This window comes from Streptomyces sp. NBC_01224, assembly GCF_036002945.1.
Taxonomy (GTDB): Bacteria; Actinomycetota; Actinomycetes; order Streptomycetales; family Streptomycetaceae; genus Streptomyces.
The window spans coordinates 2,991,480-3,048,993 of sequence record NZ_CP108529.1 but is presented as its reverse complement, the minus strand read 5'-3'; the positions used below and the strand labels follow the sequence as shown (position 1 = coordinate 3,048,993).

General features: G+C 69.6%; 50 protein-coding genes and 2 pseudogenes (2 of these 52 only partly in view). 19 read left to right on the top strand and 33 right to left on the bottom strand.

Going from position 1 to position 57,514, the window contains the following annotated elements:
• The 8 genes from OG609_RS13025 to OG609_RS12990 form a co-directional block, all read right to left on the bottom strand.
• Positions 1–636 carry the 5' portion of a HAMP domain-containing sensor histidine kinase gene (locus OG609_RS13025; RefSeq protein WP_327272955.1) on the bottom strand. It extends 441 nt beyond the left edge of the window, so only the first 636 of its 1,077 coding nucleotides appear in the window; the start codon lies at positions 634–636; the stop codon falls past the left edge of the window.
• Positions 633–1,370, bottom strand: coding sequence for a response regulator transcription factor (locus tag OG609_RS13020; RefSeq protein WP_327272954.1), 738 nt, complete (start codon positions 1,368–1,370; stop codon positions 633–635). Before OG609_RS13020 ends, OG609_RS13025 begins: the two co-directional genes overlap by 4 nt.
• A gap of 222 nt (positions 1,371–1,592) precedes the next feature.
• Positions 1,593–2,285, bottom strand: coding sequence for a spermidine synthase (locus tag OG609_RS13015; protein WP_327272953.1), 693 nt, complete (start codon positions 2,283–2,285; stop codon positions 1,593–1,595).
• Between the two features lie 218 nt (positions 2,286–2,503).
• On the bottom strand, positions 2,504–3,127 hold the full coding sequence (locus tag OG609_RS13010) for a hypothetical protein (RefSeq protein ID WP_327272952.1): 624 nt from the start codon (positions 3,125–3,127) through the stop codon (positions 2,504–2,506).
• Positions 3,124–4,425 (bottom strand): hypothetical protein, encoded by a 1,302-nt coding sequence (locus tag OG609_RS13005; RefSeq protein ID WP_327272951.1) that lies wholly within the window; start codon positions 4,423–4,425, stop codon positions 3,124–3,126. The genes OG609_RS13010 and OG609_RS13005 overlap by 4 nt, the downstream gene beginning before the upstream one ends.
• Positions 4,422–5,222, bottom strand: a complete 801-nt coding sequence (locus OG609_RS13000; RefSeq protein WP_327272950.1) for an ABC transporter ATP-binding protein — start codon at positions 5,220–5,222, stop codon at positions 4,422–4,424. The genes OG609_RS13005 and OG609_RS13000 overlap by 4 nt, the downstream gene beginning before the upstream one ends.
• Positions 5,223–5,232: 10 nt before the next feature.
• On the bottom strand, positions 5,233–6,171 hold the full coding sequence (locus OG609_RS12995) for a zf-HC2 domain-containing protein (RefSeq protein WP_327272949.1): 939 nt from the start codon (positions 6,169–6,171) through the stop codon (positions 5,233–5,235).
• 14 nt (positions 6,172–6,185) lie between these two features.
• Entirely contained in the window at positions 6,186–6,800 is a 615-nt protein-coding gene (locus OG609_RS12990; RefSeq protein WP_327272948.1) for an RNA polymerase sigma factor, read from the bottom strand.
• Positions 6,801–6,955: 155 nt separating this feature from the next.
• Between OG609_RS12990 and OG609_RS12985 the strand changes: the two genes are divergently transcribed.
• Positions 6,956–7,744 carry a rhomboid-like protein gene (locus OG609_RS12985; protein ID WP_442817962.1) on the top strand — a complete coding sequence of 263 codons (789 nt, stop codon included), beginning with the start codon at positions 6,956–6,958 and terminating at the stop codon, positions 7,742–7,744.
• On the opposite strand, the pseudogene OG609_RS12980 reads toward OG609_RS12985, so the two are convergent.
• Positions 7,734–8,084 (bottom strand): annotated as a pseudogene (locus OG609_RS12980) (GNAT family N-acetyltransferase); the annotation flags it as partial. The gene OG609_RS12985 and the pseudogene OG609_RS12980 sit on opposite strands and share 11 nt — an antisense overlap.
• A 287-nt stretch (positions 8,085–8,371) precedes the next feature.
• Here OG609_RS12980 and lon point away from each other — a divergent pair.
• Positions 8,372–10,795: an endopeptidase La gene (gene lon, locus OG609_RS12975; RefSeq protein ID WP_327272947.1), complete on the top strand. Its 2,424-nt coding sequence runs from the start codon at positions 8,372–8,374 to the stop codon at positions 10,793–10,795.
• 122 nt (positions 10,796–10,917) lie between these two features.
• Here the strand turns inward: lon and OG609_RS12970 are convergent, their stop codons facing one another.
• Both OG609_RS12970 and OG609_RS12965 read right to left on the bottom strand, forming a co-directional pair.
• Positions 10,918–11,676 carry a polysaccharide deacetylase family protein gene (locus OG609_RS12970; RefSeq protein ID WP_327278031.1) on the bottom strand — a complete coding sequence of 253 codons (759 nt, stop codon included), beginning with the start codon at positions 11,674–11,676 and terminating at the stop codon, positions 10,918–10,920.
• Positions 11,677–11,903: 227 nt separating this feature from the next.
• A complete protein-coding gene (locus tag OG609_RS12965) occupies positions 11,904–12,761 on the bottom strand; it encodes a lysozyme (RefSeq protein ID WP_327272946.1) in 858 nt (285 codons plus the stop codon).
• 227 nt (positions 12,762–12,988) lie between these two features.
• Here OG609_RS12965 and OG609_RS12960 point away from each other — a divergent pair, with 227 nt between their 5' ends.
• Positions 12,989–13,486, top strand: coding sequence for a MarR family winged helix-turn-helix transcriptional regulator (locus OG609_RS12960; protein WP_385655083.1), 498 nt, complete (start codon positions 12,989–12,991; stop codon positions 13,484–13,486).
• 29 nt (positions 13,487–13,515) lie between these two features.
• On the opposite strand, the gene OG609_RS12955 is transcribed toward OG609_RS12960, so the two are convergent.
• Positions 13,516–14,301 carry a protein phosphatase 2C domain-containing protein gene (locus OG609_RS12955; protein ID WP_327272945.1) on the bottom strand — a complete coding sequence of 262 codons (786 nt, stop codon included), beginning with the start codon at positions 14,299–14,301 and terminating at the stop codon, positions 13,516–13,518.
• Positions 14,302–14,666: 365 nt separating this feature from the next.
• Here OG609_RS12955 and OG609_RS12950 point away from each other — a divergent pair, with 365 nt between their 5' ends.
• The 6 genes from OG609_RS12950 (at position 14,667) to OG609_RS12925 (ending at position 22,603) form a co-directional block, all read left to right on the top strand.
• Positions 14,667–17,597: a sensor histidine kinase gene (locus OG609_RS12950; RefSeq protein WP_327278029.1), complete on the top strand. Its 2,931-nt coding sequence runs from the start codon at positions 14,667–14,669 to the stop codon at positions 17,595–17,597.
• Positions 17,594–18,076: a roadblock/LC7 domain-containing protein gene (locus OG609_RS12945; protein WP_327272944.1), complete on the top strand. Its 483-nt coding sequence runs from the start codon at positions 17,594–17,596 to the stop codon at positions 18,074–18,076. Before OG609_RS12950 ends, OG609_RS12945 begins: the two co-directional genes overlap by 4 nt.
• Positions 18,073–18,486, top strand: coding sequence for a DUF742 domain-containing protein (locus tag OG609_RS12940; RefSeq protein ID WP_037689183.1), 414 nt, complete (start codon positions 18,073–18,075; stop codon positions 18,484–18,486). The genes OG609_RS12945 and OG609_RS12940 overlap by 4 nt, the downstream gene beginning before the upstream one ends.
• On the top strand, positions 18,467–19,117 hold the full coding sequence (locus OG609_RS12935) for a GTP-binding protein (protein ID WP_327272943.1): 651 nt from the start codon (positions 18,467–18,469) through the stop codon (positions 19,115–19,117). The genes OG609_RS12940 and OG609_RS12935 overlap by 20 nt, the downstream gene beginning before the upstream one ends.
• Before the next feature lie 30 nt (positions 19,118–19,147).
• Positions 19,148–20,386, top strand: coding sequence for a styrene monooxygenase/indole monooxygenase family protein (locus tag OG609_RS12930; RefSeq protein ID WP_327272942.1), 1,239 nt, complete (start codon positions 19,148–19,150; stop codon positions 20,384–20,386).
• Between the two features lie 954 nt (positions 20,387–21,340).
• Entirely contained in the window at positions 21,341–22,603 is a 1,263-nt protein-coding gene (locus OG609_RS12925) for an IS701 family transposase (protein ID WP_442817924.1), read from the top strand.
• A 258-nt stretch (positions 22,604–22,861) separates the two neighbouring features.
• Here OG609_RS12925 and OG609_RS12920 read toward each other — a convergent pair whose 3' ends face one another.
• Both OG609_RS12920 and OG609_RS12915 read right to left on the bottom strand, forming a co-directional pair.
• Entirely contained in the window at positions 22,862–24,280 is a 1,419-nt protein-coding gene (locus tag OG609_RS12920; protein WP_327272941.1) for an IS701 family transposase, read from the bottom strand.
• A gap of 79 nt (positions 24,281–24,359) precedes the next feature.
• Complete coding sequence (locus tag OG609_RS12915; RefSeq protein ID WP_327272940.1) at positions 24,360–25,481, bottom strand: IS630 family transposase; 1,122 nt, start codon at positions 25,479–25,481, stop codon at positions 24,360–24,362.
• A 264-nt stretch (positions 25,482–25,745) separates the two neighbouring features.
• Here OG609_RS12915 and OG609_RS12910 point away from each other — a divergent pair.
• Both OG609_RS12910 and OG609_RS12905 read left to right on the top strand, forming a co-directional pair.
• Positions 25,746–26,000 (top strand): annotated as a pseudogene (locus OG609_RS12910) (transposase); the annotation flags it as partial.
• A 201-nt stretch (positions 26,001–26,201) separates the two neighbouring features.
• Entirely contained in the window at positions 26,202–26,699 is a 498-nt protein-coding gene (locus OG609_RS12905; RefSeq protein ID WP_327272939.1) for a lactococcin 972 family bacteriocin, read from the top strand.
• Positions 26,700–28,106: 1,407 nt separating this feature from the next.
• Here the strand turns inward: OG609_RS12905 and OG609_RS12900 are convergent.
• From OG609_RS12900 to OG609_RS12885, 4 genes are all read right to left on the bottom strand, one after another.
• Complete coding sequence (locus OG609_RS12900) at positions 28,107–28,523, bottom strand: tetratricopeptide repeat protein (protein WP_327272938.1); 417 nt, start codon at positions 28,521–28,523, stop codon at positions 28,107–28,109.
• 21 nt (positions 28,524–28,544) lie between these two features.
• On the bottom strand, positions 28,545–29,354 hold the full coding sequence (locus OG609_RS12895) for a hypothetical protein (RefSeq protein WP_327272937.1): 810 nt from the start codon (positions 29,352–29,354) through the stop codon (positions 28,545–28,547).
• Between the two features lie 161 nt (positions 29,355–29,515).
• Positions 29,516–29,845: a GntR family transcriptional regulator gene (locus OG609_RS12890; protein WP_327272936.1), complete on the bottom strand. Its 330-nt coding sequence runs from the start codon at positions 29,843–29,845 to the stop codon at positions 29,516–29,518.
• 26 nt (positions 29,846–29,871) lie between these two features.
• Positions 29,872–30,993 carry an IS630 family transposase gene (locus tag OG609_RS12885; protein ID WP_327272935.1) on the bottom strand — a complete coding sequence of 374 codons (1,122 nt, stop codon included), beginning with the start codon at positions 30,991–30,993 and terminating at the stop codon, positions 29,872–29,874.
• A gap of 276 nt (positions 30,994–31,269) precedes the next feature.
• Between OG609_RS12885 and OG609_RS12880 the strand changes: the two genes are divergently transcribed.
• From OG609_RS12880 to OG609_RS12860, 5 genes are all read left to right on the top strand, one after another.
• Complete coding sequence (locus OG609_RS12880) at positions 31,270–31,479, top strand: hypothetical protein (RefSeq protein ID WP_327272934.1); 210 nt, start codon at positions 31,270–31,272, stop codon at positions 31,477–31,479.
• Between the two features lie 323 nt (positions 31,480–31,802).
• The gene (locus tag OG609_RS12875) at positions 31,803–32,444 is read left to right on the top strand and encodes an HNH endonuclease (RefSeq protein WP_327272933.1); all 642 of its coding nucleotides are present in this window, start codon (positions 31,803–31,805) and stop codon (positions 32,442–32,444) included.
• Positions 32,441–34,111, top strand: a complete 1,671-nt coding sequence (locus OG609_RS12870) for an ATP-binding protein (RefSeq protein WP_327272932.1) — start codon at positions 32,441–32,443, stop codon at positions 34,109–34,111. The genes OG609_RS12875 and OG609_RS12870 overlap by 4 nt, the downstream gene beginning before the upstream one ends.
• A 249-nt stretch (positions 34,112–34,360) precedes the next feature.
• Complete coding sequence (locus OG609_RS12865) at positions 34,361–34,582, top strand: helix-turn-helix transcriptional regulator (RefSeq protein ID WP_327272931.1); 222 nt, start codon at positions 34,361–34,363, stop codon at positions 34,580–34,582.
• 417 nt (positions 34,583–34,999) lie between these two features.
• Entirely contained in the window at positions 35,000–36,238 is a 1,239-nt protein-coding gene (locus OG609_RS12860; protein ID WP_327272930.1) for a tyrosine-type recombinase/integrase, read from the top strand.
• A gap of 224 nt (positions 36,239–36,462) precedes the next feature.
• Here OG609_RS12860 and OG609_RS12855 read toward each other — a convergent pair whose 3' ends face one another.
• The 5 genes from OG609_RS12855 to OG609_RS12835 all read right to left on the bottom strand — a co-directional run bounded on the left by OG609_RS12855 (position 36,463) and on the right by OG609_RS12835 (position 42,615).
• Positions 36,463–37,638, bottom strand: coding sequence for a C40 family peptidase (locus OG609_RS12855; RefSeq protein WP_327272929.1), 1,176 nt, complete (start codon positions 37,636–37,638; stop codon positions 36,463–36,465).
• Positions 37,639–37,798: 160 nt separating this feature from the next.
• Positions 37,799–40,348, bottom strand: a complete 2,550-nt coding sequence (locus OG609_RS12850; protein ID WP_327272928.1) for an outer membrane protein assembly factor BamB family protein — start codon at positions 40,346–40,348, stop codon at positions 37,799–37,801.
• A gap of 81 nt (positions 40,349–40,429) precedes the next feature.
• Positions 40,430–40,696 (bottom strand): hypothetical protein, encoded by a 267-nt coding sequence (locus OG609_RS12845; protein ID WP_327272927.1) that lies wholly within the window; start codon positions 40,694–40,696, stop codon positions 40,430–40,432.
• A 17-nt stretch (positions 40,697–40,713) separates the two neighbouring features.
• Positions 40,714–41,469: a TetR/AcrR family transcriptional regulator gene (locus OG609_RS12840; RefSeq protein ID WP_327272926.1), complete on the bottom strand. Its 756-nt coding sequence runs from the start codon at positions 41,467–41,469 to the stop codon at positions 40,714–40,716.
• 210 nt (positions 41,470–41,679) lie between these two features.
• Positions 41,680–42,615: an AurF N-oxygenase family protein gene (locus OG609_RS12835; protein ID WP_327272925.1), complete on the bottom strand. Its 936-nt coding sequence runs from the start codon at positions 42,613–42,615 to the stop codon at positions 41,680–41,682.
• Positions 42,616–42,795: 180 nt separating this feature from the next.
• On the opposite strand from OG609_RS12835, the gene OG609_RS12830 reads away from it, so the two are divergent.
• On the top strand, positions 42,796–43,914 hold the full coding sequence (locus OG609_RS12830; protein ID WP_327272924.1) for a ferritin-like domain-containing protein: 1,119 nt from the start codon (positions 42,796–42,798) through the stop codon (positions 43,912–43,914).
• 204 nt (positions 43,915–44,118) lie between these two features.
• Positions 44,119–44,958, top strand: a complete 840-nt coding sequence (locus OG609_RS12825) for a hypothetical protein (RefSeq protein ID WP_327272923.1) — start codon at positions 44,119–44,121, stop codon at positions 44,956–44,958.
• 9 nt (positions 44,959–44,967) lie between these two features.
• Here the strand turns inward: OG609_RS12825 and OG609_RS12820 are convergent, their stop codons facing one another.
• The 9 genes from OG609_RS12820 to ligD all read right to left on the bottom strand — a co-directional run bounded on the left by OG609_RS12820 (position 44,968) and on the right by ligD (position 55,425).
• Positions 44,968–45,447 (bottom strand): DUF3291 domain-containing protein, encoded by a 480-nt coding sequence (locus tag OG609_RS12820; RefSeq protein ID WP_327272922.1) that lies wholly within the window; start codon positions 45,445–45,447, stop codon positions 44,968–44,970.
• Entirely contained in the window at positions 45,444–46,511 is a 1,068-nt protein-coding gene (locus OG609_RS12815; protein WP_327272921.1) for an amidase, read from the bottom strand. Before OG609_RS12815 ends, OG609_RS12820 begins: the two co-directional genes overlap by 4 nt.
• A gap of 4 nt (positions 46,512–46,515) precedes the next feature.
• Positions 46,516–47,973, bottom strand: a complete 1,458-nt coding sequence (locus tag OG609_RS12810; RefSeq protein ID WP_327272920.1) for a penicillin-binding transpeptidase domain-containing protein — start codon at positions 47,971–47,973, stop codon at positions 46,516–46,518.
• 76 nt (positions 47,974–48,049) lie between these two features.
• Entirely contained in the window at positions 48,050–49,429 is a 1,380-nt protein-coding gene (locus OG609_RS12805; RefSeq protein WP_327272919.1) for an FtsW/RodA/SpoVE family cell cycle protein, read from the bottom strand.
• Between the two features lie 121 nt (positions 49,430–49,550).
• Complete coding sequence (locus OG609_RS12800) at positions 49,551–50,918, bottom strand: HAMP domain-containing sensor histidine kinase (RefSeq protein WP_327272918.1); 1,368 nt, start codon at positions 50,916–50,918, stop codon at positions 49,551–49,553.
• A complete protein-coding gene (locus tag OG609_RS12795; RefSeq protein WP_327272917.1) occupies positions 50,915–51,685 on the bottom strand; it encodes a hypothetical protein in 771 nt (256 codons plus the stop codon). The genes OG609_RS12800 and OG609_RS12795 overlap by 4 nt, the downstream gene beginning before the upstream one ends.
• A 101-nt stretch (positions 51,686–51,786) precedes the next feature.
• The gene (locus tag OG609_RS12790; protein ID WP_114246634.1) at positions 51,787–52,122 is read right to left on the bottom strand and encodes a zinc-ribbon domain-containing protein; all 336 of its coding nucleotides are present in this window, start codon (positions 52,120–52,122) and stop codon (positions 51,787–51,789) included.
• A complete protein-coding gene (locus OG609_RS12785) occupies positions 52,119–54,299 on the bottom strand; it encodes a HEAT repeat domain-containing protein (RefSeq protein WP_327272916.1) in 2,181 nt (726 codons plus the stop codon). Before OG609_RS12785 ends, OG609_RS12790 begins: the two co-directional genes overlap by 4 nt.
• A gap of 229 nt (positions 54,300–54,528) precedes the next feature.
• Positions 54,529–55,425: a non-homologous end-joining DNA ligase gene (gene ligD / locus OG609_RS12780; protein ID WP_327272915.1), complete on the bottom strand. Its 897-nt coding sequence runs from the start codon at positions 55,423–55,425 to the stop codon at positions 54,529–54,531.
• A 61-nt stretch (positions 55,426–55,486) separates the two neighbouring features.
• Between ligD and ku the strand changes: the two genes are divergently transcribed.
• Positions 55,487–56,554 (top strand): non-homologous end joining protein Ku, encoded by a 1,068-nt coding sequence (gene ku, locus OG609_RS12775; RefSeq protein WP_327272914.1) that lies wholly within the window; start codon positions 55,487–55,489, stop codon positions 56,552–56,554.
• Between the two features lie 117 nt (positions 56,555–56,671).
• Here the strand turns inward: ku and OG609_RS12770 are convergent, their stop codons facing one another.
• Positions 56,672–57,514, bottom strand: the 3' portion of a protein-coding gene (locus tag OG609_RS12770) for a S53 family peptidase (RefSeq protein WP_327272913.1). Its footprint extends 1,107 nt past the window's final position; 843 of the gene's 1,950 nt are visible here — the last part of the coding sequence; the start codon falls outside the window, past its right edge; its stop codon occupies positions 56,672–56,674.

Sequence of the window (57,514 nt, the reverse complement as noted above, 5' to 3'; positions counted from 1 at the left end):
GGACAGCCGGCGGTGCGAGGCGGCGAGGTTGGCCTCCTTCAGCACACCCGACAGATACGGCCACACCTCGAAACGGCGGGCCTTGAGCGTGACCACCCCGTTGTCCAGGCGGGACAGGTCCAGCAGCGTCTCCACCAGCTTGCCGAGCCGCTCGGTCTGCTTCAGGGCCGTGCGCATCGTCTCCGGATCGGCCGAGGACACCCCGTCCACGACGTTCTCCAGCACGGCTCTCAGCGCCGCGATGGGGGTTCGTAGCTCATGCGACACATTGGCCACCAGCTCCTTGCGGTGCCGGTCCACGGCCTCCAGATCGTCCGCCATGCGGTTGATCGTCTGGGCCAGATCGCCGAGCTCGTCACGCCGGTCGGCGCCGCTCACCCGTCTGGTGTAGTCACCGTGCGATATCGACCGGGCCACGGTCGTCATCTCGTCCAGCGGCGCAGTCAGACCGTGCGCCACGAACTGGGTGATCAGCAGGGTCGCGATCACCGAGAACACCGTGATGAAGCGCAGTTCGGTCCTGGTGCGCACGGCCACCATCAGCAGCCCGGTGGTGATGAACACCGAGACCACCACGAGCGTGCCCAGCTTGGCCTTGACCGAGAAAGGGCGCAGTCCGGAGCCGGGCCGGGTCATGGCGCCGGGGTCTCCAGGGCGTAGCCGACACCGTGCACGGTACGGATCCGCTCCGCACCGATCTTCCGGCGCAGCGCTTTGATGTGGCTGTCGACGGTCCGGGTGCCGGAGGCGTCCGCCCAGTCCCAGACCTCGGCCAGCAGCTGCTCCCGGGAGAGCACCGCACGCGGGGTGTTGGCCAGGCAGACCAGCAGATCGAACTCGGTCGGTGTGAGGTGGACGTCTTCGGCGCGCACCCGGACCCGGCGCTGCGCGTGATCGATCTCCAGCTCGCCGAGGCGCAGTATGCCGCTGCGCGGTGTCACAGCGGCCAGTGCCGCACGCTCGACCCGGCGCAGCAGGACGTGCACCCGGGCCGCCAGCTCGCGCATCGAGAACGGCTTGGTCATGTAGTCGTCGGCGCCGACCCCGAGGCCGACCAGCATGTCGGTCTCGTCGTCCCTGGCCGTCAGCATCAGCACCGGCACCGGCCGCCGGGCCTGCACACGGCGGCAGACCTCCAGGCCGTCGAAGCCGGGGAGCATGATGTCGAGCACCATCAGATCGGGCTGCCATGCCTCGGCCGCGTCCACGGCCGCGGGTCCGTCGAGTGCGGTCTGCACGAGAAAGCCCTCGGCCCGCAGCCGGGCGGAAATGGCTTCGACGATCGTGACGTCGTCCTCGACCACCAGCACCCGGCGCTGCGCGCCCGGGGTGGCCGCGACACCGTTGTGGGTGGTGTGTGTCTGTTCCATCGCCCCGCCCCTGCCCGTTCTCACGGGGGCCATTCCCCCGGACGCACGGTCTTCGCTTGTGGATGTCATGGGTGATCCCGTCACCGGTCAGCAGCGTAAAGGCAGCGGACTGCTCTCGGCTACGCAGGGTGTAACGGCTTGGGTGCGACGAAGTGGCGGAGTGTCGGCCTTGTGGCGCTTGGCCCCCGGGCGTCCGGGGGCCGTGGATACCGGTGGGGGCTCTCAGCCTGTCCGAAGTGCGAGATGCACCACGTCGGGAACACCTCGGGCAACACTGACCTCTTCCGTCCTTACCCCACTGAATCCGGCATTCTGCAAAGCCTGTTCGAACTCGGCGGACGGTTGTGCGGACCACACCGCGAGAACGCCGCCCGGTGTCAGTCGCTCCCGGCAGTCCGCCAGACCGGCGGGGGAGTACAGGCTCGTGTTGTCCTCCGTGACCGTCCAGTCCGGTCCGTTGTCGATGTCCAGGCACAGGGCGTCGTAACGGTCCGTAGTCGTGCGCAGGTACGAAATGAGATCCGTCGTCAGGATCGCGGTCCGCGGATCGGCGAGCGCCGCACCGGAGATCCCGGCCAGCGGCCCCTCCAGATGCCAGTCCACGATCGCCTGCTCCCGCTCGACGACGGCGATCCGTCCCCACCGCGGCTCGGCGGCGGCCCGGACGAGCGAGAACCCCACCCCGAGACCCCCGATGAGCACCGCCGGTGCCGCGCGGTCGGCGGGCAGCGCGGCCAGCGCCGCGTCGATCAGCAGCCGCTCGGAACGCCCGTCGGAGGTGTCCATCAGAAAGCACCCGTTGGCGATGATCTCGAAGTCGTCCCCCCGCTCCCGCAGAACGACTTCGCCGTAAGGGCCTTCGCGGCGGTCGAGCGTGACGGGGGCGAGGGCGTCGGGGCCGTGGATGTCGGGCATGGTGCGGGTCTCCGTGGGTGGCGGACAGGTTCACCGCCATCCTGGCCGCTCGACGCGGTCGGCGGCCAGTGGATTGCCTGATCCGCCCGATCCATCCGATCCGTCCGGGGGAGCGTGCACCGTTGCGCGGCCCGGGGCGTGCGACGGACGAGAGTTACGCGCTCCGGGGGCGCGGAACCTTCAGGGTTACGCGCTCACCGGGCGCGCACCCCCGAGAGTCACGCGCTCACCGGGCGCGCGCCGCGCACCGCGAGGAGGGCCGCCCCGATCACGTACGCCGTCAGGGCCACCGCCCACGCCGCACCCTGCGGGCCCGGCTGCATCGGCCAGGCCCACACCGCCGCCGCGCCCCCCGGGTTGTGGGGCGCCGCCAGATAGACGGCGCCGCCGTAGACCGTCATCGGCAGCCAGCTCAGCCGGGCACCGATCAGGGCGGCGGAGGCCGCGGCCACCCCGGTCGCGCCGAGTATGTTGCGCACCATGGCCGGTGCGCCGAACTCCTCCGGGTGCCCCGGGACCGCCAGCGCGAGCGCCCCGGTCGCCAGCACGGTCAGCACGAGCAGATGCAGCAGTCGGCGCGGCCACCAGCGGTGTACGGCGGTCCGGTCCAGCTCGTCGGTGTGCGTGTGCAGGCTGGTGCCGATCGCGGCGGAGACGAGCATCGGGGCCAGCGCAATGACCGGGACGCGGGCGGTGTGGTCGAAGTAGGGCCGGTCCTGCAGCCAGTGGGCCGCCCAGGCGGCGACGAGGGCGATGCAGGTCAGGGTGGCGATGGTGAGGGGGAGGGCGCGGGAGCGGATATAGAGGCGGGGGAGTGCGGTGCGGGTCGGCAGGTGGCTCACAGGACCGGGACCTCCGAGGGCGTGCAGTTTGCCGGGACGGCCAGGAAACGGCCGAGCCAGACCTTGCGCTCGGCGTCCGGCATGGCTTCGAGGCGGGCGAGTTGGCGCGAGTCCGGATACCGGAGTGAGTCCTCGCCGCTCAGCCAGGTGATGACCGCGTCAGTCGTGCGGGCCATCCGCTCATCCTCTTTCCGGCCCTGCTCGCCCGGGCCGGCCGAGCAGTCATGGTTCACCAGACCGATGACCGTGTCCTGGACGTACCGGTGGGGATCGGTCAACCGGTTCCGGGTGATGCCCCAGCCACGCCTTACGTACGCGAGAGCGGCTTCGCCGTCCTTCGGGCCGGACCCGTTGTCCACGTATCTGACCGGTGCGCCCGGGACTCCCTCCAGCCGCGAGAACATCCCCTTCAATGCCTCGGACATCTGGGGCAGCACCGGGGCGTCGGAGGCGTTCACACAGATCTGCGGTGCGCCGGGGCCGGCCTTCGAGCAGACCCTGCGGGTCATGGCCGGGTCGTCCCGGAACAGGTCCGCGCCCGTGTGCACGACCAGCGTCCCCGCCGCGATCGCCAGGACCAGCGGCACGATCGCGAGGAAGCGCCGCCGTGCCGCGTACGCGAGCAGCGCGGTGACGGCAATGCAGCCCGTCCAGGTCACCAGGACCGGGGCGTACCACCACACCGGCACGGACCCGCCGAGCATGACCTCATGGGCCGGGTTCAGGAACCGGGTTTCCGAGTCGAGATAGTGCGGGAACCCCAGGCCGACGTACGCGCACACCGCCAGCAGCGGAGCGATCAGCCGCCACCGCACCAACCGGCCGACGACGAAGCCCACGAAGCCGATGGACAGCAGGAACCCGAGGTCCGTGGCGATGATCGAGACGGACGGGCTGCCGGCCCCGGCGTACAGGGCGGTCGCCGCGAACGCCACGGCCAGCGCGAACAGATACCCGGCCGCCGCCCACAGCGCGATCGGCGTCGCGGCCGTCGTCGCCTGCGCGAGCCGGCTGCGCGGCACCGAGAGCAGCAGTTCCGCAGTACGGCGGCGATGCTCCCGGCCGCCCTGCCAGCAGGCGGCCGCAGCGACGAGCGGACCGGCGAGCAGCGCCGCCGCCGAGTGCAACTGACTCTGGGTCTCGCCCCAGCTGCCCTGCCACTGGGGTGCCTTGCCCCACAGTGGAACGAGGACGGTGACGGCGACCGCAAGCCCGGTCCAGGGGGCGAGGCCGCGCCGGAGCTCGGCCCACAGCGCGGTGTGTGCCGGAGCCTTCCCGTACGGGGTGGGGTCCGTCATCGGTGCGCCACCTCCGCCCGGTGCGCCCGCAGCGCAGCGGTGTAGCCGCGCTCGATCGGGTTGCCGTCCGGCCCGTCCGCTCCGGTGTCCTCGCCGCCGAGGGCCGTCAGCTCCTGCGTCGTACCCCGGTAGGCGATCCGGCCCGCCTCGATCAGCGTCACATCGGTGCAGGCCGCGGCCACATCCTCGACCAGATGGGTCGAGACGATCACGGTGGACGTGCTGCCCAGTTCGCGTATCAGCGCCCGGAACTCGACCCGCTGCTCCGGGTCGAGACCGGCGGTCGGCTCGTCGAGCAGCAGCAGGTCCGGATCGTTGACGATCGCCTGGGCGATGCCGACGCGCCGCACCATCCCGCCCGACAGGGTCTTCACCGGGGCGTCGATCCGGTCCGCCAGACCCACCCGGCCCACCGCAAGCTCCACGGCCGCGGGTACCGCCGCCGCGTCCATCTCCTTGAGCCAGGCCACATAGGCGACGAACTCGCGGACGGTGAAGCCCGGGTAGAACCCGAACTCCTGCGGCAGATAGCCGAGCCTGCGCCGGACCGCCGCCCGGCTGCGGTGGCCGGACTTCGCGCCGACCTCGCTGCCAAGGAGCTCCACCCGGCCGCCGGACGGTGCGGCGACCGTCGCGAGCACCCGGATCAGCGAGGTCTTGCCCGCCCCGTTCGGTCCGAGGATCCCGTGCACACCGGGTGCGAAGTCGAGGTCGACGGCGTCGAGCACGGCCGTTCTGCGGTGCCGCACGGTCAGTTTCCTGACCTTGACCGTGCTCATGAGTGTGGTGCTGTTCATGCGTTCACGCTCACAACGTCTCCAGATGGTCGAAGGATCTACGGCGTGCGGCGAGCAGCGCGGCGCACACCAGCGCCCCGGCCGCCCAGCCGCCCTGTGCGGCGGGCCCTGCGAAGTACTTCACGGCCTCGGCCGCCCGCTCGCCGATCTCCGGGGGAGCGGCGGCGAAGGCAGGCAGGAGCACGGCGGCAGCCCAGGCCACGGCGACGGACGAGACGCCGGTGCGGCAGCCGACGTACGAACCGAGGGCGAGCGCCGCCAGCGTCATCGCCAGCCCCGGCAGCAGCCATGCCGCCGGGCCCGGCCCCGCGGCGGACGGGGGCAACGCGGCCCCGGCGAGGGTGAGCGCCGGGATGCTCACGCCGAGCACCGCGGCGGTTCTCGTCAGCAGCAGCCGCAGCCCGCCGGACGGGGTGGCGGCGCTGATCTCGTGCATCGGGTCCGTGTGCCGCCCGTAGGAGACGAAGACTCCGGCGAGCGGCAGCACCGGCGCGATGACGAGGAGCAGCGGCCGCGTGGCCGCGCCGAGCCCGGCCCCGTACGCCAGAGCGAGGGCCCCTACGGCCACCAGTACCAGCGCCGGCAGCCACGCACCGCGCAGCGCGGGCCCGGCGGCCCACAGCAGACGCCCGGTACGGGTGGCGGATCCGGGAAGGCGGGCGCGGCCGTTCAGGACGGCCCCGGTCGCGGACGCGAGGGGACGGACCCGGTTGCTCCGGACGGGCCGGCTCTGCGGTGTCCCCTCCGCCGCCACCGCGGCGAGCACCCCCGCCCGCACCTCGTCCAGCAGCGCCGCCGCCTCCTGCCGTGCCCGTACCGCTGCCGAGACCCGTGCCGCGCACCCCACGCACGTCTCCACGTGCTTCTCCAGGGACCAGGCATCCGTCTCCGCCACCGAACCGGCTGCGTAGCGGTCGGCCAGTTCTCCGCCCACGTGCCAGTGGGTCATACCGTCGCCTCCCCTCATGCCGTGCCTCCCAGCGGACCGGCCTCCGGCGCCAGCAGTTCCAGCGCGGCGCGCAGCTCGCGTCTGGCCCGCATAGCCCGGGTCTTGACCGTTCCTTCCGGTATGTCCAGGAGCCGGGCCGCCTCACGGGTCGTCAGCCCGTCGATGACCGTCGCGCGCAGGACTTCGCGCAGCTCCGGCGAGATCCGGTCGAGTGCGACGCCCACATCCCCGTACTCCAGGCCGGCCAGCACCCGCTCCTCGGCGGACGGCGCGGCGACTGCCCACTCCTTGCTCCCGGCCCGCTCGGCCTCGGCCTGTGCGGCGAGATCGATGCGGGCACGGACCCGCTGCGCGTCCACCAGCCGGCGCGAGGCGATCACCCAGAGCCAGCCGCCGATCTGCCCCCCGCGATGCGATCCGGCGGAGCGCCACGCCGTCACAAAGGTGTCCTGAAGGACTTCCCGTACGGTCTCGCTATCCGCGCACCGTCTGCTCAGCCGGGCGAGCAGCCAGCCGGCGTGCCGGTCGTAGAGCGTCGCCAGGGCCGCCGTATCCCCCTGCGCGACGGCACGCAGCAGCGCGTCGTCGTCGTCATTTCGGTCCTCCCCCGGGGGGCGCAACAGGTTCACACTCCCTCTATCGAGCACCGGACCCGAGTCGGTTCATACGTGGCTCATGTGGTTCACGCCATAGACGGCGCAGGGGGCGATCACGGAGGGTGGAACGTTGCTTCGGGGGCCGGTACGGAAAGGGGCCTCGCGCGGTGCATCAGGGTACGGACAGGGTGGTTCGCGAAGAAGGGCTCTCGGCGCCGCTGCTCGACGCCATACCGCGTCAGCGCCGTACGGAAGAGCCCGCCGCTGCTGCGGACCGCAAGGCCCGCCGGTGGCTGCGGCTGCTGCCGACGCCCATCGGTACCCCGTTCACCTTCGGGTATCTGCTGGTGCTCGTCGCCACGTCCCTCTTCATGGAGTACGCCGATCCGGACACCGTCTCCGCCGTGCTGCGCGAATCGAGCACGGATGTCGCGCATCTCGGCGAGACCCCGCTCCTCGTCCTGGCCGCAAGTGCCCTGTGGGTCGTCGGCGGGCTCACCTCCCCGTACGTCCTCGGCTTCGCCCTCGTGCTGACCGCGCTGGAACGCCGCATCGGGGGATGGCGCACCGCCGGTGTGTTCCTGCTCGGTCACGTCGTGGCGACGCTCGCCACGGAGATCCCGGTCGGGCTGTCCGTGGTGGCCGGTCACCTGCCGGAGTCCTCGCTGCACCGGCTCGACTACGGCATCAGCTTCGGGCTGATGGCGAGCGTGGGTGCGCTCGCCGGGCTGCTCACGCCGTGGCCCCGGGTGCTGGTGCTCGGCGGGGTCGGTGCGATGCTGCTGCGCGATCTGTTCGACCTCGCCGACCCTCTCGCCGACTGGGGTCACCCGCTGGCGCTGCTGCTGGGCGTGGCCTGCTGGCCGCTGCTGCGCCGGGCCGGTGCGGTCACAGAAGTGGTGGTCAGGGGCGTGGGGCCTTCTCGCCGTGCATCGCGAGATATTCGGCTGCCAGCCAGGGCGCCAGATCGTCGATGAGCATCGCGAGGACGGCCGGGTCCGGCAGGACCGGCTCGGCCGCCATCTCGTCGGCCCGGCCGATCAGGACCGACTCCTGCTCCTCGGCGACGAAGCCCGCCGCACGCAGCCGGTCGGTGAGATCGGCCGGCCGGTCGTGTCCGCGGGTCTTCCACTCCACCGCCTCGCCCCGTGCGGCGAAGTCGCGCTGCCGGGCGATCAGCCGGTCGAGCTCCGCGCCGCTCACACCGGCATCGCGCGGACAGCTCACGAAGCCGCGGAACTGGTCGACGATCCGCAGCAGCGAGCCGTCCCACTCGTACCTGACTCCGGCCGGAGGGTTGGGCGGTGCTCCGCGCATCTGCTCGTCATAGGCCGCGAGCAAGCCGTCGATGTCCGTCACGAGAAGACCGTACGAGCGGTGGCAATTGATTTTTCGGGCCGGGAACCCCGGCGGGTCGAAGCCGGGAACACCGCCGGATTAAAGCGGACGCATGTGGAGTTCTCCGCTACAGAAGGGGCGGGACCGGGCCGGGCCTGAGTGAGCGCATTCAGTCGATCGCTCACAGCGAACATGTGCTGGGGAACAATGGGCGGCTCAGGAGCATTGAGTCTGCATAACTCAACTTGACTGCTGAAGGGGAGATCATGGCTACCGAGTCCGATGCGGTCACTCCGCTCGCCCTGCCCGTGCTGCCGCTCGACGACGAGGTCGTGCTGCCCGGGATGGTGGTGCCTCTGGACCTGTCCGACACCGATGTACGTGCCGCTGTGGAAGCCGCACAGGCCGCAGCCCGTGAGGGCGGCGGCAAGCCCGAGGTGCTTCTTGTGCCGCGGATCGACGGGACGTACACCGGCACCGGTGTCATCGGCACCGTCGAACAGGTCGGACGGCTTTCGGACGGGGATCCGGGCGCGCTCATCCGCGGCCGTGGCCGGGTACGGATCGGGGCCGGGACCAGCGGACCGGGTGCCGCGCTGTGGGTGGAGGGGACACGGGTCGACGCGGTCGTCCCCGATCCGCTCCCCGGAGCCGCCGCCGAGCTGGTCAAGGAGTACAAGGCGCTCGCCACCAGCTGGCTGAAGAAGCGCGGTGCCTGGCAGGTCGTGGACCGGGTCCAGCAGATCGAGGACATCTCCGCGCTCGCCGACAATTCCGGTTACTCCCCCTTCCTCACCACTGCCCAGAAGGTGCAGCTCCTGGAGACCGTGGACGCGGTGGCCCGGCTGAAGCTCGCCATCAAGTGGCTCGGTGAACACCTCGCCGAGCAGGACGTCGCCGAGTCCATCGCCAAGGACGTCCAGGAGGGCGTCGACAAGCAGCAGCGCGAATTCCTGCTGCGGCGCCAGCTCGAAGCCGTGCGCAAGGAGCTGTCCGAGCTCAACGGTGACCCGGAGGGCGAGTCCGACGACTACCGGGCCCGCGTCGAGGCCGCCGATCTTCCCGAGCACGTCCGTGAGGCCGCGCTCAAGGAGGTCGACAAGCTGGAGCGTTCCTCCGACCAGAGCCCCGAGGGCTCCTGGATCAGGACCTGGCTCGACACCGTCCTCGAACTGCCGTGGACCGAGCGGACCGAGGACGCCTACGACATCCGCGGCGCCCAGGAGATCCTCGACGCCGAGCACGCGGGCCTGCAGGACGTGAAGGAGCGGATCACCGAGTACCTGGCGGTACGCAAGCGGCGTTCCGAGCGCGGCCTCGGCGTCGTCGGCGGGCGGCGCGGCGGTGCCGTGCTGGCGCTGGTGGGTCCGCCGGGCGTGGGCAAGACCTCGCTCGGTGAATCCGTCGCGCACGCCATGGGACGCAAGTTCGTCCGCGTCGCGCTCGGCGGTGTGCGGGACGAGGCGGAGATCCGCGGCCACCGGCGTACCTACGTCGGTGCCCTGCCGGGACGTATCGTCCGGGCCATCAAGGAGGCCGGTTCGATGAACCCGGTCGTCCTGCTCGATGAGATCGACAAGGTCGGCTCCGACTTCCGGGGCGACCCGGCCGCCGCCCTCCTCGAAGTCCTCGACCCGGCGCAGAACCACACCTTCCGCGACCACTACCTGGAGGTCGAACTCGACCTCAGCGATGTCGTCTTCCTGGCGACGGCCAACGTGCTCGAAGCCATCCCGGAGGCCCTGCTCGACCGTATGGAGCTGGTCAGGCTCGACGGCTACACCGAGGACGAGAAGGTCGTCATCGCCCGCGACCACCTGCTCCCGCGCCAGCTGGAGCGGGCCGGTCTGCAGACGGACGAGGTGACGCTCGACGAGTCCGCGCTGCGCAAGCTGGCCGGCGAGTACACCCGTGAAGCGGGCGTACGAAACCTGGAGCGGGCCGTCGCCCGGCTGCTCCGCAAGGTCGCGGCCCAGCACGAACTGGGTGACCGGGAACTCCCGTTCACGGTCACCGAAGCGGATCTGCGCGGTCTGATCGGCCGACCGCACCACGTCCCCGAGTCCGCCCAGGACCCGGCCGAGCGCCGCACCGCGGTGCCGGGCGTGGCCACCGGACTCGCGGTGACCGGTGCCGGTGGTGACGTGCTGTTCGTGGAGGCGTCGCTGGCCGACCCGGAGACCGGGGCGTCCGGACTGACCCTCACCGGTCAGCTCGGCGACGTCATGAAGGAGTCCGCGCAGATCGCGCTGAGCTTCCTGCGGTCGCACGGCGCGGAGCTGGAGCTGCCGGTCGCGGATCTGAAGGACCGCGGCGTGCACATCCACTTCCCGGCGGGCGCGGTCCCGAAGGACGGCCCGAGCGCCGGCATCACCATGACGACCGCGCTGGCCTCGCTGCTCTCCGGACGGCTGGTCCGTACGGATGTGGCGATGACCGGCGAGGTCTCGCTCACCGGACGGGTGCTGCCGATCGGCGGCCTGAAGCAGAAGCTGCTGGCCGCGCACCGCGCCGGGATCACCACCGTGGTGATCCCGAAGCGGAACGAGGCCGACCTGGACGATGTCCCGGCCGAGGTCCTGGACACCCTGGAGGTCCATCCGGTGACGGACGTCCGCCAGGTGCTGGAGATCGCCCTCGCCCCGGCCTCCGCGGCCAGGCCCGAGGAGAGGATCCCGGCCGCGGCGTAGGCGCCATGGCGTGACGGGCGTGGCACCACGTGCGCGACCGGTACGGACGGCCCGCCTTCCCGGCAACGGGTGGGCGGGCCGTTCCGCGTGCGCCCGGGGCCTCGCTCGTCGGGACGTACGGCTCAGGGGCGGTAGATGGTCCCCGGGACCGGCTCGGCCGGCGCCATCAGCTGCGGGACGGTGACGAAGGTGTAGCCCTGCTTCTTCAGCGCGTCGATGATGCCCGGCACGGCGGGCACCGTCCCCTTGTAGATGTCGTGCAGCAGGATGATGCCGTCCCGGCCGGCCTGGTCCAGGATGCGCTTCTTGATCAGGGTCGAGTCGGTCGTGGAGTAGTCCTTGGCGGTCGCGCTCCACAGGATCTGGGAGAGCCCCAGGTCCTTGCTGATGTCCGAGACGGTGTCGTCGGTACGGCCCTGCGGCGGGCGCATCAGGCGCGGCTTCCTGCCGGTGATCTCCGCTATCGCGTCCTGCGTCTTCTCCAGCTCGTCGCGTATCTCGGCGGGCTTCTTGTCCGTCAGGATCTCGTGGGACCAGGTGTGGTTGGCCACCTCGTGCCCCTCGGCGGCGAGCCTTTGCACGGTGTCGGGGTGCTTCTTGACGTGGTTCTTGCCCAGCAGGAAGAAGGTCGCGTGCACCTTCTTCTCCTTGAGGATGTCCAGCAGATGCGGGGTGTCCTCGCCCGGTCCCGCGTCGAAGGTCAGGGCTATGCACTTCGCCTTGCGGCAGTCCACCGGGCCGAAGGAGCCCTTGGCGTCGGAGCCCGCGTCGCCGCGCGCGGAGGCCGGCGCGGTGGTCTGCATGGAGCAGCCGCTCAGCGTCAGGGTGAGTGCCGTCACAAGGGCGGCGGCCAACCCCGTACCGATCGACTTCGTCTTCATGGACAAGGCGGGTCACTCCTCCGTAGCGGAACAAGGCGCACGGTGTGCGGCAGAGAAGGACTATACGCATGGCATATACACCGGGTGTATAGAGGCCTCCGTGTTGTCAGTTCGGAGAGCGAAATACCTGGCCAAAGGGCGTGAACAGGGAAGAGCCCCGGCGACTGGGTGGGTCGCCGGGGCTCTGCTGTGCGAAGCGTCGGACCGGGCGGGCGCGGCAGGCCGGCTCAGCCGTTGGCGAGGGCCTGTACGCGGTCGAGGGCGCCGTTGAAGTGGTTGTGGTCGCCGACGTAGGGGCCGGACGAGGTGTACTGCCAGATCGTGTAGTAGCTCCAGCCGGCCGGGAGTTCGCCGACCGTGGTGTTGTAGCGGGCCACCCATAGCGGGTTGGTGGCGCCGAAGCTCGCATTGTTCCCGGTGCAGGTCTGCCACCAGCTGGTCGCGGTGTAGATGACCGCGTCGCGTCCGGTGCGCGCCTTGTAGGTGTTCACGAAGTCACGGATCCAGGACACCATGCCTGCCTGGGTCTTGCCGTAGCACTGCGCGCCGTACGGGTTCCACTCGATGTCGAGCACACCGGGCAGGGTCCTGCCGTCCTTCGACCAGCCGCCCCCGTGGTCCACGAAGTAGTTGGCCTGGACGGCGCCGCTCGTGGTGTCCGGGGTGGCGAAGTGGTACGAGCCCCGGATCATGCCGATGTTGTACGAGCCGTTGTACTGCTGGGCGAAGTACGGGTTCGTGTAGTACGTGCCCTCGGTGGCCTTGGTGTAGGCCCACTTCACGCCGCTGTTCCAGAGAGTCGCCCAGTCGACGTTGCCCTGGTAGCTGGCGACGTCCACACCTTCGGTCTGGGCGGCGCGGGTATCGCGCGGCAGTCCGCCCTGGCCGTCGTGGGCGACGACACCCATGCCCATCGTGGCCGTGCCCCGTGCGGGCTTCTTGGCCGCGGCGGCGGTGTCGTGGGTGCCCGCGGCGCTCGCCGCGCCGGGCAGGGTGAGGAGGAGGGAGAGGGCTGCGAGCAGGGTGCCGGTCGCGGCGAAGCGCGAGCGGCGGGATGTTCCGGATCTGGATCTGAGCACCGGCATGTGAGTGCCTCCGAGGCCTTGGTGGGGGGACGTGCTGATCCCAGGGGGACGCCGGGCGAACCCCTGCCGGCATGTCATGGTGTGAACATGCCATGCATGACGCTACGCACGTAGACCCGCGCTGCGGAAGGGGGCCTGGGTGCTGCCGTTGGTCTACGCCTGCGAAATACTGGCCAAGCTGCGGCGATGACCAGCGGCGAAAGAAACTTTCAGCGGCAGGAAAGCTCATGAGGGGTGTTGACGTGCACGGGAGCGAAAGCGGTAGTGAACCCGGCGCGAGCGGAGAAAGTGGTGTGGACCACGCATTCCTTGCCCTGGAGCGGGAGTTGGCCGTCTTTCTGCGCCGGGCGCGGGCCAACTCCGGGGAAATGGCGCGCGAGGTCCACCCGGAACTGGAGGCCGCCGCATACGGACTTCTCGTACGGCTGGAGTCGGCCGGGCAGCAGCGGGCCACCGATCTCGCGGCCTACTTCGGGGTCGGCAAGGCGACCATGAGCCGTCAACTGCGTGCCCTGGAGGCCCTCGGGCTGGTGGTGCGCGAGCCCGATCCGGCCGACGGCCGGGCCTCCCTCGTCCACCTCACCGCCGAGGGTCTGGCCCGCTACCGCAGCGTCCGCGACGCCCGACGCGACCGCTATGTGCGCAAGCTCGCCGACTGGGACCGGACCGAGGTGGCCGAACTGGCCCGGCTGCTGCACCACTTGAACTCCCGGGCCGAGGACTGACGCCCCGGCCCGCCCTCCCGGGTGTGCCGTCACAGCACCGCGTAGACCGTCGTCGCGTCGTCGTGGGTCTTGCTGCGGCGTAGATACGTGCGCTCCGTGTCCGCGTCCTCCAGCGCCCTGACGCGGTCGATCAGCCCCTGTGTGCCTTCCTTGTGGAGCACTCCGAGGCAGTCCGCCCAGTCGCCCGCGCGGAACATCTCGGTCCAGCGGGCCGCCCCGTCGGTCATCGCGGCCAGCGCCCGCACCTGGCCGAGCGGGGTGCGCCCGGTGACCGCGCGGGCCGCCACGGAGGGGTCGGCGGCGGCGGTGAAGAAGCCGCCCTCCTTGTTGCGTACCTGCGCGTCGGTGATTGCTTCGTCGGCCAGCGAGCCCGGCGGCAGGCGGTCCAGCCGGTCGTCGAGGAGGGGGTGCACGCTTCCGTCGGGCGCCTCGAACAGCAGTACGGAATCGGACAGCACCAGGTGCTCGATCTCGCGTTCGTCCCAGCGCGCCATGACGACCGTCGCCTGCGGCGTCCTTACGTGAGAAAGGTCACACGAGGAGCGATGTGTATCGGCGGTGTGCCGGATGGACTCGGCCAGGATCTCCTGGAGGGTCAGATCCCGTCGCGAACCGGACAGTTCGACCAGTGAGCCGCCCAGCCGTGCGGTGAACCAGGGGACCGAGTGCACACAACCGTCGTCACCCTGCGGCGGAGTGACTCCGTCGAGCAGGATCAGCGTCCCACCCTGGCCGGAGGCGGGCAGGGCGGTGGCGGCCCAGTCCTCGTTCGGTCGTTCAGCGCTGCCGGCGACGGTGGCGAGTTCGATTCGCATACAGCCAGTCTGCACGACGCCTTCACGAGCCCTGCACTGCCCAAGGTTGGCCTGTACCAGCAGGTCAGACGGATGTCCGGAGCGGAAGGAAAGGCTCCGTGCGGCGTGCGGGCGGGCATCCTGCCAAAGCCTGGGCGGAAGTTCCAGCCGACGGCTCAGGTGTGCCGGACGCGCCCCCGGGGGAGACTTGTTGGTCAACTCCGGAGTGATGTTCACTCGTTCAGGTGGCGGAGTGGTTGATGCGCGTCTCCCTCTCAAAAGCACTGGAATGGTCAGAAGCCGTACCAGGGGACGAGGCGCTCGTTCACATGTGACCGTGCGTCACCTCTGCTTCAAGGGCGGACGAGTCAAGAATGCGAGCACCGGTGCAGAAGAAGCGGCCTCGGAGCAAGGGCAGCAAGCGCAGTGGTTCCGGGGTGACGCCTCCGGCACCAGCCGAGAACGAGGGCACCCGGCGCACCGTGCGCGTACGCAGCCGGCTGGTGGCCGGTGTCGCGGTCGTCGGTATCACTGTCATCGCCGCGGGCGCACCCGCGGCCCTCAGTGCTTCCTCCGACCTGAACGACTCGCAGCGGCTGGTCACCCTCGCCGAGCTGAACCAGCAGGCCATCGCGCTCGCACACGCCCTCGCGGACGAGCGTGACGAGGTCACCGCCTACATCGCGGCCGGCCGTGACGAGAAGTCCGGCCCCACGGCGGAAGGCAAGGGCGACCCCGGCAGCCGGAGCGCCCGCGTCGACCAGCGGGTGGACGAGATCAGGGGTGCGGCCCCGGCCGCACTGCGCCGCGATCTCTCCGCCATTCCCTCCCTGCGCCGCGACGCGCTCAGCGGCAAGGGCACCGCGCTGGAGGCCCATCAGGCGTACTCCGAGGTCATCGCCAAGCTCCACGATCTCGCCGACGAGCTCGCCGAGAAGACCCCGCCGCGGGCCGCCGAGTCCACCCGCGCCCCGCTCGCCCTCGGCCAGGCCACCGAGCAGGCCTCCGCCACCCGCGGGCTGCTGGTCGCCGCGCTGTCCGTACCCCGCAAGGTCACGACCCCGCAGTTCGACCAGATCACCGGGCTGCCCGTCCAGACCCAGGACGTGGGCAGCAGCAAGGACGACCGCACCCGGGACGAGCTGAGCGCCGCCGCCCAGCAGGCCCGGGTCCGCGAGCTCTCCTCGCTCGCCGACTTCGACCAGGCCGCGGGCTCCACCGCCCGCGACAAGCTGTCGTCCACCGTCACCGGGCCCGAGGTCAACAGCGCGGAGAAGTACCTCAACACCCTCACCGACCGCCCCGAGCTGTCGGACTCCGACCAGAAGGTCAGCAGCAAGAAGGTCGAGGCGGCACTCTCCGCCCGGATCGACCGGATGCGGGGTGTCGAGTCCGCCCTCGGCACCGCACAGGTCCAGCGCCTGGAGCAGCTGCGCGACGACGACGTCACCGCGCTGGAGCTGCGGATCGCACTGCTCGGCGGCTGTCTGCTGATCGCCGTCGGCGTCTCCACCGCCGTGGCCCGCACCCTCACCCAGCCGCTCGCCGTCCTGCGGATCGGTGCCGCCCGCCTCGCCGCGGAACCCGCCACCGCCGAACCGGTCCGCTACACCGGCCGCAATGACGAGTTCGCCCAGGTCGTACGGTCCATCAACGCCCTGCACGGCCAGCTGCACGGACTGCTCCACGAGTTCAACGGCCGCTTCGACAGCCTGCAGACCGAGCGTGCCGAGCTGATCGCCGGACGCGAGGCCCTCACCGTCCAGCGCGCCGAACTCCAGGTCATGGCCTCCGACCTCACCGTCCAGCTTGAGCGGCTGAAGAACACGGTCCACCACACCTTCGTCAACCTCTCGCTGCGCACCCTCGGCCTCGTCGAGCGTCAGCTCGGTGTCATCGAGAGCCTGGAGGAGCGGGAGCACGACCCGGAGCGGCTGGCCACCCTCTTCAAGCTCGACCACATGGCCACGGTCATGCGCCGCCACAGCGAGAACATGCTGGTCCTCGCCGGCGCCGAGCACGGCCACGGCCATGCGGGCCCGATCCCGCTGGTCGACGTGTTGCGTGCGGCCGTCTCCGAGATCGAGCGGTACGAGCGGGTCACCATCCAGTCCCTGCCGCCGCACGCCCAGATCGCCGGTTTCGCCGCGGACGACCTCAGCCACCTCGTCGCCGAACTCCTGGAGAACGCCACCTCCTTCTCACCGCCGGATTCCCATGTCCAGCTCTCCGGCTGGCTGCTGGAGACCGGCGAGGTGATGCTCTCCGTCCAGGACGAGGGCATCGGGATGTCCGCCGTACGGATGGGCGAGCTCAACACCAGGCTCGGCGACCCCACGTTGTTCGAGGCGGGCGAACAGAGCGCGGACGGGGCCGGGCTCGGGCTCCAGGTCACCTCCCTGCTGGCCGCGCGCCACGGTGTACGGGTCCAGCTGCGCGACCACATGGGCACCGGCGGGGTCACGGCGGTCGTCGTCCTGCCCAAGACCCTGCTGCCGAAGGCGCCACCGGCCGCCACACCACCGCCGGTGAAGGTCCCGGGGGACGCTCCCGCGGTGAACCTGCCGGGGTCGGTCGCCGAGGCCAACTCCAACGCACTGCCGGGGCGTACGCTCGCCCTGCCCGGCGACCCGCTGATCGCCGCGGCCGAGCAGACGATCCGCGAGTCCGGGGCCACCTCCGAGCCTGTGCCCGGGCACACGGCGGACAACGCCCCCACCGCCGCACCCGCTCCGGCCGCCGCCGAGGCCGAGACCACGATGCAGGTACGGCTCCCGGTGGTTCCGGAGTTCGCGGACGTCCCCGAGTTCACGGCGCCCGACCCGTACGCCATCGGCCCCGACCGCCACGAGCGCACCGCCGACGAGTCCCGGGAGCCGCACACCGCGTCCGCCCCCGCGTCCGCCCCGGAGCCGTACACCGCACCCGCCCCGGCACCCGCGCCCGTGGCCGACGCCCTGCCCGGCCCCCGGCAGCCGGAACAGCACTCGCAGCCGCAGCAGGAGCGCATCACCGACAAGGGGCTGCCCAAGCGCACCCCCAAGGTCGTCAAGCCCACCACGGCACCCAGCGCCGAGCGCAAGGGCAGTTTGGACAAGGAGTCGCTGCGCCGCCGGCTCGGCGGCTTCCACCAGGGCGCGAAGGACGGCCGCCGGGACGTCGAGGCGGAGATCGCCGAGATCACGGCGACCCAGCCGTTCCCCGGAACCCCCGCACACGCCGGGCGCTCCCCGCTCACCGAGCACAGTGAGCCGGCCGACCCCAGCGACGGCCGAACCGATGAGACGGGGAACACAGTCGAGGAGGCACGCAGTTGACTGCGCCCAGCACATTCGGGCTGAGTACCGAGGCCCGGAACCTTCACTGGTTGCTGAGCAATCTGGTGGAGGAGGTGCCAGGGGTCCACTCGGTGACCGTCGTCTCGTCCGACGGGCTGATGCTGCTCTCCTCCGACCCCGGCCATCTGATCATCCAGGAGGCCACCGGCCGGCAGGACGGCCCCAGGGGCTCCAGCGCCGACCTGGCCACCATCGTCTCCGGCATCGGCAGCCTCACCATCGGCGCCGCCAAACTGATGGACGGCGGCGGCGTCAAGCAGACCATGGTCGCCATGGACGAGGGCAGCGTCTTCGTCATGTCGATCAGCGACGGCTCGCTGCTCGGTGTGCATGCCACCCCGGACTGCGACATGAGCGTCATCGCCTACCACATGGCGCTCTTCGTCGGCCGAGCCGGACACGTACTCACCCCCGAACTCCGCAGTGAACTGCGCAAATCGATGGAGAGCGCCCAGTGACGCCCGCTGCTGAACCCGCCCGCAGGCTCCCGGTCCGCGGGTCCGACCGAAGGCCCGCACGGGTCCGCCCGTACTCGCTCACCGGCGGTCGCACACGCTTCGGCCACGTCCTGCTCGTCGAGACGTTCGTCGCCGCGCTCGAAGCGCCCGAGGAGCGCCGCGAGCTGACCAACGGCAACCTGGCCACCCGCGTCATGCCGGAGCTCCAGGCCATCGTCGAGATCTGCCGCCGGATGCGTACGGTCGCTGAGATCTCCGCCCTGCTGAAGATGCCGCTCGGCGTGGTCCGGGTGCTGCTCAGCGACTTGGCCGACCAGGGAAAGATCCGCGTGTACGGGACCGGTCACGGCACCGGCCAGCCCGACCGCGCACTGCTCGAAAGGGTGCTCAATGGACTCCGCCGTCTCTGAGTCGCCGCTCTTCGCCCCGCGTCAGCCGGGGGCCAAGGACCAGGCCGAAGAATCGTTGCAGGCCTGGCAGTTGGACCACACCAGGGCCCCCATCGCCACGAAGATCGTGGTCGCGGGCGGGTTCGGCGTGGGCAAGACGACCTTCGTGGGGTCGGTCTCCGAGATCACGCCGCTGCAGACCGAAGCGATGATGACCCAGGCCAGCGAGGAGACCGACGATCTCTCCGCGACACCCGACAAGCTCACCACGACCGTCGCGATGGACTTCGGCCGGCTCACGCTCGACGACGACCTCGTGCTGTACGTGTTCGGAACACCGGGCCAGCAGCGCTTCTGGTTCATGTGGGACGACCTGGTGCGCGGCGCGATCGGTGCGGTCGTGCTCGCCGACACCCAGCGGCTCGCCGACTGCTTTCCCGCACTCGACTACTTCGAGAGCTGCGGCCTGCCGTACATCGTCGCCGTCAACCACTTCGAGGGAACGCCGGGGTTCGAGCCGCAGGACGTCCGGGAGGCCCTGACCGTCCCGCCGCACGTGCCTGTTGTGATCATGGACGCGCGTAACAAGATCACTGTCGTCGAGTCGCTGCTGGCCCTCGTGGGCCACGCCCTCGACGCCACCCCGGCATAGCTCGCACGCAACACGTAACGGAGAACCGCGATGCGGAAGATACTCATAGTCGGAGCCGGTCAGTCCGGTCTCCAGCTCGCACTCGGACTGCAGTCCAAGGGCTACGAAGTCACCCTGATGTCCAACCGCACCGCCGACGAGATCCGGTCCGGCCGGGTCATGTCGACCCAGTGCATGTTCCACACCGCGCTCGAGTACGAACGCGACTACCAGCTCAACTTCTGGGAGTCCCAGGCTCCGCGCATCGAGGGCCTCGGCGTCTCGGTCGCCGCGCCCGACTCCTCGCGTGCCGTCGACTGGGTCGGCAAGCTGGACGGCTTCGCCCAGTCCATCGACCAGCGCGTGAAGATGGCCGGCTGGATGGAGACCTTCGCCCAGCGCGGCGGACAGCTCGTCATCCACGGTGCCGCCGTTTCCGACCTGGACTACTTCTCCCGTACGTACGACCTGGTGATGGTCTCCGCGGGCAAGGGCGAGCTGGTCTCCATGTTCGGCCGCGACGCGTCCCGTTCGCCGTTCGACGCCCCGCAGCGCGCCCTGGCCGTCGCGTACGTCCACGGAATGGGCCCGCGCCCCGAGCACCCCGAGTTCGACGCGGTCCGCTGCAACCTGGTCCCCGGCGTCGGCGAGCTCTTCGTGATGCCGACCCTGACCACGTCCGGCCGTGCCGACATCCTGTTCTGGGAGGGCATCCCGGGCGGCCCGCTCGACGCGTTCCAGGGCATCAAGGACCCCTCCGAGCACCTCGCCAAGACGCTGGAGCTCATGGAGCGGTTCCTGCCGTGGGAGTACGCCCGCGCCACCAAGGTCGAACTGACCGACGCCAACGGCACCCTGGCGGGCCGCTACGCCCCGACCGTCCGCAAGCCGATCGGCCGGCTGCCCGGCGGCGGTCTGGTCCTCGGCGTGGGGGACGTGGTCGTCGCCAACGACCCGATCACCGGCCAGGGCTCCAACACGGCCTCCAAGTGCGCGAACTCCTACCTGAACTCGATTCTCGAGCACGGCGACCGCGAGTTCGACGCCGAGTGGATGCAGGCCACGTTCGACCGGCACTGGGAGAACACGCAGCACGTCGTGAAGTGGACCAACGCGATGCTCGGCGTACCGCCGGAGCACGTACTGAACCTGATCGGCGCCGCCGGCCAGCTCCAGCCGGTCGCCAACCGCTTCGCCAACGGCTTCAACAACCCGGCGGACTTCGAGAACTTCTTCTTCGACCCCGAGAAGACGAACGCATACCTCGCGCAGGTCTCTGCCGCTGTGTAAGCGTCTGACCTGCAAAGCAGCGGTCAGCGTTGGTGAACGTTGGTGACTGTGGGCCGCCCTCGGACGGCCCACAGACGGCCCGGCCGTCGAGGGGCGGATCGGCGTCCCGCTTGTCGCTTGTCGCTTGTCTTGTCGCTTGTCAGCACGCAGGTCAGGCGTGGTTTCCGCGCCCATGAGGATGCGAACGGCGTCATTCGCGACGAGCGACAAGACAAGCGACAAGCGCGTAGGAAAGAGCTGTACGGGCCGCCCTCCGGGCGGACGACTCTTGGCCGCCCATGCTGGGAGCTCCCAGAGTTGTCCGGCGCCCGCGGGAAGGCGTGGGAGCGCGGGCGGTTGCCTGGTGCCTCGCTCGACCACGCTTCGACCCGCACGGCCACCCCACACGGACACACACAGCTACTGGCTAGTGGCTACTGCCAACTTGCCACTAGCCAGTAGAACGGGCCGCTACCGCCCACGCAGGCCCTTTCAACAGGGCATTGGGCAGTAGCCACTAGCCAGTAGGCAGTAGCCAGGAGCACGGAAGGTAACCGCGCCAGCAGGCCGGTCCGACCATCGGCCGGTGCCGGCACCCCGGTGCTCTCTGCTCGGCGCCCTGGAAGGCGAAGAGACCACCCGCTTGATGGCCGTGGTCTCCTCCCCGCTCGAACAAGCAAGAGGAGCACGCCCCCGCCGCCGCCAGGGTGCTCCTCTTGCTTGTGCGAGCGGCCGGGGTTCTTCCTCCCCCGCGAGCCCGGCGCCCCCCTGAAATGCCGTCCAGAGCCACGATGGAGCAGCGGAGGGCATTGGTGCTTGAGGTCATCCGGCCTCGCCCCTTCCTGGGTGGCTCACCGAGGCATTTCAGGGGCGGGGTGGCCATTCCGCTTAGCTCTCACTGCACCTCTTACTAGTAGGGCTTTGTTAGGTACCCCAAGTGATCCTCGTTGGATAGATTGTGATCTTCTTTCAGTTGTGACTCCTGAGGAGATGGAAGAGGTCCGTCCGCGTCTGGAGGCGTTCGCGGCCGAGATGCTGGGCTCGTTGGCGCGTCGGGACCAGCGGGCCAAGGGTGAGTTGTACCTGCGCGGGCTGATGCTGGACGGCAAGCGCAAGTCGATGCAGCCGATGGCCGAGCGCCTGGGCGTGGACCACCAGCAGCTCCAGCAGTTCGTGTCCTCCTCCACCTGGGACTACGCCAAGGTCCGTGAGCGGCTGGCCCGTTGGGCCGCGGCGCACATCTCGCCCGAGGCGTACGCGATTGACGATGTCGGCTTCCCCAAGGACGGCTACGACTCGCCAGGGGTGGCGCGGATGTACTGCGGCGCGCTGGGCAAGCGGGGCAACTGCCAGATCGGGGTCAGTGTGAACCTGGTCAGCGACCGCGCCTCCTCGGCCGTCGACTGGCGTCTGTTCCTGCCCGAGGGCTGGGACGACACCAAACATACCGAGGACGCGCTGCTGGCTTCGGCGATCCGCCGGCGCCGCGCCAAGGCCGGCATCCCCGAGACTGCTCGCCACCGGGAGAAGTGGCGCCTGGCCCTGGACATGCTCGACGAGGTTCGCGGGGACTGGGAGTTGCCGGGCCTGCCGGTCGTCGCCGATGCCGGATACGGCGACGCCACGGGCTTTCGAGAGGGTCTGACCGAACGAGGCCTGACCTACGCGGTCGCGGTCAAGGCCACCACGACCGCGCACCCGGGCGACGCCACGCCCGAGCGTCCGCCGTACTCCGGGCAGGGCCGCCCTCCCGTGTCCGCCTACCCCCAGCCGCACACCACCCTGCGCGTGCTGGCCCTGGCCGCCGGGCAAGCGGCCACCCGCACCGTTACCTGGCGTCAGGGCAGCAAGGCCACCAAGCACAACCCACGGGCCGAGATGCGCTCGCAATTCCTGGCCCTACGGGTCCGCCCGGCCAACCGGTCCATCCGCCGCGCCGCCGACGGCTCCCTGCCCGAATGCTGGCTGCTCGTCGAGTGGCCTCCCGACTCTGCCGAGCCCACCGACTACTGGCTCTCGACGCTGCCCGCCGACATCCCACTGCGCGAGCTGGTGCGAATCGCCAAGATCCGCTGGAGAGTTGAACACGACTACCGCGAGCTCAAGGACGGCCTCGGCCTGGACCACTTCGAGGGCCGCAACTACCTCGGCTGGCACCGCCACGTCACCCTCGCCTCCCTCGCCCAGGCCTTCTGCACCCTGCTCAGACTCGACCCAAAAGCCCCTGCGCCGGCCTGACCCTCTACGCGGTCCTCCGCGAACTCCAGGCCCTCCTGGCCACCTGGACCGGCGCCTGCTCGATATGCGGCCAACCCGCACCAACCCCCGAACCCCACCACAGGACCTAACAAAGCCCTACTAGAGAGTTGAGAGAAAACAGCGTCCGCAGTGTCCACACTCGCGCTTGCATATGCTCTGACCTGCGCAGACACTGCGGACGCTAAACAAAATGTATAGCGTCCACTAGCGGTGGTTTGTTAAGCCGGGGAGTAGAGGTCAAGCGGGTGGCCTGCGCCGACGGCGTTGATCAGGGCTTGGAGTTCGGGTGGTGGGGGTGCATTCGTCCAGGCTCGCCAGCATCGTTGGAGGCTGGTCCAGGGGTCGAGCCAGGCCCGGACGGCGCGTATCGCCTTGGGCCAGGTGGCCGTGTGGGGCTGGTGGGGTCTGGTTGGTCCCCCTCTCGGGCCGGCCCGGTTCTTCGGGCGGCTCCGGTGGTGCTGTTTCGGGCGAAACCTCGGGTGGTGGACTGAACCAGGCGTCCCAACAGAACGAGAAGGCGCAGGTGACCAGGGTCTGGTGGCGGCGGATGGCGGTGTCGGAACGGACTTGGAAGTCGGCCCACCCGAGTTCGCCCTTGACCTGTTTGTAGCTCTGCTCGATCCAGTGTCGGATGCCGTAGATCCGGACGACTTCGTGCAGCCCGGCGGCCGGTTCGGGGCTGTCGGCCTCGCGGGGGCCGCCGGGGCGGGGCAGGTCGGTGGCCAGGTACCAGGTGGCTTGCGGGGGCAGCGTGGCCGGGTCGGTGGTGGCCACGACCAGGCGGACGTTCCCGTCGGGTCCCCACCAGCCGAGGCGGGCGTCGGCGGCCCACCAGGTCTCGGTGTGCCCGTCACGGAAGGTTCGCTCGACGGCGGTCCAGTCACCCGGATGCTCGGGGTCCGTCCAGGTCAAGGCGCGGGCGGCATCGACGGGAGTGTAGGCGTCCTTGCCGTAGGCCCAGGTGCCGTGGCTCGGTTTGAGGTCCATGACGAACGGTAGCCCTGCCGAGGCGAGTTGTCTGCGGAAGCTGTCCTGGTCGCCGTAGGCGCAGTCGGCGGCCACGGCCCGGAAGCCCACCCCGGCAGTCTTCGCGGTGCGGGCCAGCTCTGCGGCGATCTGCAGCTTGGTGCGGAAGCCGGGGTCGCTCTTGCCCTTGGGGAAGTGATGGGCGGGGCTGTAGGGCACGGCGTGCAGCGGGTAGTAGAGGTTCTCATCGGCCCAGCAGGTGGTCACGGTGACGATGCCGTTGTCGGTCTTGCCCAGCCGGCCCAGCCACTGCCGTCCGATGTGCGCGGTCGCCTTCCCGTCCTTACGGTCCCCGGAGTCATCGATCACCAGCACCCCGCCCGGGTGCGGCGCGGTCGCGGGGTCGGCCAGCAGCAGTTCCACCCGGCGGGCGTTGACCTGCTCGTGGTCCCAGGTCGATTCGGACAGGAAGAACTGCAGCCGCTGCACCGAGGGGTGCTGGGCCCCGACGACGGGTTCGGTGCCGGCCAGGCAGGTCAGCGTCTTGTTGCGGTTCCGCGGCAACAGTAGCCCGGTCAGGTACTCGCGGAACCCACGGCGCTGTGCCAGTGTGGAGAACAGGTCATCGAAGCGTGCGGTGTAGGCTTCCAGCGGGCCCGGTGCGGGCGGACACGGCAGACGACGGGTCATCACAAGCCCCCAGGCGGCGAGGCAACGTTCCTCTGCTACCGGCCTACTACGGCCCTGACCCGCAGTCAACAAACCACCGCTAGTGTCCTGCGCCGGAGATCCGTCGGCAGAAGCGGGCGAGGGAGTCGAGGATCTCCTCGGCCGTCTTGGTCCAGATGAATGGTGTTGGGTTTTCGTTCCACTCCTTTACCCATGCACGGATGTCGGCTTCCAGGGAACGCACGCTTTTGTGGGAGCCGCGGCGGATCTTCTGGTCGGCGAGGAAGCCGAACCACCTCTCCACCTGGTTGATCCAGGACGAACTGGTAGGGGTGAAGTGCAGGTGGAATCGGGGGTGTTTGGCCAGCCATGCCTTGATGGCGGGCGTCTTGTGGGTGCCGTAGTTATCGCAGATCAGGTGGACCTGGAGGTGCCCGGGAACCTCCTTTTCGATCTTGATGAGGAACTTCTTGAACTCCGCTGCCCGGTGCCGACGGTGCAGCGAGGTGATGACTTCGCCGGTCGCGACGTCGAAGGCCGCGAAGAGGGTGGTCAGACCGTTGCGGACGTAGTCGTGGGTGCGACGCTCGGGCATGCCCGGCATCATCGGCAGTACCGGCTGAGACCGGTCCAGCGCCTGGATCTGCGACTTCTCGTCCACCGACAGCACCACCGCCCCTTCGGGCGGATTGAAGTACAGCCCGACCACGTCGTGGACCTTCTCCACGAACAAGGGGTCCGCCGACAGTTTGAAGGTGTCCGTCAGATGAGGCTTGAGATGGAACTTGCGCCAGATTCGGCCCACGGTCGACTTCGACAGCCCGCTGCGGTCGGCCATCGACTTGCGCGACCAGTGCGTGGCGTTCTTCGGCATCTCCTCCAACGTGCTGACCACGACGGCCTCTACCTGGTCGACGCTGATGGTGGGCGGTCGACCCGGCCGGGGCTCGTCCATCAACCCGTCCAGCCGGGCGGCCAGGAACCGCCGACGCCACTTGCGGACCGTATCCGCCGCTACCCGAAGATCCCGCGCCACCACAACAATCGGCGGAACGTCAGGGCCTGCACACGCCAGCACGATCCGCGCCTGTAACGCCACCGCCTGCGCAGACGTCGCCCGCCGGGCCCAACGCTCCAGCACCGCACGCTCGTCAACGGACAACAACAACGGTTCCAGCTTCGGACCACGACGCGGTGCGGGCACACCCGCAGAAACACTCATACAGGAACTAACGATGGATCTCCGGCGCAGGACACTAGCTAGCGTCCGCAGCGTCCGCAAGATCCACTCCCTCTTAAGAGCATCACCGCAGGTCAGGACGGCTCTTAAGGATCGAGGCGTGTGGACGTTGCGGACGCTGACCCTCGACAAGAGCGGCTGTAAGAGGGCGGTATGTGAGTGCATAGGAGTTTTGTCGTCACCTGAATGTGTGGCGGTGCGGCATCCCGGTCGGTCGGCGGCCATGGGCATGTTGGGCTGGGCACCGTGAGCGAGCGCACGCCCTACAAGACCGATCTGAGCGACGAGCAGTGGGCGCTGGTAGAGCCGGTGATCGTCGCGTGGAAGGCCGCGCATCCCTCGGTCAGCGGCCATCAGGGCCGGTACGCAATTCGGGAGATCGTCAACGCGCTGCTCTATCAGGGGCGAACGGGTTGTCAGTGGGAGCTGCTCCCACGCGACTTCCCGCCGCCCGGCGCTCGGAGTACTTATCAGTCACCGGCCACAACTATGGGTGACGGCGCCAAGATCAGTGACCCACAGTGAGACATTGCCGCAATGCAGAGCAAATCAGACGTTCCAGGATGCAGAAATATCCAGACAAGGCCCACAGATCAGACAGACGGGTTTTCAGTCAACTGGTTCCACTTCGCTTTACAGCCAGGCATATGCCATTCGATGATCCTCCCGGTTCCCACACGGGGAATCACTGGGAGGGGCTTCATGAAGATCACCGGTAGATCCGTCGCTTTCACCATCGCCGGCGCAGCTCTGGCTGTTGGCGGCCTCGTGGCGCCGGCCACCGCGGACAGTTCTCAGCTCAGCGCGTCTGCAATCGCCAGCACCCCCGGAGCCACCGTCACCGTCCACCACCGTGGGGACGGCACCCAGCCGCCCGCAGAGCTGGGTAACCCCTCTGAGTGGGGTGTGGTGACGATCAAGATGGACGCTGCGGCCGGCTCCGTTAGCCCGCTGTCGGAGGCCTGCGTCCCTGCCAGTGGCGGCAACTGGTGTTACGGCTGGTACACCACAGAAGTCAGCACCGGGGTATTCAATAAGTACTGCTACTCGAACTACTACCATTTCACGAAGAGCCACGCGTCCACGGTGAAGATCGCTAGCGGCACGAAGAAGGTTTCAGCTCCGGCCAACGCCACCTCTAACGCCCACCTCACTGCGGGTCTCGCCTACACCTGCTCTACGTACTACAGCATCGACTAGGTCCTGATCCCCGCACTAATCAGTAACTCCTTGCAGGGTGCGGTAGGTTGGTATGCCGCTCGGGGGCTGGTCGGTTGCCCGCGCAGCCCCCGAGTAGTGCCACCTCCAGCTCTGGCTTAATCACGGAACGGGGAAGAGAAATCATGCGCATTCCGCGCATTCGTGTTGCACCGATCGCTGTGTCTATCGGGACGGGTTTGCTACTTGGCCTAGTGGGTCCCGTTGCCGGAAAGTTGGACAATACCGTTTGCGCCACCCTAAGTGTGGTCTTTTCCGGAGGGTGGCCGTGGGCCTGTTATGCATTCTTGGTGGGCTATTTCCGCCCATCCAAAATTGAGTCAGCGTTGCTGTCATCCTTGGGGTTGGCTATCGGCGTGGTTGCATACTACCTCTTTAAGGACATGTACCCTTCAGTTCCGGCCGGGCTGGAATCTGGCGCCTCTAGCGAAGGGCTTTCCTCTCGGATTCTCGTGTGGGGAGTAGCGGCGTTCATTTTCGGTGCCCCAGTGGGACTCGTGGGAAATCTGGCACGGACACCCGGCATTGGCGGCCTCTTTTTCCGCCTCCTTATTCCGCTGACCGCCTATATTGAGACCTCTCAGCGCTTGCACACAGAAGCGGACTCACAGGGTGCAATTGTCGGAATTACCTGGACCGTAATCCGCGTCACCGCATGTGTTGTCGGCGCGGCTCTTGTGGGGCACACGGTATGGAGCTGGTGGCGCGATCGGCGCAGCCGACCCGAAGGCCGGGAAGAAGTCGGCGTGCCAGCCAATCACCTCTGATGCATCGCTCGTGCAAAAGGCCGGGCCGTGGCGAGCCTCTGTGCAGCCTGCAGGATGCGCAGATATTCGAACACCTGATCTACTGTGGTGATGCCCCACCACTCCTTCCCCGATGACCTCGTTCGCAGGTGAGCGCACATCCCGTCAGGAAACCCCAGGTCAGCGCTCCACCTCTTCCAGCTGCTCCACGAATGGCTGGATTTCAGCCATCGTCTGCACGACGCGGGGCATCAGGCGTACTGCCTGGTGTGGCCCTGAACTGGGGTTTCTCTCTAACAGCCGGGCACGCTCATTCCGGTCCGGTGTTACAGCCGGTCCTGCGTAACTGCGCAGCGGCGCTTGGGATTCACGGCGCTGGTCGCGCGCGAGCGGAGCGAGCTGCCAAAGAATGTGCGGCTTGGCCGCTCCATATATCGCCCCTTGGAGAGTGCAAGGCCCAGGATTGCCCTGCTAGACCTAGCACCTGCGCCCGCTAGGCCTAGCACCCCCACTAGCAGCGAATCATGGCGCTGAGCTGCGCACTAGCGTCTAGCAAGTGGGCGCGAGAAGACCCCGGTTCCGCCTGGAAGCCGGGGTCTGGGAGATCGCCCTGGGGGCTAGCGCCGGGGCGAGCAAGGGGGCGTCACTGTGGCAGGAAGCCCGGCTTCTCTCGCCCAAGGGCCTGAAGCTGCGCGAGGTAGTCCTGGGCAGACGGCTCGGTGCTGTAGCGACGCTTCACCTCGGCCGCGAGCTCCCGGCTTGTCATGATGAGCGAAGGCACCGACTGCCGGTCACCCTGGAGTGCCCGCTCTCCCATGATGAGGGCCTGTTCCAGGTCGCCCTCGCGTGCGGCCGTCACGCCCAGTGTCACGCGCGCCTCAGCATTGCGCATCGGTGCGCGCTCCGTGCCGTCGAAGTCCGTACCCGCACGCAGCACCTCTTCGGCAAGGGCCCTGGCCAGCTTGTCCTCCCCGACCAAGCGGTAGCAGTCCATCGAATAGAAGTCGAACTTCGCCGGATCGACGACGAAGTGGTTGTCCAGATTCTCCGGGTGCGGCATGCCTTCGAGCAGGCGCCGTCCCTAGTCCAGCGCCACCTCGACCTGCCGCCGGTCACCGAGCCGAGCCCACGCCTTCGCCTCTTGGCCGGCGAGCTGCACCGCGACACCGTGGTGGGCCGCGACCTCTGCCCCTGCCTGAGCCGCCGCGATGACTCCGCGGTAGTCCCCAGTCGTGAGGGCGAACCAAGCCCGCATCTCGTGTGCCCAACCGGCGACTTCGGCCTGGTCCGACTCGGTCGCGATGGAGAGCGCGGCACGGCGCGTGGACTCGGCTGCGTGCCTGTCACCAGAGTCGTACTCGACACAGCCCACGAGGAGCGCCAGCCAGCCGGAGAGCGCAAGCACCTCGCGGTGCTGCGCGAGCGTAAGGCTTTTCGAGTGCAGCTCAACAACCCGCCGCAGCCACTGACGACCCTCGATCAGGAGTTGTTGACTGGGCATGAACGGGTACTCGGAGCACAGGCGATCAGTGGTAATCCGCAGGGCATCAAGCGTCGCACTGTCGACATCCGAGCGGTTGAGGCGGCTCACGATCTCCAGCGTCTCCATGCCGCTTGCGGCCAGGATCTCGCTGTTGCCGTCGCGGCGAGCCGGAGCCGGAAACAGCGCGTGTGTCACCGTGCCGAACATGGCCGCAATGACGGGCCGGTAGAACTCGTTCGGAAGTGCGCCAGCCTCCCAGCGCTTCCACTGTCGGATCATGCTCTCGTCGGACGGGATCTCTGAGGGTGCGTGTGCCCTGATGGCTCGAACCGCATCCCGTTGTGACCAGTCACGCGCCGCTCGCTCCGCAGCGATGCGCCGTGCCCATGCAGGCCTGTCGTCGCCCATGTGCCCTCTCTTCCGAGTGCTTACCGCGAGTCTGGTCGATCTCCCCGGGGGACGCGCAAGGGGACAGCCAGGGGACACCTGCGCTGTCCCCTCACCTGCCGCGATGCCCCCCCACCTGTCACTTACTGCACACACTCCGTTTCCCGCATGGTGGATGCAGATCAAGCACGGCCCGACTCGGAGCGCGCTTCCAGCGCTGCGACCCGTTCAGTCAACGCCTGAATCTGGGAGCGGATTTCCTTGAGCTCGTCACCCTTATCGCCCGGCTCGCCACCGCTCACGAAGTTGCCCATGTTGCCTGCCGAGGCAATCACACCCTCGGTGCGCAGGATCGCGAGTCCGTTCTGGATGGTCTGGCCGGCAAAGCCGAACCGGTCCATCAACTCGCGCTGCGTGGGCAGCCGTTCACCGGGCTGCATCTTCTTGACTTCCTCGCGGAGTGCGTCCGCCACCTGTACGGACTTCGGCTTGGGAACCCCAGTGACAGTCATGCCTTGAGCGTACCCACTAGAGCGAACTAGTGTCCTGCGCCGGAGATCCGTCGGCAGAAGCGGGCGAGGGAGTCGAGGATCTCCTCGGCCGTCTTGGTCCAGATGAACGGTGTTGGGTTTTCGTTCCACTCCTTTACCCACGCACGGATGTCGGCTTCCAGGGAACGCACGCTTTTGTGGGAGCCGCGGCGGATCTTCTGGTCGGCGAGGAAGCCGAACCACCTCTCCACCTGGTTGATCCAGGACGAACTGGTAGGGGTGAAGTGCAGGTGGAATCGGGGGTGTTTGGCCAGCCATGCCTTGATGGCGGGCGTCTTGTGGGTGCCGTAGTTATCGCAGATCAGGTGGACCTGGAGGTGCCCGGGAACCTCCTTTTCGATCTTGATGAGGAACTTCTTGAACTCCGCTGCCCGGTGCCGACGGTGCAGCGAGGTGATGACTTCGCCGGTCGCGACGTCGAAGGCCGCGAAGAGGGTGGTCAGACCGTTGCGGACGTAGTCGTGGGTGCGACGCTCGGGCATGCCCGGCATCATCGGCAGCACCGGCTGAGACCGGTCCAGCGCCTGGATCTGCGACTTCTCGTCCACCGACAGCACCACCGCCCCTTCGGGCGGATTGAAGTACAGCCCGACCACGTCGTAGACCTTCTCCACGAACAAGGGGTCCGCCGACAGTTTGAAGGTGTCCGTCAGATGAGGCTTGAGATGGAACTTGCGCCAGATTCGGCCCACGGTCGACTTCGACAGCCCGCTGCGGTCGGCCATCGACTTGCGCGACCAGTGCGTGGCGTTCTTCGGCATCTCCTCCAACGTGCTGACCACGACGGCCTCCACCTGGTCGACGCTGATGGTGGGCGGTCGACCCGGCCGGGGCTCGTCCATCAACCCGTCCAGCCGGGCGGCCAGGAACCGCCGACGCCACTTGCGGACCGTATCCGCCGCTACCCGAAGATCCCGCGCCACCACAACAATCGGCGGAACGTCAGGGCCTGCACACGCCAGCACGATCCGCGCCCGTAACGCCACCGCCTGCGCAGACGTCGCCCGCCGGGCCCAACGCTCCAGCACCGCACGCTCGTCAACGGACAACAACAACGGTTCCAGCTTCGGACCACGACGCGGTGCGGGCACACCCGCAGAAACACTCATACAGGAACTAACGATGGATCTCCGGTGCAGGACACTAGTGCACGCCACCTCGTGACACTTGACGACTAGTTTGCGCTAGTGCACGCTAGTCAACAGATGGGGCTGCGAAACGCGACTTCATCGAAAAAGAGCCCTGGTCAAGGCCAGGGCACAGCAGGGAGCGGCGCTCGCGGCCAAGCAAAGACACTGCTCCCCGACCCTCGAAGGGGTAGGTCCATGATGCCTGGAACCTTAGTGAAGCCGCTCGTCCGTGTGCCGGTTCAGTCCGGCCCTGCGGTGCGAGTTCAGGACCTGACCGGCGCTGAGCGGGCGGTGGCCCTGTACGCGTCGGACATGCCGTCCGGCCGCCGCCGTCACTCGCCCGAGCAGCTCCGCGACTGGATCGCGCAGGGCATCGAGCGGCTGGGCCTGGACGAGGTCGGCCGTCGGGCCGCGTTCCGGTACGGCCACCGGCTGCTGGAGATGAGCGGCCTGGTCACCACGTAGATCCAGCAGCGGCACGAGCAGCGGTTTCCGAAGTCGGGCCGTCTGGTCGTGGCCGATCAGCAGGCATCGAGCAGCGTCTGCCGCGACGGCATGAGCGAGGCGACGAGGCTCCGCAACGGAACCGCTGCGGTCGACGGCGAGTGCCCGTGCAGGGGTACCCGCCACATCAGGGCCCACTACGAAGAGGGCTGCGACTCTCTTGCCATGCTGTGCCCGGTCCACGCGCAGGCGGCGATCCGGGCCCACCACGAGGCCTACAGGCAGAGCTCTGACCAGCGTGACGACCGGCGTCACACCCCGCGTCACGCCCGGGGGCCGCGTCCGTGAGTGTCCGCCACCTGACCGCGTCCCGTCGGCGTCTGCGCAAGGAACAGCTTGCCCGGCGCCACGGGGCCCGGTGCACGTACTGCCGCCGTCCGTTCGCTTCCCCGCGGGAGGCGACGCTGGACCACATCGCACCACACTCGCTCTTCCCGACCTGGTCGGTCGTTCACCTGACGCTCGCGTGCGAGCCCTGCAACCACGCGAAGGCCGACCGCTTGCCGCTGTCCATGGCCCTTCTGCTGACGTGGTGGACGGCTCCGAATCGGCCGACCGTCCACTCGGTGGACGGGGTGGACGTTCACGGTTTCCACCCGGTGTTCACCGACCCTCAGGACGCGTTCACCCCGGCCGTCGACCGTGCCCCGGGTTCGCCTGCGGGAGTCGGGAAACCGCTGGTCGGGTCGGGTGGTAGTCGGGTGAACAGTCGGCCGACTTCCACTCGATCCCCCTCGATCGACTGGCGCCTACTGGCCCGACTCGCACACGCCCACCAGTCGGCCACCCGCACACCTCTGACAGCCACCCGCACGGTCACCCGCACGCCTGAACGGTCGAGGTGTGACCTGCGCGTACACCGTGGCCGCACGGCCACCTGCACGGCCACCACGCGCCTGTGCGGGGACGGAAGGACGGCAGCATGAACACCCCCACCAAGCCCGTGAACGCCGCGAACGGCACCGTGAACATCGACCCGACCGCCGTGAACAGTCGGGCTGACCGCCTGAACACACACCCGCCCGTCGTGAACACAAGTCGGCCGACCGGCGGCCCGACCGATCGACCCAGTGGCGGTGACGGGGGCAAGAAGCAGTCGGCCGCCGTGCGTTTGGTTGCCCTTGCGCGGGAGCGGTACACGTTCGTCATGTCGACCGACGGCCGCCCCTACGCGGTCGCGATCGACGGCCCGAACCTCGCCCTTCCCCTGCGCGGCCGGACCGGACTGCGCCAGCGTCTCGCCCGCCTGCACGCCGACACCTTCGAGGGGGATGTGGCATCCCAGTCCGCCCTCGCGGACGCGATGACCGTGCTGGAAGGCATCGCGGACTCCGGAGACCCGGTTCCGGTCCATCTGCGGGTCGGCAACGACGACTCCGGCCGGATCGTGGTCGACCTGGGAACCGCCGACGGCCGCGCCGTGACCGTCTCCGGTGCCGATGGCTGGCACGTCGTGGAACGCTCGCCAGTGTTGTTCCGCCGCTCCGGGGCGATGGCACCCATGCCCACCCCGGTCCTGGACGGCGATGGCCTGGCCCGGCTTCACGGCCTGCTGAACATGGACGAGACCACGTTCCGGCAGCTCGTAGCCTGGCTGGTCGCCGCGTGGATTCCGACGATTCCTCACCCGGTGCTCACGTTCAAGGGCGAGCAGGGCACGGGCAAGTCGAAGACCGCGCAGATGGTCGTGAACCTCATCGACCCCTCGCCTGCCTCGAAGCGGTCGCAGCCGCGGGACATCAAGGCGTGGTCGGCGCAGGCGTTCAACTCGTGGGCGCTGTGCCTGGACAACATCAGCACCATTCCGCCGTGGCTCTCCGACACCCTGTGCAAGGCCGTCACCGGGGACGGGATCGTGGACCGGGCCCTGTACACCGACGACGACGTAGTGGTGCTCTCCTTCCGCCGCGTGCTGGCCATGACGACCATCGACGCCGGGGCCCTGGCCGGGGACCTCGCGGAACGGCTGCTGATGCTCGATCTTCAGTTGATCGAGGAGGACCGGCGCCGGACCGAGGAGGAGCTGGATGGCGCGTTCGAAGCGGCGCGGCCGGCCGTTCTGGGAGCTCTCTTCGACCTCCTGGCTTGCGTGCTGGCCACGCTGCCCACGGTGCGGCTCGACTCCATGCCCCGCATGGCCGACTTCGCCCGCGTGCTCGCCGCCATCGACCAGGTCCAGGACTGGCAGACCCTGGACACCTACCTCACCGCCTCTGCCAACGTCGCGGGCGACGCCCTGGAAGGCGACCAGTTCGGCTCGGCCGTCGCCGCGCTGGTCGAACACGCGGGGACGTGGACCGGCACCGCCGCCCAACTCCTGGAACAGCTCCAGCCGCCCGGAGGCATCCGGCCGCCGAACTGGCCCAAGGACGCCACCCGCGCGAGCGGCAAGGTGAAACGCCTCGCTCCGCTCCTGCGGTCGATCGGCATCACCGTGGACGACACGCAGCGTAGCCGCGACCGGCACCGTAGCCGCCTACTCGTCCTCACCCGGACCGACCCCGACGAGACAGCGTCCGCACCGCAGGACCAGACCCTGTGGCCCGACGTGGCCCCTATTGGGCAAGGGCACACCCCGCCCGACCTGTACTGACGTAGCCGGAACACCACCGGGCCGGGCCGCGAAACAGCGGCCCGGCACGTCACCCGCTGCGGACGCTACAGCCGTCCAACGTCCGCAGCGTCCGCAGCAGCGTCCACAACTCTCCCCCCAACTGACCTGCAGAAATAGAGACTTGCGGACGCTGGGGCGCTGCGGACGCTGCGATGCATCAACTCTCTAGGACAGCGACCGGCACCACTCCCACGCACCGCACCACGGACACGAGGAGTCACCACCGTCATGGCCACCGACCCCCGCGCGACCCTCCGCGCCGGACTCCCGGACCGCTACCTCACCCCCGAAGACCTCGCCGCGATGCTCACCGTCCCGATCGAGACCGTCTACCACTGGCGCAAGCGGCGTATCGGCCCGAACGGCTTCCGCGTTGGCCGCCACGTCCGCTACGACCCCACCGTCGTCCGCGACTGGATCGCTGAGCAAAGCGCCCGAGACGCGGCCTGACCCCGCCCTGAGGTAAAGCCCTCCCCCTCTACCAGAGAGCCCCCGACGACACCCTCACCGAGGCGACACGAGGGCCCCATCCGGCCCTTCCGGGTAGAGGGGGCCCTTTACCCCGGTAGAGGGGGAGGTAAGGGCCCCTGACCTGCGAGGTAAGGCCGGTAAAGGGGGGCGTTACACCCTGCGTCGGACCCCGGCGAACGCAGCGCAAGACAGGGAGGCGCGACCCACCGGCCGAGGGAGGCAGGGAGAACTCCCTAACCGCCTCCCTGTCCAACTCCCTCGCAGTGAGCAGGCGAAACGCCCTCCAGGGAGGCAGGGAGGCGCCTTCCTGGCCACCGAGAAACCCCCTCCACGGCCGCCAACCAGACACCCCCAGCGCCTCCCTGAAACAGAGACAAACGAGAGGAGTCAGCCCACATGGCTGGCCACATCCAAGACCGCTGGTACAAGACCCAGACCGCCGACGGCAAGACCACCCGCATCAAGACCGACCGGCACGGCACCGGCATGCGCTACCGAGCCCGATACGTCGGCCCCGACGGCACCGAGAAATCGAAGAGCTTCCGGGACGGCCAGAAGCGACTGGCAGAGCAGTGGCTCGCGCAGATTGAGGCCGACATGACGCGCGGGCAGTACGTCGACCCGCGCGCCGGCCGAATCACCTTCCGGCAGTACGCGGAGAAGTGGCTCAAGACTCTGAGTTCCGAACCGAGCACGGTGGCGTCGATGGAGTCTCAGCTCAGGTTGCACGCCTTCCCGTACATCGGGTCACGGCCGCTTGGTGCCTTCCAGCCGGAGCACGTCCGCGAGTGGGTGGCCACCCTCGAACAGCGCGGAATCCCGGGCCCCTATGCGCGAGCGATCTATTCCAATGTGCGAGCGGTGCTGAGCGCTGCCGTTGACGACAAGTACCTGAGCCGCAACCCGTGTTCTGTGCGTTCCGTCAAGCAGCCGGTTGTCGAGCGGAAGCGGGTCGTTCCGTGGCTCGCTGAGCGGGTGTTCGCGGTGCAGGCCGCGATGCCAGGGAGGTATCAGGCGATGGTCGACCTGGGGGCGGGTTGCGGCATGCGACAGAGCGAGATCCTGGGTGTGACTGTGGACGCCTTCGACTTCGAGACCGACACCCTCCATGTGGTGCAGCAGCTCAAACTCAGCCGGAGCAAGCCGGTGTTCGCACCACCTAAGGGCGGGAAGCTGAGGGAAGTTCCGCTGCCTGGACCCGTGGCCGACGCTCTCAAGGCGCACATGAAGCAATACGCACCGGTCGAGATCACCTTGCCGTGGCGGCGCGCTGACGGCCCGAAGGTGACCAAGCGCCTGATCTTCACCGCTCCGATGGGCAACCACGTATGGCGTACGTCGCTCAACGACGGCGCGTGGAAGCCCGCGCTTGTGGCGGCCGGAGTCATACCGGAGCCTGAGACGAAGGAGGACAGCTATGCCGCAGCGCGGGAGCATGGGATGCACGCGCTCAGGCACTTCTACGCGTCGGCACTCCTCGATGGCGGGGAGAACATCAAGGCGGTGAGCGAGTACCTGGGCCACAGTGACCCGGCCATGACGCTGCGGGTGTACGCCCACCTGATGCCGAGTAGCCGGGAGCGCACGCGCAAGGCCATCGCGACGGCCTACAGCATGGGTCCGATTCGGGGTTGACGGCCCACAGACGGCCCACGGGACGTCAGAAGCCCCTCATCTGCGGAGAGTTTGCAGGTGAGGGGCTTCTGACGTCAGTGGCTTGCTTCTCCGACCCCGAGAAGACGAACGCGTACCTCGCCGAGGTGTCCGGGGCTGCGTCGGCCGCCTGACCGCAGCAGCCGGGTCGAGTCCCGACGGGACTCGACCCGGCTGTCATGTGCGGACGTCTCGGCCCCGGCGGCCTACTGCTCGGGCGCCGACGACGAGCTGTACCCCGAGTCCGAGCCCGAGGACGCCCCCTGCGGGAGCTGCGGTGGCTTGTACGCGGACAGCGGCGCGCTCTGCGGATCCGGCCGCACGGCACCCAGCAGCGGATTCGACGCCACCGGCGAGACCTTCACCTGCGAACCCGGCCGGGGCGCCTGCACCACTTGGCCGTTGCCGATGTACAGCGCCACATGAGTGGCCTTCGGGAAATAGATCACCAGGTCGCCCGGGCGCAGTGAGTTGAGCGGCACCTTCGGCAGCTGCCGCCACTGCTCCTGCGAGGTCCGCGGAATGACCCGGCCCGCCTTCGCCCAGGCCTGCGAGGTGAGCCCCGAACAGTCGAACGAGTTCGGCCCCTCCGCTCCCCACACGTACGGCTTGCCCACCTGCCCGATCGCGTACTTCACCGCCTCGCCGCCGGCCTGGGACGGCGACCTGGTCGAGGACAGGGCGCCCGAGGCGGCCAGGGCGCCCTGAGCCTTCGCCATGCCCTGCTGTTCCAGCCTGGAAAGCTCGGCGAGCTGTGTGCCGGAGAGCGTGGCCAGTTTCGTCTCGACGGCCTTGAGCCGCGACCGCACCGCGTCCCGCTGCTTCTTCTGCTTCGTGGCCAGAGCCTGCTGCCGGTCCAGCACCTTGCGGGACTCGGCCGCCAGGTCGTCGGCGCGCTTCTCGGCGCCGGTGAGCCGCTTCACCGTGGCCGCCCGCCCGGCCGCCGCACGCCGGACCACATGCTCCTGGTCCAGGAAGTGCTCGGGATCACGGGCCAGCAGGAGCTGCATGTACGAGGAGATGTCGGACTGCCCCTGGTACTGCTCACGGGCCAGCTGCCCCGCCTCGTCGCGGCTGTCGGACAGCGCGTTCCGGGCGGCGACGAGGGAGGCGTGGAGCTTCTTCGCCTGCGCCTGGCGCTTCTTCAGCTCCGCTGCGGTCCCGTTGTACGTCTCGGTGGCCTCCTCGGCCTGTTGGTACAGATCCTGCAGCTCGGTCAGCAGCTGGGCGACGCTCTTGTTCGTGGCCGCGGGGACGGCCGGCGACTTCGCGGCGGGGCCCGCGGCGGGGTTCGGGTCCACGGGTGCGGCGGCTGCCGGCGAGGTTACGACTAGCGTGGTCAGGGTCGCGGTGCAGACCGCACGCAGGACTCCGCCTGACACGACATCACCTCCGGTGACGGGGCGAGTCATGGGACTTCCCCATGAGTGAGCGCATCAAATACGGTCACTCGGTGTCACGTGATGCAAGAACCGTGCGGTGTGGCGGCAGACGGGTTCGCCCGGAAGGCGGTGGGCGGGTGCGGACCTCCTGGGCCTTTGCTCAGGCGACCGGGAAGGCGTAGAAGATCCGGTCGCGCTGGACGACGGCGGTCCTTCCGGTCGCCAGCACCCGGTACGGAGCGGTGACTGTGGGCCCCTTCGGGTCCTGCGACCCGATGTCCTGGAACTTCCACAGCCGTCGCCCGTCCTGTGCCGAGAACGCGGTGACCTGGGCCCCGTCCGCGGCCAACAGCGTCCTGCCGGTCGTGCTGAGCGTCACCGCGGGGGCGGAGGTGCCGGGTGCCGCCTCCGTCGAGCGCCGCCAGCGCAGCCGCCCCGTCTCCCGCTCGACCGCGCCCACTTCCTGGTTGCGATTGGTGGTGTGCAGAAGCGTTCCGGTGGCGACGGGGGTCCCGAACGGGGTCCCGGTGGTGCCGTTCAGCGTCCACTTCGGCTTGCCTGCGGGGATCTCGAAGGCCTGGAGATCGTCGCCCACCGCCGCGTACAGCAGGCCCCGGTCGTCGCCCATGGCTGCCCCGTCCGGTGCGATCGTGCCGAACGACCTGCTCCACAGCAGCTTTCCGGTCTTCTGGTCGAAGCCCCGGAAGACGGCTTTCCCCTTGGCGGCCTTCACGTCGCCGGGTGTCAGCGTGCCTGTGCTCTGACATACGACGAAGTCGTCCTGCCCGACAGCGATCAGCCGGTAGACAGGGGCGGCCGGTCCGCGCCCGGTGGGAACGGCGGTCCGCCACAGCTCCTTGCGCTGCAGGACGTCGTAGGCGAAGAGGTACGACTTGACGACCTGAGTGTCCTTGCCCCGCTTCTTGCCCTTCTTCGGAGCCGGGGCCTTGACCGTGACCTTGTTGGAGCCGGTGAACCAGACCACCGGTCCGAAAGTGCCGACGACCCCCGACACCGCGAGGTTCGGCGCCCCGGTGAATCCGTCCTCGTATCCCGTCCGGTGCGCGACCTTGCCGTCCTTCGGCGACAGCCACAGGAACTCGGACGGACCGGCGACAAAACAGAGATCCTGCCCGGCCGGCAGTGCGGCCTGTCCCTTGGCGGCGTCCGTGTTCTCCCAGACCCGGCGCCCGGTACGCAGATCGATGCCGGCCGCCCCGCTCTCGCTGGTCAGCACCAGCAGCCGGTCGTTCCAGAGGGCGGCGGTGAGCGGCGGAGGTTCGGCCGCCGGGTGCGTGTACACCCAACGCGGCTGAGGCGGCAGCCCCGCGACGGTGGGACCACTGCGGCTCGGCGCGGGCTTGGGATCGTCCGTCGTCCCCCCGTCACCGGACCCGAGTGCGAGCACCCCACCCCCGCCGACCACCAGCCCGGCGGCCCCGGCAGCGAGCCCGATGAAGAGGCTGCGCCGACCGACGGCGGGGGAGGCGGGAGCGGCCGGGGCGGGGGCGGGAGCCGCGGGGACCGGCAGCGGGCGGGGCGGCAGCGCAGAGACGGGCGGAAGAACGGCAGGAAGCCCGGCGGCGGGCGCGGCAGGGGGCGCGGTGAGTTCGCGCGGTACGGACAGCTGGGTCGTGGGCCGGTCGGTCCTCGGGACGTGACGCCCGATGTCCCCCAGCTGAGTGGTACGGGTGTCCCGGGCAGGGGCGAGTTCGCCGCCGGGCGCGTCGGCCGGTGCGTCCGATGGTGTGGCGTCCGCAGGTCCGTCGACGGGCCCGTCAACCGGCGCATCCACCGGATGACCCGCCGAGACCAGCTCCCGGACCCACACCCCCTGTTCCGTCATCGCGGCCGCCAACCGCTCCGGCAGCCAGTCGCCCTTCGCCAGGCCCGCCGCCCCCTCGAGGGCCAGCTCCGCCGCCACCGTTCCCGCACTCGGCCGGTCGGCCGGGTCCTTCGCGAGGCAGCGCGCGATCAGGTCACGCAACTCCGCCGGGACCGCGCCGAGTTCGGGGTCCGTGCGGGCGATCCGTTCGGCGCCCTCGGCGGCCGGGCCGTCGGCGAGCGGGGTCGTGCCGGTCGCCGCGTACGCCAGCAGCAGGCCCAGCACGAAGAGATCCGAGGCCGGTCCGGGCTCCTCTCCCTCAACTTGTTCCGGGGTGAGGTATCCGAGCCGTACGGACAACTGCCCGCCGGGCCGGGCCTCGGCGGCGGCCGCAGCGCCCAGCGGGCCGAACGCGGTGAGTCGTGGTCCGTCCTCGGCCAGCAGCACCGTCCCGGGAGCCAGGCCCTGGAGCACGGCTCCGGTGGCGTGCACGCGGGAGAGGGTCTCGGCGATGCCCGCGCCCAGTATCCGCACGGCACGCTCGGGAAGCGGCCCCATGACGTCGATCGCCTCGGAGAGCGTCATCGCGGGTACGTAGGGGCCGGCTGTCCACGGCAGGTCGTCGTCCGCGTCATCGGCCGGGGCGTCGAGCTGCGGCTGGACCCAGCCGCCGGCCAGCCGGTCCGCGGTGCGGGCCTCCGCCTGGAAGCGGCGCCGGAAGGCGGGCAGCGCGGCGAGTTCGGGGCGGGCGGCGGTGACCACCACAGGTCTGTCCGCGGCCGTGTCGTGCGCGAGGTACTGCACGGCGCTCGCGGTCTCGCGGCACCGGGCCAGCACGGTGTACGGACCGATGCGGCGTGGATCGTCCTGACGCAGCGCCTCCATGGCGCACCCCCTTGCTGACCGTGCCCGGCACCAGAGCGTCGATCTTAGACCGATCCCTCAGCCCCGCCGGGTGCCGCACCCTCAGTCCGGCTTCGACCAGGGCCACTTGGGGCTGTGCCGCTTATGGCCCTCGGGGGCGTACTCGTACACCCAGCCCCGCGGAATCCCCAGCCGCTTGGAGTGACCGGCGGGCACCCGGCGGTAGGCGTACACGGTGGCGGGCCCGCCGTCGGCGGCCGGCACCGGGACCTCGTACCACTTGGGCGGATGGCCGGTCGGACCGACGAGCACGGGCAGGACCCGCCCGTCCAGGGGGCCGCCGCTGAAGGGGGTGTTCTCGCTTCTCACCGCCCCAGTCTGACCGATCAGCCCTCGGGCAGCAGATGGGCCGCCCCGCCGACCACCGGGATCAGTCGTTTTGCCAGCCGCCCGGCCGGACCTGCGGCGTTCTCCAGAGGCAGCAGCTCCGCCACCGCCGACGCGGTCTCCGGGTCCGTCGCCGCCGTCGCGGCCAGCAGCGCGATCAGCTGGTCGACCAGCCAGTCGCGCAGATCGGCCGCGGCGGGCTGCTTCCCCTCATCCAGCCATATCAGGGACGCCGCTTCGACGGCCGCGATCCAGGTGCGCACCATCATCCGCAGCCGGGGTCCGGCCCCGTCCCCCGTACCCGCGTCGCCCCGGCCCAGGTGCAGCAGGATCTGCTCGGCCGCCGCCCGCCGCACCTCATCGACGATCGCGGTCGTACGGGAGGTCTCGACGACGCTCCCGCCGCGCAGCAGTGCGCTGAAGCCGGCGTCGTGCTCGTCCACGAAGGCGAGATAACGGTCGAGCACCCGCAGCACCCGCTCGGTGGGCGGCCCCACGGGCGGCTCGCTGAAGCACAGGATCAGTTTCTCGGCGGCCGACCTCAGCGCCGCCTCGTACAACTGCTGGCGTCCGCCCGGGAAGTAGCGGTACACGAGTGGGCGGGAGACTCCGGCGACCGTCGCCACCTCGTCGAGCGAGACCGCGTCGGGGGCCCGGTGCGCGAACAGGGTGAGCGCCGCACCGAGGAGCTGGGTGCGGCGCTCCTCGACGCTGAGCCTTCGGTACGCACGGGTCGGCGGCGCGGCAGTGGTCATGCCATGAAGCCTAACGACCTCGCCCACGATTGGCAGTGGGAGAAGGAGCGGCGTCCGGGGCCTTCGAATCCAGGGCGGAGGAGGGAGTCGACGCGGGGCGTCGGCGACTGACGACAACGCCGGAGACGGAGGTCCCGGACACCGCGACGCCGCTGACAATCGCGGGCGAGGTCGTAAGCGCTCCGCCCGTACGGGCAACGGGGCGTCGGCTCAGGCGAGCAGGCCGGAGCTCTTCCACAGCCTGCGTCCCACCCCGTTGAGTACCCCGATGTCGTCCAGGAAGTCCGTCAGCCGCTTCGCGCCGGTCTGCATGATCTCCGCCCGGTGGCCGCTCGCCTTCACCTGGGCGACGGCCTCGCGGCGGTCCAGGCCGACGTTCTCGTACACCAGCGGGTTGATGAAGCAGACGGAAAAGACACGGGCCGCCTCGCCGCAGCTCACCCGGGTGAACTCGCGCTCCCAGCGCGGGGCGGTCACCATCTGGCGGCGCAGCTCCTCGCGGGCGTACCGGACGTGCCGTGCCTCCTCGACGACATGGATGCGGGTCACACCGCGCACCAGCGTCTGGACGCGCTCGTCCGGGAACGTCAGCCGCTGCATCCAGTCGAGGATCTCCTCACCGAGCAGGGTCGCGGCGAACGAACCGGGTGTGGTGGAAACGGTCTTCAGCACGCGTGCGAGGTTGTGATAGACGCGTGGCACGGGATAGTCGGGCGAACCGCTCCACTTGATCATGCGGGCGAACATCATCGAGTGCCGGCACTCGTCGGCTATCTCGGTGAGCGCGTAGCGGACGTGGTTGCTGGTCACCGGCTTGTCGTAGATGTGCCGGACCAGCAGCTGCATGAGGATGATCTCGAACCAGATGCCCAGTGAGGCCAGCGAGGCCGCCTCGTGCCTGGCCAGGTCCATTCGCTGCTCCTGCGACATCCTCCGCCACAGCGGGGTGTCGTAGAGCGAGACGAGCTCGGGCGGCCAGAACCACTTGCCGTCCTCGATCGCCGATTCCCAGTCGAGTTCCTTGTCAGGATCGAAGGAGTGCTTGGCCGAGGATTCGAGCAGCCGCTCGGCGATCTGCTCGCGGTCCCGGAGCGGGCCGAGTGCATCGCGAAGCAACTGCACGTCGCGTTCGGTCACTGTCGTCATGGCTGGAGGCACCTCACACATGGGTTACCGGCGGTCACTTCTTATGAGACTCTCCGTCAGTAAGGACGTCAATCCCTTGCGCGCGACTTGTTGACCCGACGTCTACCAACGTGTGAACCTGCCAACTGGCGTAGCCACCAAGGAACTTATCGGAGCACGCAAGGCGCGAAGGAGCCGTCCGTGTCGACACACGACCTCTACACCACCGCCCCCGACACACCGCTGTGGCAGGTGCCCGCCTCCGGCGCCGCCCGCTTCAGCTGGGACTACGACGACGGCCGCGAACGCCTGCTCGCCCTCTACCAGAAGGGCAAGGACAAGCAGTGGGACGGCAACAAGCGCATCGAGTGGTCCCTGGAGGTCGACCCGGCCGACCCGCTCGGCACCCCGGACGACGTCCTCACCCTGTACGGCACGCCGCACTGGGCGAAGATGACCGACAAGGACCGGGGCGAGCTGCGTAAGCACTACACCGCCTGGCAGTTCAGTCAGTTCCTCCACGGCGAGCAGGGCGCCATGGTCTGCGCCGCCAGAATCGTGGAGTCCGTTCCCGACCTGGACGCGAAGTTCTACTCCGCGACCCAGACCATGGACGAGGCCCGGCATGCGGAGATATACAGCCGGTTCCTGCACGAGAAGGTCGGGATGCTCTACCCGATCAACGACAACCTCCAGGGCCTGCTCGGCGACACCCTGCGCGACTCCCGCTGGGACATGCCCTACCTCGGCATGCAGGTCCTCATCGAGGGCCTCGCCCTGGCCGCGTTCGGCATGATCCGCGACACGACGACCAAGCCGCTGCCCAAGCAGATCCTCGCGTACGTCATGCAGGACGAGGCCCGGCACGTCGCCTTCGGGCGAATGGCGCTGCGCGACTACTACAAGCAGCTGAGCGACGCCGAACTGCGCGAACGCGAGGAGTTCGTCATCGAGGGCTGCTATCTGATGCGCGACCGGCTCAGGGGCGTCGAGGTGCTGGAGAACTTCGGCATCGGCAAGCGCGAGGCCGAGGAGCTCTCCGAGCAGTCACCGTTCCTGCAGCTCTTCCGCAAGCTGCTGTTCAGCCGGATAGTGCCGTGCGTCAAGGACATCGGCCTGTGGGGCGAACGGCTCCAGAAGGCCTACGTCGACATGGGCGTCCTCGAACTCGGCGACTCCAGCCTGGACCTGCTGATGGCCCAGGACGAGGAACTGGCCGAGCAGCTGGACCGGGACCGTTTCGCGGCGGAGGAACAGGCCAGGGTCGCGGAGGTCGAAGAGGCGATAGCGCAGGGCGGGGCCGGCCCGTCCGGGGACTGAGAAGAGAGCGGCCGTCCGGCGGGGGCCCGGGGGGGCTCACCGCCGGGCGACGAATCCCCGCACCAGCTCGGCCACCTGCTCCGGCACCTCCAGCAGCATCGCGTGCGTCGCCCCGATGCCCTCGGCTGCGGCGGCGGGAGCCGCTGAGACGAGTCCGCCCCGGGGGGTGAAACCGCGTTCGTACGTGTGACGTAACGTGGCGCCATGAGCATGCCACCGCAGCCGCCGCAGGGGCCGTACCCGCCCCAGCCGCCACAGGGGCCGTACGGGCCCCCGCAGCCCCAGTTCCAGCCCCAGCACAACCCGTATGCCCAGCAGACCCCATACGGCCATCCGCAGCAGCAACTTCCACCCCAGGGGCCGTGGGGGCAGCCCGGGGTTCCCGGCCTGCCCGGCGCGCAGCCGCCGAAGAAGAAGCGGACCGGACTCGTCATCGGGATCACGGTCGCCGCAATCGCGGTGGTGGGCGGGCTCGGCTACGCGGCCTTCAGGCTGGTGGATGCCGGCAACGTGGTCGCGGGCGGATTCCCGGCGGCGGAGTACAGGCTCACCGTGGAAGAGAAGCTGCTGGACGGTGAGTTCACGCTGGTCGAGGACATGTCGAAGACCAAGGGCAAGGGGATCGAGGACACGTACGACCCCAGCATCCGCAATGCGAAGGCGGCTGTCGCGCAGTACAGCTCGTCCGAGGGCGGTGTGCTGGTCCTGTCCGGGATGTGGGGGCAGCTGCGAAACCCTGAGTTCGCACGGGGCAAGATTCTTTCAGGGGCCGCGGAGGCGGACGGTGCGACCCTTGCCGTACCCGCCAAGGAGTTCACCCCTGACGGATACGACATCACGGTCGAGTGCCAGGTCGTGCGACAGAAGACCAGCGGTGTGTCGAGCAGCCTCCCCATGTGCGCCTGGGGCGACGGGAACACGGGCGCCATGGTCGCCGTCGTCACCTCCGAGATCGCGGTGAAGGACCCGCGGTCCATCGACCTGAAGCAGCTGGCGGCGGACACCGCGAAGGTCAGGTCCGAGGTACGCAAGCCGATCGGCTGATCAGTCCGTTCAGCCCATGGCCGCGGTCGGCGGCGGGAAGGACTTCCGCAGAGTGAACGCCCGCTCCGTGGGACCGTGTTCACGCAGATGGAGCAGGCGCTCCTCGGCGTCCCGCACCGTCGGGCGCACGCCCGCCGGCACCCACCACAGGGCCGTCATGGCCTCCTCCACCCGCTCGAACCACTCGCGCCGCCGCGCCAGCAGCTCGCGGTGCTGCCCCTGGTACATGAACGCCGTCAGTGCGTCCGTGTCGCGCCACACCGACATGTTCACGATCAGCCAGGTGTCCCCGAAGACCGGTACGTCGGTGGCGTTGCCGGTTTCGCTCTGTAGCCGCCAGACGAAGCCGGCGGCCTGGTCGGCGACCGCGTTCACCGGGTCGAGGGCGTCGACGAAGTCCTTCAGCTCGGGGGAGTCCAGGGGGAATCTGAGGCGGGCTGTGTTCACCTGGGCCAGCTCATGGCCGGTCTGTCGGTCGCTGTATGTCATGGCCGCACGGTAATCAGCACACTCTCCACCGCAAGGGCCATTCCGAGCAGTGAGACGTCCGCGCCCCGCTCTGCGGCCAACTGCAGCCCGACCGGGCAGCCGTCCGCCGTGAATCCGGCGGGCACACTCGCCGCGGGATGCCCGCTGAGATTGAACGCCCAGGTCAGGGCGGTCGAGTAGAGATCGCCCGGACCGTCGTGGCCGTGCGGGCGGTTGGGGGTGGTCGGGGTGAGCAGCAGAGGAGTACGGGAGAACAGGGCGTCGAGCCGGAGGCCGTTCTCGCGGCGGATCTCCGTGGCGGCCGGGGACGGCTCCCCGCTCCGGACCGCCTGCCATGCCTCTCGCGGGTCGAGCAGCTCGCACGTACGGTCCACGAGCCGCACCACCCCGCCCGCCACGAGCCGCCCCACCGCGCGCCGGACGACCGACTCGACTTCCGGGTCGACCTCCGCGTACCCCAGACCGGGGCTGAAGACAGCGGGGATCGGAAGATCCGCCGCCGCCGGTTCGCAGCCGTCCAGGACACAGCGCAGATAGGTCTGGGCCTGGGCCGCCGAACGGGTCAGCACCCCGGCGGAAGCGAGCCCGGACCGGTCGGGGGAGGGCAGCAGGCCGTTCGTCGTCTTCAGGCCGAACACCCCGCACCACGCCGCCGGAATCCGTACCGACCCCGCCCCGTCGCTGCCGGTCGCCAGCTCCACCAGATCCGCCGCGACCGCCACCGCAGAGCCGGCCGAGGAGCCGCCCGGTGTGCGGTCGGGGCGCCACGGATTGACCGTACGGCCATGCGCGCCCAGCCCCCAGGTCTGCCAGGGCGTACCGGGGCCCGGCACGGAGGTCGCGCCGACCGGGACGCCACCGGCCGCGATCAGCCGCCGGGCCGCGTACGAGCGGATACCGGCCGGCCCCTTGACCGCGAACGGCTTACCGGCCAGCGGAAGCTGACGAGCCCGATCCTCGTCGGCGAGCGCCCTCTCGGGCCACACCTCGATGAACGCGCACAGGCGCGGATCCTCCCGCCCGATCCGCTCCAGCGCCCGGCCCACCTCGCCCGCATCCCTCACGCGGTCATTTTCCCAGAGCCGCCTGCATGACGGAACGGGCGATCGGGGCCGCGCTGCCGCCGCCGCTGATGTCGGCCCGGTTCGCGGCCGCGTCCTCGACGACCACGGCGACCGCGACGGCCGGCTGCGCCGAGTCCGGCGCCTGCGCCCAGGAGATGAACCAGGCGTAGGGCCTGCCCGAGTTGTCGATGCCGTGCTGTGCGGTGCCGGTCTTGCCGCCGACCTTCACCCCGTCGATCGCGGCGTTGGACCCCGTGCCCTGCTCCACGACGTCGACCATCATCCGCCGCAACTGCACGGCCGTCCGAGGGCTCATCGCCTGGTGGTAGGTGTGCGAGCCGTTCCGGTGGACGGTCGAGCCGCTTCTCGTGGTCGTACGGTCCACCAGGTACGGGTACTTGAGGTCGCCGCCGTTCGCCACGGCCGAAGCCACCATTGCCATCTGGAGCGGTGTCGCCGTCGTGTCGAACTGCCCGATCGACGAGAGCGCCAGCTGGTCGTCGGACATCTCGGTGTCGAAGTTGCTCTTCGCCACCCCCGACGGGATCTTCAGCCCGGTGTCGTTGAAGCCGAACTTCCGCACCGCGTCCACCATGCTCTTCAGCCCGACCCGCACCCCCAGCTCCGCCATCACGGTGTTGCAGGAGACCCGGATCGCCTCGGCGAGCGAGGCGTTCTCGCAGCCTTCCGCCTCATTGGGGAGCGTGGTCGACGTACCCGGCAGAACATAGGGGGACGGGGTGTCGGTCTCGTTGTCGGGGTCGGTGACGACGTCCGCGTCGAGAGCGGCCGCCGCTGTCACGATCTTGAAGGTGGAGCCCGGCGGATAGGTCTGCCGGATCGCCCGGTTGAGCATCGGCTGGCTCTTCGCCGCGTTCAGCTGCTGCCAGGCGTCGGTGACCGGCGAACCGGTGCCGGAGAGCCGCCCGGGATCGTACGAAGGGGTCGAGACCAGCGCCAGGATCCTGCCGGTCGACGGCTCGACGGCGGCGACCGCGCCCCGCCGCCCGCCGAGCCCGTCGTAGGCGGCGCGCTGCATCGAGTCCTTGATGGTCGTGACGACATTGCCGCCGGGCTGCTGGCTGCGGGTGATCTCGTTCCACAGGGGGAACGGGGCGAGCATCGAGTCGGTGCCGGAGAGGATGCCGTCCTCAGCGTTCTCGATCAGGGTCGTGCCGTACGTCTGCGAGGCGTAGCCGGTCACGGGTGCGTACAGCGGGCCGTTCTCGTACGTGCGCTCGTACTTGAGCTGCTCGCCGGTGTCCTTGGTGCCGGTGACGGACTTGCCGCCGACCAGGATGTTGCCGCGCGGCTGGCTGTAACGGGCGATCGTGAGGCGGCGGTTGGCGGGATTGTTGTCCAGGCTGTCGGCATCGAGGACCTGGATGCGGGCGGCGTTCAACAGCAGTGCCACCAGCAGCAGCAGACAGAGCGCGGCGGCCCGGCGGATGTAGCGGATCACGGCCTGGCCTCCGGGGCTCGCGGCGGGTAAGGGAGCACGGCTCGCGGGGACGGGATCACAGTTCGCGGGGGCGGGATCACGGCTCGTCCTCCGCCATCGGCGCGATGACTCCGGTCTCCACATGGTCGGGACGGGGTCTGCGGGCCTGGTCGCTGACCCGGATCAGCAGCGCCACGATGATCCAGTTGGTGACGACGGACGAACCGCCCTGGGCGAGGAACGGCATCGCCATGCCCGTCAGCGGGATCAGCCCCATCACCCCGCCCGCGATCACGAACACCTGGAGCGCCAGGATCGAGGCGAGACCGATCGACAGCAGCCGCCCGAAGGGGTCGCGCAGGGCGAGGCCGGCCCGGTAGCCGCGGGCGACGAGCAGTGCGTACAGCAGGAAGACCGCCGTCAGTCCGGTCAGGCCGAGCTCCTCGCCCGCGGTCGCCAGGATGAAGTCGGACTTGGCGGCGAAGCCGATGAGGATCGAGTGGCCGAGTCCGAGTCCGGTGCCGAGCATCCCGCCCGCGGCGAACGCGAACAGCGACTGTGCCAGCTGGCCGGGGCCCCGGCCGGCGGCGATGGACGCGAACGGGTCGAGCCAGTCCTGGACCCGGCTGTGCACATGCGGTTCGAAGGAGCCGACGACGAACGCGCCGACGGCGGCGAGCAGCAGACCCACCGCGATCCAGCCGGTCCGGCCGGTCGCCACGTACAGCATGATCACAAAGAGGCCGAAGAAGAGCAGCGAGGTGCCCAGATCGCGTTCCAGGACCAGCACACCGACGCTGAGCAGCCAGATCGCCACGATCGGGCCGAGCACCCGGCCGGTGGGGAGCTGCAGCTTCCAGATCCTGCGGCCGGTGTGGGCGAGGGCGTTGCGGTTCGCGGCGAGATACGCGGCGAAGAACACGGCGAGCAGGATTTTGGCGAACTCGCCCGGTTGGAAGGAGAATCCGCCGACCCGGATCCAGATCTTGGCGCCGTTCACCGCGGGGAAGAAGATCGGCACGATCATCAGGACCAGGGCGGTGGCGACCGAGAGATAGGCGTACCGCTGGAGCACCCGGTGGTCACGCAGGAAGACGACCACCGCGATGAAGAGCGCCACGCCGAGCGTGGACCAGATCAGCTGGGTGGGGGCCGCCTGGTCCTTCGGCGTCTCCAGGTCGAGCCGGTAGATCAGCACCAGGCCGAGCCCGTTGAGCAGTACGGCGATGGGCAGCAGCAGCGGATCGGCGTACGGGGCACGGAAGCGGACCGCGAGGTGGGCGAGGAGAGCGAGCAGCCCCAGGCCCGCGCCGTAACCGGCCACATCGGGCGGGACCGCGTCGTTCCTGGCCAGGCCGACGGCGGCGTAGCCGTAGACGGAGATGAGGACGGCCCCGACGAGGAGCAGCAGCTCGACTCCGCGCCGCTTGGGCAGACGTAGATCGGGCGGGGGTGCGTCCGCCGTCGTTGCGGTCATGCCACGCAACGTAGCAAGAGGTGGTGTCTATTTCCCTTATGTCATAGCGGGTATGTCCACAGACGTGTTCATGAGGGTCTGCCCGGCGGCAGGCATCGGCGGGTGCGTGGCTGACGCCCCCTCACTCCTTGTGATGCGGTCCGGATTCCGGATCGTCCCGGCTCTCCGACACCTCGTCGTCCAGCCGCACGTACTCGGGGAGCGTCAGCCGGGCCACCGCCCCGCCGTCCTGGGCATTGGAGAAGGTGAGGTCGGCGCCGATCACCTCCGCCTGTCCGGCGGCGATGGTCAGCCCGAGACCGTGTCCCTTGCCGCCGCCCTCGGTACGGAACCGCTGCGGGCCGTCGTTCAGCAGATAGTCCGGAAAACCCGGCCCGTGATCGCGTACGGTCACGACCGGCCCGTCGACCGTCAGTACCACCGGGGGGCGGCCGTGCCTGTGCGCATTGGTGATCAGATTGCCCAGCACCCGCTCCAGGCGCCGCTTGTCGGTCTCGACCTGTACGTGCTCCTGCGGTCGCCCTGCGGTGGTTCTTTCGGCATGGATCTCGGTCTCCGTTCCGGATGTGCGCACCACGCGTTCGACGAGCGGCACCAGTTCGTGGACGTCGAGATCGACCTGCTCCGTACGGGCGTCCAGCCGGGAGATCTCCAGCAGATCCTCCGTCAGCCCCCTCATCGTCCGGACCCGGTCGCGTACCAGTTCGGACGGCCGCCCCGGCGGCAGCAGTTCGGCGGCGGCCCAGAGGCCGGTCAGCGGGGTGCGGAGCTCATGCGCCACATCGGCGGTGAACCGCTGCTCGGTCAGCAGCTTGCGCTGGAGCGTGGACGCCATCGTGTCCAGCGCACCGGCGACGATCGCCACCTCGTCCTGCGGGCGCGAAGCGTCCGCCGTGCGGGGGTCGCCGACGCGGGCGTCGAGGTCGCCCGCATTGATCCGGCGAGCCACCCGGGCCGTCTGGTGCAGTCGCCGGGTGACCCGGGTGACGGCGAACGCGCCGACGAGCAGGGTGGCGCCGGTGGCCAGCAGGGAGGAGCCGACGATCGCCCCGTCGAGATCATTGATCGTGCGGGCGCTCTGGCTGTAGTCCACCTGCGTGGCCAGTGCGCGGCCGTCGGCCGGAGCCGCCGCCCACATGGCGGGACGCCCGTTGTGAGCGGCGACGAGCGTGCCGCGCCGGCCGTGCGCGGCCAGCGCGCGCAGGGAGGCGGGCAGCCCCGGCGGATCGATGCCGGAACCCGGCGGGAGCTCCTCGCCCGTCTCGTACGCGGCGCTGACGTCCGCCAGTCGCGACAGCGCCTCCTCGCGCGCCTGGTCGACGGTCGCACGTGTCACCTCGGTGTGGACCAGCACGCTCAGCAGCGCGGCAAGGGTGCAGCACATCACGGTGATGAAGACGGCCGACTTCCAGGTGAGCGTCGCGGTCCAGGCAGGCGCGCGCAGCCCGCGCCGCTTCGTTCCGTGCCGCCCGGCCCCACGTCGCCTCATCGGCGCTCCGCGGAGACGCCGACGGACGGTGCGGCGGTGGGTCCGGCGGTCGTGGATCCGGTTGTCGGACGGGCGGTCGTGGGGTGCGGCTGCGGGGCCCGGGACGCCGGCATCCGCAGGATCTCGTCCCGGGTGGGCAGCATCGCGCGCTGCCTGTCGTCCCAGGACCAGGCGGTGCGGTACTCGTACCCGGTGATGGCCGACGGCACCCGCATGATCAGATCCCGCCCGGCCAGCTCGACGCTGATCACGGCGTCCGCGGTGGACAGGATCCGGGTCAGCCCGCCCGCCTCCGGCATATAGACCCGTACGGAGAGCTGGCGGCCGGGCAACCGGACGCCGAGCACCATCTCGTCCTTGCCGTCGCCCGTCAGATCACGGAAGTAGGGCTGCAGCACGGGACAGGAAGCCGGTTCGGCATGGCACGCGACGATGTGGCGGACTGTGTCGGTGGGGAGGCCGGCCGTGCCGCTGGACCGGTTGGGCCGGGCCTTCAGGCCCGCCTGCACCACCGCCACCGGATCCAGACGGTGCACATCGCCGTCCGGCACCTCGATCCCCGGGATGCGTGCGGTCTCGCCCTCGCCGTAGTCGTACGGAGCGGCGGAGGCGGGCGGCAGCTCGGGCCAGAGCCGGGCGGGCCCGATGACGATCGGGGTCGCTCCGGCGCTCCGCAGCCCGCCGCCGCAGCCGGCCAGCAGCACTGCGCCGACGACGGCCCCGAAGGCCGCCGCCGTGCGGCGCTGCACCCGGCGATTCGGACGCATGACACCCTCCCTTCTCGCGGTCTGTGCCTCATAGACCTTATTCGGAAGGAAGTCATTTTTGTCTATTTAGTACTGGTTGGGGCGCTGTTTGGGATGCCGCTTCAGCGCTGGTACGGGTTCTGTCCCTGTCCGCCGGGCGCGTATCCCGGCTGCCCCTGCCCCTGTCCCTGTGCCTGCCCGAACGGATTGCCGTCCTGCGAGGCGGCATGCTGCGCCAACAGCTGTTCGGCCTGCTCCTTCGGGATCTGCTGCTCCCCGCCGCAGAACGTGCACTGCGTCGCGAACTTCGTCGAGAACGGGAACAGCGGCACGAAGAACAGCGTGAACTTCGTGACCCGCTTGCGCAGCGTGTGCGCGGCCGGATTGCCGCACCAGCCGCAGACCATCGTCAGGATGGCCAGTTGGTACAGATAACCCCGCGTACCGAAAATGATCATGTTGTGGGTCCCTTCCCCGTATTACCCAGAAGCGCCTGCCGGCAGAGCGCCAGCAGCTTTTCGTCCTCGTATGTGTCGTGGCTGCCGTATCCACCGTCCATCGCGTTGTGACGGCGTACGGAGGCGAGCTCGGCGCGCAGCACATGTGCCACGTCCGACCCTGCACCAGCGACACCCGTCCGCGCCAGACATTCCGCCACCCGGACCCGGACATGACGGTTCTTCTCCCAGGCCGCCAGGAGCACCGGCACGGACTCCTCGGCCCGCCCGGACACGTCCCGCAGCGCGATCGCCGCATCCACCCGCAGCCACAGCTCCTCGTGCCCGAGCAGTGCGCGCAGCCGGGGCGCCGTCACCGCCGCCCGCGTCCCGAGCCTGCCCAGCGCGTTCACGGCGGAGCGCCGTTCGTGGGCCCGCTCCGCCTGCAGGCCCTCGATCAGCACCGGCAGCACGGCGTCGGCGTCCCCGTCGACCGCCCACAGGGCCTCCGCGACCTCCGTCGCCGAGGTATTCCCGGGGCGGCGCAGCAGAACACGCAGCTCCGGTACGGCACTGTGCGCCGCGGGCCCGAACGAACCGAGCGCCCGCAGCGCCGCCGTACGCAGCCACTCGCCCCGGTACTCCGGCGCGCCGCGCAGCACCCGCAGCACCTCCGGCATCGCCTCGTCCGCCCGTAGCGCGGTCAGCCCCGTGAGCAGCGGGCTCGCCTGGTCGTACGCCCCCTCGTGGAGACGGACCTCGCCGAGCCTGCGGCGCAGCAGAGCGGTCAGCGGGGCCGCTGCCGCTCCCAGACAGCCGATGGTGAATCCCACGTCGTGCGGCACCTCGGGCCGCTCCAGCGCGGCGGCCAGCGCGGGCACGGCACGGGCATCGCCGAGCCTGGCCAGCGCCTTCACCGCGCTGCCGAGCCCCGGAGGCCCGCTCGGCCAGTCCTGAACCCAGGCACCGGGGTCCGCCGCCACCCGGGCCGCCAGCGCATCGGCGGCGGGCGCGGCGAGCCCGAAGAGCTCCTCCAGCACATGCGCGGCGGCCTCGGCCAGCCGTGGCTCGGGGGTGGCGAGCTGCTCACCCACGAGCCGGACCAGCTCCTCGTACGAGCCGCGCCAGGCCCGGATCAGCCCACTGCTCATCCGGAGCGCATCGATCCGCTGCTGGTGGTCGGGGCTGCGCAACTGATACGTCAGCAGCGCCGTCCGCTCGGCGACCCGGTCGTCGAGCCCTACATGCAGCGTCCGCAGCAGGTCCGCCGTCCAGGGGGCGGTGCGCCCCGAAGTCTCCTCGTCGGACAGCGCCCGCAACTGCCCCACCAGGGTCACGGGCGTGGCCCGCTCCTCGACGGGCGGCTCCACGGTCCCGGCCGCCTCCGAGTGGGCGTCGACGGCCGCGACCGCCTCGGCCGGACCGGCCTGCGCATCGACTGCGGGAGCCGCCCCGGCCCGGCGCACGGGCACCGAGCGCAGCTGCCGCAGCAGCCCCGTCACCACTCGTACGACATCGCCCGGCAGTGCATCCGGCGCGCACCGCGCCAGCTGGGCCAGCGCGGCCAGCCGCAACCCCGGCGGGAAACCCTCACCGGCCAGCCGGGTCAGCCAGCCGGCCACCTGCCCGGCCAGCGCACCATGCCGCAGAGCGACCCGCCCCGCGGCTTCCACCAGGGCGAGTCGTACCTCCTCGGCCGGCTCCACCGGCAACCGCTCCCGCAGCAGCGCGAGGACCCGCACGGGTTGGCTGTGGAGCGTGGCGAGTGCCAGGGGTGCGGAGAGCCGCGCGCCCGGGTCCTCGTCGGCCATCAGCTCGAAGAACACCCCGGCACCCGCGGTGACGGCGGTCGCCGCCATCGCGTAGTTCGCCGCGCCCTCGATCTCGTCCTCGTCGATCTCGTCCTCGTCGTCCCCGTCCAGATCGATGCCGCCGATGCTGGTGAGCAGCTCGATGATGCTGCCCCGGTCCTGAATGCCCGGATCCACGACCAGCTCGAAGAGAAACGGAATGCAGGCCAGCGTGCAGGCGTACACATCACCCTGGTGGTGAACGGCCCCGTACATGCCGTCCAGCGCCGCCTCGCGCTCCGCCGGATCGGCGGACGCGAGACCCCGCAGCATCGCCGGCACATCATCGGCAGGCCCGTAGGCATGCTCCATCGAGGCCCAGTCGACCTCGTCGATTCCTGCGAACACGCCATCGCCTCCCCACGCAATTCCACGAAGCAGTGTCTGCGAGGAGTCTGCACCACGGCTCGGACGCTTTGCCCTCCGCATGCGGTCTTTTCCTGAGGACATGACAAGATCGTCCGCCATGCGTTATGCGATCCGGGGGCGAATTTCGGACGCGTCGACCGACCGATGAAAGCAGCCCGTCCGGCGATCTAGGACAGGAGGGCCATCCCGGCCCGGCCCCCGCCCGCCCCTACCGTGCGGGCGGCAACCGCCCTGCCCGGTTCGGATCGATGAGCGGCCCCAGCAGATCCCCGTACCGCTCCAGCCGCGCCCCCATGTCACCGGCCAGAAAGACCAGCTTCCCCGGCGCCCGGCACTCCTCGATCTCCGCCCAGGTGACGGGCGCCGAGACGGTCGGTTCGGGCCGGGCGCGCAGCGTATAGGGCGTGGCGGTCGTCTTCGCCGCCGCGTTCTGGCTGAAGTCGACGAACACCTTTCCCGGCCGCAACGCCCGCGTCATCCTGTGCACGACCAGCTCCGCAAGCTCCTGCTCCGCCTCGACGGCCAGCCCTTTCGCGTACGCCGACACCCGATCGGCAGGCGTGGGCTCCAGCGGTACGAGCAGATGCAGCCCCTTCGACCCCGAGGTCTTCCCGTACGCGAGCAACCCGTCCGCCGCCAGCCGCTCGCGCAGCCACAGGGCCACCGCGCAGCACTCCACCACGGTCGCGGGCGCACCGGGGTCCAGATCGAACACCATCCGGTCGGCGATCCCGGGCGCGTCGGCCCGCCACTGCGGAGTGTGGAATTCCACCACCAGATTGGCCGCCCACATCAGCGAGGCCAGATCCTGCACGACCACCTGTCTGGCCTGTCTGTCCTCGCCGTGCGGCACGGCGGTGGTCCGTACCCAGGACGGCGTACCCGGCGGCGGATTCTTGGTGAAGAAGCGCTGCCCGTCCGGCCCGTCCGGATAGCGCAGGAAGGACACGGGCCGGTTGTGCAGATGCCCGAGCAGGGCCCCTGCCGCGGTGGCCGCGTAGTAGTGGAGCACCTCGCCCTTGGTGGTTCCGGTGGCCGGATACAGCACCTTGTCGAGATTGCTGAGCGCCAGCCGCCGCCCCTCCACCTCTGTGATCGGCGTCATACGATAAGAATCACACGTTTCCCGGATCTATAGGTATCTATATGAACACAAGGGGTGAACAGTGCGGTCCATTTGGAACGGCGCCATCTCCTTCGGGTTGGTCAGCATCCCGATCAAGCTGGTCAACGCCACCGAGAGCCATTCGGTCTCCTTCCGCCAGATCCACCTCGCCGACGGCGGCCGGATCCGATACCGGAAGGTCTGCGAGATCGACGAGCAGGAGGTCACCGCCACCGACATCGGCAAGGCGTACGAGGACGCCGACGGCTCGGTGATCCCGATCACCGACGAGGACCTCGGCTCCCTCCCGCTCCCCACCGCAAAGACGATCGAGATCGTCGCCTTCGTGCCGGCCGCCTCGATCGACCCGCTCCAGATGGACGCGGCGTACTACCTCTCCGCGAACGGGGTCCCGGCGGCCAAGCCGTACACCCTGCTGCGTGAGGCGCTGAAGCGGAGCCAGAAGGTCGCCGTGGCGAAATTCGCGCTGCGCGGCCGCGAACGGCTCGGCATGCTGCGGGTGGTCGACGATGTGATCGCCATGCACGGCCTGCTCTGGCCGGACGAGATCCGCAGCACCGAGGGCGTCGCCCCGGCGACCGAGGTCACGGTCCGCGACGCCGAACTCGATCTGGCCGACGCGCTGATGGCCACCCTCGGCGAGGTCGACATGGACTCGCTCCACGACGACTACCGCGAGGCGGTCGAGGAACTCATCGCGGCGAAGGCGGACGGCCGGACCCTGGAGCCGGCCGCGGCGGACGCCCCGGGCGGCGGCAAGGTCATCGACCTGATCGCAGCGCTGGAGAACAGCGTCCGGGCCGCGAAGGAGGCCCGTGGCGAGGAGCCGGAGGCCGCCGGGGAATCGGCCGACGCGCCCGTCGCCAAGGTCACCTCGCTCACCGGCCGCAAGAAGTCGGGCGGAACCGGAGCGAAGAAGAAGGCCACGGCGTCGACCAAGAAGACGGCCACGCAGAAGTCGACGCCGAGCAGGGCACCCGCCAAGAAGACCGCCGCACGGTCGACGGCGAAGTCGTCCGCCAAGACGACGGCGAAGAAGACCACCGCGAAGTCGGACACGAAGTCGACGACGAAGAAGGCGGCCCCTCGCAAGCGCGCCTCGGCCTGAGACGAGCGCGCCTCGGCCCGGGATGCGGGTGCGCGGCACGAGCCCGGAGCCACGCACGACCGATGGCCGCCCCGGAGCGGGCCCCGGGACGGCCGTCGACGTATACCAGCCGCTACGTCAGTGCCGGCGGTACGAGTTCACGTAACCGGCCGCCGGAGTCCCGACACCCGTCACGTCGTCGTACCCCTTGACCGCCTTGAGCGAGGCGTCCTTGCCGAGGCTCCGTACCGACGTCAGCACGCCGTCCGTCGCGTCGAAGCTGTTGGCGAAGTCGACCCGGGCCACCGCGAGATCGCGGTTCGGGCCCAGCGGGTGGTCGGTGACGTCGTGGTACGCCTTCGAGCCGTACCGGGCATAGATCGCCGGGTTGGCGAAACCGATCGGCAGACCGTGCTGGGCCTGCTGCGCGAGCGCCTGGACACCGGCGATGACCGGCGCCGCCAGTGACGTACCACCGATGCGGTACTCGTCGTAGCCGAGCGATCCATCGGGCAGCGTCTGGGTCTGACCGACCAGGAAGCCGGTGTTCGGGTCGGCGACGGCCGCGATGTCCGGGGCCGTGCGCATCCGCTTCTTCCCGTTCGCCTGCGCGAGCGAGTCCGGGACGACTCCGCGCTGGTAGAACGGCTGCTTCACGGACGAGCTGGTGCCGCCGCCCGCACCGGAGGTGTACGCGCCCGGGAAGCCGGTCCAGGTCTTGCCGTCGTCGGCGAGGCTCGCCTTCAGCGTGCCCCAGCCGGTCTCCCACTGGTACGTGTCGTTCTTGCCGACGGCCAGCGCGGTGCCGCCGACCGAGGTCACCCAGGCGGAGTTGGACGGGACGTCGATCTGCTTCGTACCCGTGGACGCGACGTTGTCGCCGTCGTCGCCGGACGAGAAGTAGAAGCCGATGCCCTCGATCGCGCCCATCTTGAAGACCTGGTCGTACGCGGCCGCGACGTCCGGGGTCTCGTTTGCCTC

What these genes read in the sequence shown, in the direction of transcription:
- OG609_RS12790 (WP_114246634.1), bottom strand. Translation starts at nt 52,122, where the DNA reads ATGATCATTTTCGGTACGCGGGGTTATCTGTACCAACTGGCCATCCTG.
- OG609_RS12895 (WP_327272937.1), bottom strand. Translation starts at nt 29,354, where the DNA reads ATGGGCGACGACAGGCCTGCATGGGCACGGCGCATCGCTGCGGAGCGA.
- OG609_RS12970 (WP_327278031.1), bottom strand. Translation starts at nt 11,676, where the DNA reads ATGAAGACGAAGTCGATCGGTACGGGGTTGGCCGCCGCCCTTGTGACG.
- ligD (WP_327272915.1), bottom strand. Translation starts at nt 55,425, where the DNA reads ATGACGCCGATCACAGAGGTGGAGGGGCGGCGGCTGGCGCTCAGCAAT.
- OG609_RS12850 (WP_327272928.1), bottom strand. Translation starts at nt 40,348, where the DNA reads ATGGAGGCGCTGCGTCAGGACGATCCACGCCGCATCGGTCCGTACACC.
- OG609_RS12865 (WP_327272931.1), top strand. Translation starts at nt 34,361, where the DNA reads ATGGCCACCGACCCCCGCGCGACCCTCCGCGCCGGACTCCCGGACCGC.
- OG609_RS12820 (WP_327272922.1), bottom strand. Translation starts at nt 45,447, where the DNA reads ATGACATACAGCGACCGACAGACCGGCCATGAGCTGGCCCAGGTGAAC.
- OG609_RS12870 (WP_327272932.1), top strand. Translation starts at nt 32,441, where the DNA reads ATGAACACCCCCACCAAGCCCGTGAACGCCGCGAACGGCACCGTGAAC.
- OG609_RS12805 (WP_327272919.1), bottom strand. Translation starts at nt 49,429, where the DNA reads ATGACCGCAACGACGGCGGACGCACCCCCGCCCGATCTACGTCTGCCC.
- OG609_RS13000 (WP_327272950.1), bottom strand. Translation starts at nt 5,222, where the DNA reads ATGAACAGCACCACACTCATGAGCACGGTCAAGGTCAGGAAACTGACC.
- OG609_RS12915 (WP_327272940.1), bottom strand. Translation starts at nt 25,481, where the DNA reads ATGAGTGTTTCTGCGGGTGTGCCCGCACCGCGTCGTGGTCCGAAGCTG.
- OG609_RS12920 (WP_327272941.1), bottom strand. Translation starts at nt 24,280, where the DNA reads ATGACCCGTCGTCTGCCGTGTCCGCCCGCACCGGGCCCGCTGGAAGCC.
- OG609_RS12800 (WP_327272918.1), bottom strand. Translation starts at nt 50,918, where the DNA reads ATGAGGCGACGTGGGGCCGGGCGGCACGGAACGAAGCGGCGCGGGCTG.
- OG609_RS12840 (WP_327272926.1), bottom strand. Translation starts at nt 41,469, where the DNA reads ATGACCACTGCCGCGCCGCCGACCCGTGCGTACCGAAGGCTCAGCGTC.
- OG609_RS12960 (WP_385655083.1), top strand. Translation starts at nt 12,989, where the DNA reads ATGAGGGGTGTTGACGTGCACGGGAGCGAAAGCGGTAGTGAACCCGGC.
- OG609_RS12900 (WP_327272938.1), bottom strand. Translation starts at nt 28,523, where the DNA reads ATGCCGCACCCGGAGAATCTGGACAACCACTTCGTCGTCGATCCGGCG.
- OG609_RS13020 (WP_327272954.1), bottom strand. Translation starts at nt 1,370, where the DNA reads ATGGAACAGACACACACCACCCACAACGGTGTCGCGGCCACCCCGGGC.
- OG609_RS13015 (WP_327272953.1), bottom strand. Translation starts at nt 2,285, where the DNA reads ATGCCCGACATCCACGGCCCCGACGCCCTCGCCCCCGTCACGCTCGAC.
- OG609_RS12905 (WP_327272939.1), top strand. Translation starts at nt 26,202, where the DNA reads ATGAAGATCACCGGTAGATCCGTCGCTTTCACCATCGCCGGCGCAGCT.
- OG609_RS12885 (WP_327272935.1), bottom strand. Translation starts at nt 30,993, where the DNA reads ATGAGTGTTTCTGCGGGTGTGCCCGCACCGCGTCGTGGTCCGAAGCTG.
- OG609_RS12860 (WP_327272930.1), top strand. Translation starts at nt 35,000, where the DNA reads ATGGCTGGCCACATCCAAGACCGCTGGTACAAGACCCAGACCGCCGAC.
- OG609_RS12955 (WP_327272945.1), bottom strand. Translation starts at nt 14,301, where the DNA reads ATGCGAATCGAACTCGCCACCGTCGCCGGCAGCGCTGAACGACCGAAC.
- lon (WP_327272947.1), top strand. Translation starts at nt 8,372, where the DNA reads ATGGCTACCGAGTCCGATGCGGTCACTCCGCTCGCCCTGCCCGTGCTG.
- OG609_RS12930 (WP_327272942.1), top strand. Translation starts at nt 19,148, where the DNA reads ATGCGGAAGATACTCATAGTCGGAGCCGGTCAGTCCGGTCTCCAGCTC.
- OG609_RS12965 (WP_327272946.1), bottom strand. Translation starts at nt 12,761, where the DNA reads ATGCCGGTGCTCAGATCCAGATCCGGAACATCCCGCCGCTCGCGCTTC.
- OG609_RS12795 (WP_327272917.1), bottom strand. Translation starts at nt 51,685, where the DNA reads ATGCGTCCGAATCGCCGGGTGCAGCGCCGCACGGCGGCGGCCTTCGGG.
- OG609_RS12935 (WP_327272943.1), top strand. Translation starts at nt 18,467, where the DNA reads ATGGACTCCGCCGTCTCTGAGTCGCCGCTCTTCGCCCCGCGTCAGCCG.
- OG609_RS12825 (WP_327272923.1), top strand. Translation starts at nt 44,119, where the DNA reads ATGAGCATGCCACCGCAGCCGCCGCAGGGGCCGTACCCGCCCCAGCCG.
- OG609_RS12835 (WP_327272925.1), bottom strand. Translation starts at nt 42,615, where the DNA reads ATGACGACAGTGACCGAACGCGACGTGCAGTTGCTTCGCGATGCACTC.
- OG609_RS13005 (WP_327272951.1), bottom strand. Translation starts at nt 4,425, where the DNA reads ATGACGGACCCCACCCCGTACGGGAAGGCTCCGGCACACACCGCGCTG.
- OG609_RS12995 (WP_327272949.1), bottom strand. Translation starts at nt 6,171, where the DNA reads ATGACCCACTGGCACGTGGGCGGAGAACTGGCCGACCGCTACGCAGCC.
- OG609_RS12890 (WP_327272936.1), bottom strand. Translation starts at nt 29,845, where the DNA reads ATGACTGTCACTGGGGTTCCCAAGCCGAAGTCCGTACAGGTGGCGGAC.